This is a genomic window from Mycobacterium sp. AZCC_0083 (genome assembly GCF_014202335.1).
Taxonomy (GTDB): Bacteria; Actinomycetota; Actinomycetes; order Mycobacteriales; family Mycobacteriaceae; genus Mycobacterium.
In genome coordinates this window covers 171,136-228,806 of sequence record NZ_JACHGP010000008.1, presented here as the reverse complement: position 1 = coordinate 228,806, position 57,671 = coordinate 171,136, and the positions used below count along the sequence as shown (strand labels likewise).

45 protein-coding genes and 1 pseudogene (1 of these 46 running past the window's edge) are annotated in these 57,671 nt (G+C 62.9%); 30 read left to right on the top strand and 16 right to left on the bottom strand.

Features of this window, described 5'->3' with window-relative positions; translation table 11 throughout:
- The first annotated feature begins 26 nt into the window (after nt 1–26).
- Genes HNP02_RS21045 through HNP02_RS21035 form a run of 3 tightly spaced genes read left to right on the top strand, consistent with a single transcriptional unit; the run spans nt 27 to nt 2,095 of the window.
- On the top strand, nt 27–569 hold the full coding sequence (locus HNP02_RS21045; protein WP_184442138.1) for a DinB family protein: 543 nt from the start codon (nt 27–29) through the stop codon (nt 567–569).
- A 2-nt stretch (nt 570–571) separates the two neighbouring features.
- Nucleotides 572–1,171, top strand: a complete 600-nt coding sequence (locus HNP02_RS21040; RefSeq protein WP_184442136.1) for a DinB family protein — start codon at nt 572–574, stop codon at nt 1,169–1,171.
- A gap of 9 nt (nt 1,172–1,180) precedes the next feature.
- Nucleotides 1,181–2,095 carry an alpha/beta fold hydrolase gene (locus HNP02_RS21035; RefSeq protein ID WP_184442134.1) on the top strand — a complete coding sequence of 305 codons (915 nt, stop codon included), beginning with the start codon at nt 1,181–1,183 and terminating at the stop codon, nt 2,093–2,095.
- A gap of 79 nt (nt 2,096–2,174) precedes the next feature.
- Here HNP02_RS21035 and HNP02_RS21030 read toward each other — a convergent pair whose 3' ends face one another.
- A complete protein-coding gene (locus HNP02_RS21030) occupies nt 2,175–2,771 on the bottom strand; it encodes a TetR/AcrR family transcriptional regulator (protein ID WP_184442132.1) in 597 nt (198 codons plus the stop codon).
- Nucleotides 2,772–2,866: 95 nt separating this feature from the next.
- Between HNP02_RS21030 and HNP02_RS21025 the strand changes: the two genes are divergently transcribed.
- The 5 genes from HNP02_RS21025 (at nt 2,867) to HNP02_RS21005 (ending at nt 8,238) form a co-directional block, all read left to right on the top strand.
- The gene (locus HNP02_RS21025) at nt 2,867–3,874 is read left to right on the top strand and encodes an oxygenase MpaB family protein (RefSeq protein WP_184442130.1); all 1,008 of its coding nucleotides are present in this window, start codon (nt 2,867–2,869) and stop codon (nt 3,872–3,874) included.
- Between the two features lie 50 nt (nt 3,875–3,924).
- Nucleotides 3,925–5,271 (top strand): AarF/ABC1/UbiB kinase family protein, encoded by a 1,347-nt coding sequence (locus tag HNP02_RS21020; protein WP_184442128.1) that lies wholly within the window; start codon nt 3,925–3,927, stop codon nt 5,269–5,271.
- A complete protein-coding gene (locus HNP02_RS21015; RefSeq protein WP_184442126.1) occupies nt 5,271–6,173 on the top strand; it encodes an alpha/beta fold hydrolase in 903 nt (300 codons plus the stop codon). Before HNP02_RS21020 ends, HNP02_RS21015 begins: the two co-directional genes overlap by 1 nt.
- 131 nt (nt 6,174–6,304) lie before the next feature.
- Nucleotides 6,305–7,186 (top strand): cyclopropane mycolic acid synthase family methyltransferase, encoded by an 882-nt coding sequence (locus HNP02_RS21010; protein WP_184442124.1) that lies wholly within the window; start codon nt 6,305–6,307, stop codon nt 7,184–7,186.
- Nucleotides 7,187–7,341: 155 nt separating this feature from the next.
- A complete protein-coding gene (locus HNP02_RS21005; RefSeq protein ID WP_184442122.1) occupies nt 7,342–8,238 on the top strand; it encodes a cyclopropane mycolic acid synthase family methyltransferase in 897 nt (298 codons plus the stop codon).
- Nucleotides 8,239–8,253: 15 nt separating this feature from the next.
- Here HNP02_RS21005 and HNP02_RS21000 read toward each other — a convergent pair whose 3' ends face one another.
- Nucleotides 8,254–9,888 carry a PE-PPE domain-containing protein gene (locus HNP02_RS21000; protein WP_184442120.1) on the bottom strand — a complete coding sequence of 545 codons (1,635 nt, stop codon included), beginning with the start codon at nt 9,886–9,888 and terminating at the stop codon, nt 8,254–8,256.
- A 155-nt stretch (nt 9,889–10,043) separates the two neighbouring features.
- On the opposite strand from HNP02_RS21000, the gene HNP02_RS20995 reads away from it, so the two are divergent.
- The 5 genes from HNP02_RS20995 to HNP02_RS20975 all read left to right on the top strand — a co-directional run bounded on the left by HNP02_RS20995 (nt 10,044) and on the right by HNP02_RS20975 (nt 19,982).
- Nucleotides 10,044–10,748 carry a YciI family protein gene (locus HNP02_RS20995; protein ID WP_184442118.1) on the top strand — a complete coding sequence of 235 codons (705 nt, stop codon included), beginning with the start codon at nt 10,044–10,046 and terminating at the stop codon, nt 10,746–10,748.
- Between the two features lie 10 nt (nt 10,749–10,758).
- The gene (locus HNP02_RS20990) at nt 10,759–11,979 is read left to right on the top strand and encodes an RNA polymerase sigma factor (RefSeq protein ID WP_184442116.1); all 1,221 of its coding nucleotides are present in this window, start codon (nt 10,759–10,761) and stop codon (nt 11,977–11,979) included.
- A gap of 977 nt (nt 11,980–12,956) precedes the next feature.
- On the top strand, nt 12,957–15,821 hold the full coding sequence (locus tag HNP02_RS20985) for a LuxR family transcriptional regulator (RefSeq protein WP_184442114.1): 2,865 nt from the start codon (nt 12,957–12,959) through the stop codon (nt 15,819–15,821).
- Between the two features lie 738 nt (nt 15,822–16,559).
- Nucleotides 16,560–18,419 (top strand): DUF4012 domain-containing protein, encoded by a 1,860-nt coding sequence (locus HNP02_RS20980; RefSeq protein ID WP_184442112.1) that lies wholly within the window; start codon nt 16,560–16,562, stop codon nt 18,417–18,419.
- Nucleotides 18,420–18,584: 165 nt separating this feature from the next.
- Nucleotides 18,585–19,982, top strand: a complete 1,398-nt coding sequence (locus HNP02_RS20975; RefSeq protein ID WP_184442110.1) for a polysaccharide biosynthesis tyrosine autokinase — start codon at nt 18,585–18,587, stop codon at nt 19,980–19,982.
- A 132-nt stretch (nt 19,983–20,114) separates the two neighbouring features.
- Here the strand turns inward: HNP02_RS20975 and HNP02_RS20970 are convergent, their stop codons facing one another.
- Both HNP02_RS20970 and HNP02_RS20965 read right to left on the bottom strand, forming a co-directional pair.
- On the bottom strand, nt 20,115–21,578 hold the full coding sequence (locus HNP02_RS20970) for a sugar transferase (protein ID WP_184442108.1): 1,464 nt from the start codon (nt 21,576–21,578) through the stop codon (nt 20,115–20,117).
- 31 nt (nt 21,579–21,609) lie between these two features.
- Nucleotides 21,610–23,934, bottom strand: a complete 2,325-nt coding sequence (locus tag HNP02_RS20965) for a UDP-glucuronate decarboxylase (protein ID WP_184442106.1) — start codon at nt 23,932–23,934, stop codon at nt 21,610–21,612.
- A 380-nt stretch (nt 23,935–24,314) separates the two neighbouring features.
- Between HNP02_RS20965 and HNP02_RS20960 the strand changes: the two genes are divergently transcribed.
- The 6 genes from HNP02_RS20960 to HNP02_RS20935 all read left to right on the top strand — a co-directional run bounded on the left by HNP02_RS20960 (nt 24,315) and on the right by HNP02_RS20935 (nt 30,705).
- Complete coding sequence (locus HNP02_RS20960; RefSeq protein WP_184442096.1) at nt 24,315–25,274, top strand: glycosyltransferase; 960 nt, start codon at nt 24,315–24,317, stop codon at nt 25,272–25,274.
- Nucleotides 25,275–25,295: 21 nt separating this feature from the next.
- Nucleotides 25,296–25,970 carry a cytidylyltransferase domain-containing protein gene (locus HNP02_RS20955; protein ID WP_184442094.1) on the top strand — a complete coding sequence of 225 codons (675 nt, stop codon included), beginning with the start codon at nt 25,296–25,298 and terminating at the stop codon, nt 25,968–25,970.
- Nucleotides 25,967–26,899, top strand: coding sequence for a phosphoglycerate dehydrogenase (locus HNP02_RS20950; protein ID WP_184442092.1), 933 nt, complete (start codon nt 25,967–25,969; stop codon nt 26,897–26,899). The genes HNP02_RS20955 and HNP02_RS20950 overlap by 4 nt, the downstream gene beginning before the upstream one ends.
- On the top strand, nt 26,896–27,618 hold the full coding sequence (locus HNP02_RS20945) for an SDR family NAD(P)-dependent oxidoreductase (protein WP_184442090.1): 723 nt from the start codon (nt 26,896–26,898) through the stop codon (nt 27,616–27,618). Before HNP02_RS20950 ends, HNP02_RS20945 begins: the two co-directional genes overlap by 4 nt.
- 724 nt (nt 27,619–28,342) lie before the next feature.
- Nucleotides 28,343–29,053 (top strand): hypothetical protein, encoded by a 711-nt coding sequence (locus HNP02_RS44090; protein ID WP_184442088.1) that lies wholly within the window; start codon nt 28,343–28,345, stop codon nt 29,051–29,053.
- A gap of 458 nt (nt 29,054–29,511) precedes the next feature.
- Nucleotides 29,512–30,705: an O-antigen ligase gene (locus tag HNP02_RS20935; RefSeq protein WP_184442087.1), complete on the top strand. Its 1,194-nt coding sequence runs from the start codon at nt 29,512–29,514 to the stop codon at nt 30,703–30,705.
- Here the strand turns inward: HNP02_RS20935 and HNP02_RS20930 are convergent.
- Nucleotides 30,647–31,837, bottom strand: a complete 1,191-nt coding sequence (locus tag HNP02_RS20930; protein ID WP_184442085.1) for a hypothetical protein — start codon at nt 31,835–31,837, stop codon at nt 30,647–30,649. The two genes, HNP02_RS20935 and HNP02_RS20930, sit on opposite strands and share 59 nt — an antisense overlap.
- A gap of 111 nt (nt 31,838–31,948) precedes the next feature.
- The gene (locus HNP02_RS20925; RefSeq protein WP_184442083.1) at nt 31,949–32,719 is read right to left on the bottom strand and encodes an FkbM family methyltransferase; all 771 of its coding nucleotides are present in this window, start codon (nt 32,717–32,719) and stop codon (nt 31,949–31,951) included.
- 203 nt (nt 32,720–32,922) lie between these two features.
- Between HNP02_RS20925 and HNP02_RS20920 the strand changes: the two genes are divergently transcribed.
- The 4 genes from HNP02_RS20920 to HNP02_RS20905 all read left to right on the top strand — a co-directional run bounded on the left by HNP02_RS20920 (nt 32,923) and on the right by HNP02_RS20905 (nt 37,149).
- Nucleotides 32,923–33,786 carry an SMP-30/gluconolactonase/LRE family protein gene (locus tag HNP02_RS20920; RefSeq protein WP_184442081.1) on the top strand — a complete coding sequence of 288 codons (864 nt, stop codon included), beginning with the start codon at nt 32,923–32,925 and terminating at the stop codon, nt 33,784–33,786.
- 342 nt (nt 33,787–34,128) lie between these two features.
- On the top strand, nt 34,129–35,226 hold the full coding sequence (locus HNP02_RS20915; RefSeq protein WP_309241646.1) for a DUF1972 domain-containing protein: 1,098 nt from the start codon (nt 34,129–34,131) through the stop codon (nt 35,224–35,226).
- A 94-nt stretch (nt 35,227–35,320) separates the two neighbouring features.
- The gene (locus HNP02_RS20910) at nt 35,321–36,199 is read left to right on the top strand and encodes a bifunctional 2-polyprenyl-6-hydroxyphenol methylase/3-demethylubiquinol 3-O-methyltransferase UbiG (protein WP_184442077.1); all 879 of its coding nucleotides are present in this window, start codon (nt 35,321–35,323) and stop codon (nt 36,197–36,199) included.
- A gap of 158 nt (nt 36,200–36,357) precedes the next feature.
- Nucleotides 36,358–37,149, top strand: a complete 792-nt coding sequence (locus HNP02_RS20905; RefSeq protein ID WP_184442075.1) for a class I SAM-dependent methyltransferase — start codon at nt 36,358–36,360, stop codon at nt 37,147–37,149.
- Nucleotides 37,150–37,185: 36 nt separating this feature from the next.
- On the opposite strand, the gene HNP02_RS20900 is transcribed toward HNP02_RS20905, so the two are convergent.
- Together HNP02_RS20900 and HNP02_RS20895 are read right to left on the bottom strand one after the other, a co-directional pair.
- The gene (locus HNP02_RS20900) at nt 37,186–38,331 is read right to left on the bottom strand and encodes a glycosyltransferase family 4 protein (RefSeq protein ID WP_184442073.1); all 1,146 of its coding nucleotides are present in this window, start codon (nt 38,329–38,331) and stop codon (nt 37,186–37,188) included.
- A 51-nt stretch (nt 38,332–38,382) separates the two neighbouring features.
- A complete protein-coding gene (locus tag HNP02_RS20895) occupies nt 38,383–39,603 on the bottom strand; it encodes a glycosyltransferase family 4 protein (protein ID WP_184442071.1) in 1,221 nt (406 codons plus the stop codon).
- Between the two features lie 400 nt (nt 39,604–40,003).
- Between HNP02_RS20895 and HNP02_RS20890 the strand changes: the two genes are divergently transcribed.
- Nucleotides 40,004–40,819: a bifunctional 2-polyprenyl-6-hydroxyphenol methylase/3-demethylubiquinol 3-O-methyltransferase UbiG gene (locus HNP02_RS20890; RefSeq protein ID WP_184442069.1), complete on the top strand. Its 816-nt coding sequence runs from the start codon at nt 40,004–40,006 to the stop codon at nt 40,817–40,819.
- 13 nt (nt 40,820–40,832) lie between these two features.
- Here HNP02_RS20890 and HNP02_RS20885 read toward each other — a convergent pair whose 3' ends face one another.
- A complete protein-coding gene (locus HNP02_RS20885; RefSeq protein ID WP_255506752.1) occupies nt 40,833–42,938 on the bottom strand; it encodes an acyltransferase family protein in 2,106 nt (701 codons plus the stop codon).
- Between the two features lie 508 nt (nt 42,939–43,446).
- On the opposite strand from HNP02_RS20885, the gene HNP02_RS43780 reads away from it, so the two are divergent.
- Nucleotides 43,447–44,058 (top strand): methyltransferase domain-containing protein, encoded by a 612-nt coding sequence (locus HNP02_RS43780; protein WP_184442065.1) that lies wholly within the window; start codon nt 43,447–43,449, stop codon nt 44,056–44,058.
- A 37-nt stretch (nt 44,059–44,095) separates the two neighbouring features.
- Here HNP02_RS43780 and HNP02_RS20875 read toward each other — a convergent pair whose 3' ends face one another.
- Entirely contained in the window at nt 44,096–45,181 is a 1,086-nt protein-coding gene (locus tag HNP02_RS20875; RefSeq protein WP_184442063.1) for an acyltransferase, read from the bottom strand.
- Between the two features lie 69 nt (nt 45,182–45,250).
- On the bottom strand, nt 45,251–45,706 hold the full coding sequence (locus HNP02_RS20870; RefSeq protein ID WP_309241645.1) for a hypothetical protein: 456 nt from the start codon (nt 45,704–45,706) through the stop codon (nt 45,251–45,253).
- Nucleotides 45,707–46,045: 339 nt separating this feature from the next.
- Here HNP02_RS20870 and HNP02_RS20865 point away from each other — a divergent pair, with 339 nt between their 5' ends.
- Together HNP02_RS20865 and HNP02_RS42895 are read left to right on the top strand one after the other, a co-directional pair.
- Nucleotides 46,046–48,859 (top strand): AAA family ATPase, encoded by a 2,814-nt coding sequence (locus HNP02_RS20865; protein ID WP_184442061.1) that lies wholly within the window; start codon nt 46,046–46,048, stop codon nt 48,857–48,859.
- A 98-nt stretch (nt 48,860–48,957) separates the two neighbouring features.
- Nucleotides 48,958–49,300 (top strand): annotated as a pseudogene (locus tag HNP02_RS42895) (hypothetical protein); the annotation flags it as partial.
- On the opposite strand, the gene HNP02_RS20860 reads toward HNP02_RS42895, so the two are convergent.
- On the bottom strand, nt 49,211–49,828 hold the full coding sequence (locus HNP02_RS20860) for a TetR/AcrR family transcriptional regulator (RefSeq protein ID WP_184442059.1): 618 nt from the start codon (nt 49,826–49,828) through the stop codon (nt 49,211–49,213). The pseudogene HNP02_RS42895 and the gene HNP02_RS20860 overlap by 90 nt on opposite strands.
- Nucleotides 49,829–49,896: 68 nt before the next feature.
- On the opposite strand from HNP02_RS20860, the gene HNP02_RS20855 reads away from it, so the two are divergent.
- Nucleotides 49,897–50,352 (top strand): SRPBCC family protein, encoded by a 456-nt coding sequence (locus HNP02_RS20855; protein ID WP_184442057.1) that lies wholly within the window; start codon nt 49,897–49,899, stop codon nt 50,350–50,352.
- Between the two features lie 724 nt (nt 50,353–51,076).
- Entirely contained in the window at nt 51,077–52,039 is a 963-nt protein-coding gene (locus HNP02_RS20850) for an endonuclease/exonuclease/phosphatase family protein (RefSeq protein ID WP_184442055.1), read from the top strand.
- 951 nt (nt 52,040–52,990) lie between these two features.
- Here the strand turns inward: HNP02_RS20850 and HNP02_RS20845 are convergent.
- The 3 genes from HNP02_RS20845 to HNP02_RS20835 all read right to left on the bottom strand — a co-directional run bounded on the left by HNP02_RS20845 (nt 52,991) and on the right by HNP02_RS20835 (nt 56,373).
- Nucleotides 52,991–54,310, bottom strand: a complete 1,320-nt coding sequence (locus HNP02_RS20845) for a cytochrome P450 (protein ID WP_184442054.1) — start codon at nt 54,308–54,310, stop codon at nt 52,991–52,993.
- Between the two features lie 90 nt (nt 54,311–54,400).
- Nucleotides 54,401–55,183 carry an alpha/beta hydrolase gene (locus tag HNP02_RS20840; protein ID WP_184442052.1) on the bottom strand — a complete coding sequence of 261 codons (783 nt, stop codon included), beginning with the start codon at nt 55,181–55,183 and terminating at the stop codon, nt 54,401–54,403.
- The gene (locus HNP02_RS20835) at nt 55,180–56,373 is read right to left on the bottom strand and encodes a glycosyltransferase family 4 protein (protein ID WP_184442050.1); all 1,194 of its coding nucleotides are present in this window, start codon (nt 56,371–56,373) and stop codon (nt 55,180–55,182) included. The genes HNP02_RS20840 and HNP02_RS20835 overlap by 4 nt, the downstream gene beginning before the upstream one ends.
- Nucleotides 56,374–56,469: 96 nt before the next feature.
- Between HNP02_RS20835 and HNP02_RS20830 the strand changes: the two genes are divergently transcribed.
- Nucleotides 56,470–57,498, top strand: coding sequence for an endonuclease/exonuclease/phosphatase family protein (locus HNP02_RS20830; RefSeq protein WP_184442048.1), 1,029 nt, complete (start codon nt 56,470–56,472; stop codon nt 57,496–57,498).
- Nucleotides 57,499–57,511: 13 nt separating this feature from the next.
- Here HNP02_RS20830 and HNP02_RS20825 read toward each other — a convergent pair whose 3' ends face one another.
- Nucleotides 57,512–57,671 carry the final stretch of a glycoside hydrolase family 16 protein gene (locus HNP02_RS20825; RefSeq protein ID WP_184442046.1) on the bottom strand. It continues 611 nt past the right edge of the window, so the window shows 160 of its 771 coding nt (coding positions 612–771); its start codon lies beyond the right edge, outside the window; its stop codon occupies nt 57,512–57,514.

Sequence of the window (57,671 nt, the reverse complement as noted above, 5' to 3'; positions counted from 1 at the left end):
CCTATATGGATGACATGCTCATTTTCATGAGTACGACGACAGCCCACCTGACCGCTCAACTGGCCGATCAGCTCGAGTGGCACTGGCGCAATCAGTTGCGTCCGCGCTTCGACGGCCTCACCGACGACGAGTACTTCTGGGAGCCGGTGCCGAACTGCTGGACCTTGCACGCCGACGGAACGATCGACTTCGAGTTCCCGCCCCCGACGCCCGCGCCGGTCACGACGATCGCCTGGCGGCTGGCCCACGTCATCGTCGGCGTGCTGGCGATGCGCGCCCACTCGCACTTCGACGGTCCGCCCGCCGACTACCAGACGTGGAAGTACGCGACCGACGCCGCGACCGCCCTGCGCCAACTCGACACCGCCTATGCCGACTGGATGTCGGGCGTGCAGCAGCTGACGGCTGAGGACCTCGCGAAGCCGATCGGACCGGCCGAGGGACCGTGGGCCGACAAGCCGATGCTCGACCTGGTCCTGCACATCAACCGCGAAGTCATCCACCACGGCGCCGAAATCTCTTTACTACGAGACCTTTACATCCACACCACCAACAACAAGGAGAACTGAACATGCCAGGACAAGCCCCCATCGTCGGCGACGAGCGTGACGCCCTGCGGGTATTCGTCGAGTACCACCAGAGCTCATACCCCGCCCTGGCGTTCGGTCTGACCGACGATCAGGCCCGCGCCAAGCCGACGGTGAGCGCGCTCTCGATCGGCGGGCTGATCAAGCACGCCACCGGCGTCCAGCGCGGCTGGATGGAGCGGGTTCAGGCAGCGCCGGCGCTTCCGCCGCAGGACACCCGGCCGTTCGAGGAGATCGTCGCCCAGTACCACGACGAGTACGTCATGCGCGAAGACGAAACCGTGGCGGAGCTGCTGGACAAGTTCAAGGCACAGAACGCCGAGACGCTGCGCATCGTGGAATCGGCCGACCTGGATACGCCGGTACCGGTGCCGAAGGACGTGCCGTGGTTTCCCAAGGACATCGACAACTGGACCGTGCGCTGGGTGATCCACCATCTGATCAACGAGCTGGCCAGGCATGCCGGTCAGGCCGACATCATCCGCGAGTCCATCGATGGTGCAACGCTTTACGACCTGATCGCCGGGGTCGAAGGATGGGAGGAGACCGACTGGGTCAAGCCCTGGAAGCCGGCCACGGTGTAGACAGGGTTCATGCAAACCCGGAGTGGAACGGCGGTCAGCGGCGAGGGAGTCGAGATCTTCTATGAGGATCTCGGCGACCCCGCCGACCCGGCCGTCCTGCTCATCATGGGCGTCGGTGCCCAACTCCCGATGTGGCCCAACGGCTTCTGCGAACTGTTGCTGCAGCGCGGGTTCCGGGTGATCCGGTTCGACCACCGCGACATCGGACTTTCGACGAAGCTGTCCGGACAGAAGGCCCACGGGTCGGTGTACGCCCGCGTCGTCCGGTACGCGCTCGGGCGACGAAGCCCGGTGCCCTACACGCTCGTCGACATGGCCCAGGACGCCCGCGCGCTACTCGACCATCTCCAGATCGAGAAGGCGCACGTCGTCGGTGCGTCGATGGGCGGGATGATCGCCCAGATCCTGGCAGGCAGTCATCCCGAGCGGGTCAGCTCGCTGGCGTTGTTGATGACCAGTTCGGGCAAGCCGTTGTCGGCGCTACCGCGTTGGCGGGTGATCAAGCTGGCGTTCGATCCCCCTGCCAAGGATGCTCCGACGGAGGACAAACTCGCCTTCGAGGTCCGCAACATCGCAGTGATCAACGGCCCCAACTTCCTTCCGTCGGACGACCAATTGCGTCAGCGCGTCGAGGAGCTCACCGCGCGCAGTGACTACCCGCAAGGTGGCCTCCGGCAGTTCGACGCGATCCTTGGCACCGGCAGCCTGCTGAAGTTCACCCGGTCGATCACTGCACCGACGTTGGTGATCCACGGCTCCGAGGATCCCTTGGTGCGAATCCGCAACGGCCGCAACCTCGCCCGCGTCATCCGAGGCGCGCGCTTCGTCGTCGTGGACGGCATGGGCCACGACCTGCCCGAGCAGGTGTGGCGGCCGGTGGTCGCTGCGCTCGTCGAAAACTTCGGCGCCGCAGCGCCGAAATGAACGCTTTGCAGAAGAAGTTCGAGTGGACGCCTGCAAAAGGTGCACCTCGGCGACGGCTAACTCGAGCGGCGAAGGCCGACTAACCCAGCACCCGAGCCAGGGCATGGTCGACGACGGCGTCGAGGTCGTTGCCGAGGTTGCCCGCCAGCCACTGCTGGGCGAGCTCGGCCATCGCGCCGGTGTACATCGCCGCGCCGACCAGTGCCGAGGTCGGATCAGCGCCAGGGTGTAGCCGGCCGTCCTCGGCCACCACTGCATCGAGCAACAGATCCTGGGTGACCAAACGCCGCTTGGCGAGCACGGGGTTGGCCCGCGCATCGGTGAACAACACCCGCCCGCGGCGCGGATCGGCGGAGCTGAATCCGAGCACGGCAGCCATGCCGGCGCGGGCCCTGGCGCGCGGCGAGTCGTCCACGGCGTCCATCGCCAAGGCGACGGCCTCGCCCAACTGGCGGCTGACATCGTCGTACACCGCCCCGAGGAGTTCGTCGGTGTCGGGGAAGTTCTCGTAGAAGTACCGGGTGTTCAGCCCGCACTCACGGCACACCGACCGCACCGACACCGCGGCCTCACCGCCATCGCCGAACAGCGTGAAGGCCGCATCGACCAGCAGGCCGCGTCGTTCGGCGCGACGGTCGGTGAGCGGCACCCCCGCCCACCTGGTCGGTGTGGACATCAAGAAAGCGTACGTCCAATCACGAAGGTCTGGTCACGGGTGTAGCCAAAGTAGTAAAGTGGCAACGGACGTAGTCAAACCGACGGAGGACCGACGTGTTCGTGCCGCACCAGATCGTCGAGCAGCAAGTACAACAGCGCCTCTACGACCGGCTGTACAAAAATGTCCGGCGGAACTACTTCCGCGGCATCGAATTCGCCGGACCCGCAGGCGATCCCGGCTGGTTCGGACCCGGCAGTGCGGTGTGGCACGTGCACTCGCACATGGAGGCGCTGGTGTTCGGGCTGCAGTGCGCCGCCTACATGGAGCGACTCGACCCGTCGATCTACTGGATGGGCATGCACCACTCGCGGCTCGTCGAGCGCGACGAGAACGGCACCGCCACCACGCGCCTCGACCCCAAGGGGGCGATCACCCGGCTTGGCCATTCGGTCGCGTTCTTCATCGGCACGGCCTACGGGTCGACGGAGACCGCCGAGCGTCTCGCGCAGACCGTGCGGGCCATGCACCACACCATCAAGGGAACCCGGCCCGACGGCGCCGCCTACGACGCCGACGATCCGGACTGGCTGCGCTGGAACTACGCGACCGTGGTCTGGGGCCTGGCCACGGCGCACGAGATGTACCACCCGCGGCCGTTGCGCGGGAAGAAGCTCGACCGCTACTACGGCGAGTTCGTCCGGGTGGGCCACGCGCTTGGCGGCACCGACCTCCCGACGACCAAGGCGGAGACGCTCGACTGCCTGGAGTCCTACCTGCCGCGGCTGGCACTGACGCACGGCGCGGCGATGGCTACCGGGCCGAATCTTCCACTGCCGCAAAGCGCGATCGACTGGGCCATCCGCGACACCATGCCGAAGTGGGCCGCCCAGCTGGTCCAGCACACCTCCCCCAACGTCGTCGAGCGCACCGCCCGGCGGACGGCGGTCTGGGCTGCCATCAACGCGCTGCACACCGCGGCCGGTCCCACCCGCGAGTTCACCGAGGCGCAAGCCCGGGTCGCCGGCGGCACCACCGTGCCCCACACCGTCCCCACGCATGTGCCCGGCACCGACCCGATTCGTAGCCGCGCCGACGTCGAAAGTGGCTTCGCAACGGTGTGACCCAACCCACACCTTTTTCCCCTGACCTCTGCTTTTGAGACACTGCAGGTATGAACTCGACCAAGCACCGCGAGGTGGCCCGGCTGGATCGCGTGCCGTTGCCAGTCGAAGCAGCCCGCATCGGCATGACGGGTTGGCAGGTCACGCGCACCGGCGCACGGGTCCTCACCAAACTGATCGGACGCGGCTCCCTGCAGCAAAAGGTCCTCAAGGAGATCCCCCAGACGTTCTCCGACCTGGGCCCGACGTACGTCAAATTCGGCCAGATCATCGCGTCGAGCCCTGGCGCGTTCGGCGAGCAGATGAGCCGCGAGTTCCGCAGCCTGCTTGACCGGGTGCCCCCTGCCGACACGGGAGAAGTGCACGAGCTGTTCAAGGAGGAACTCGGCGACGATCCGGCGAATCTGTTCGCCTCGTTCGACGAGCAACCGTTCGCCTCGGCGTCCATCGCCCAGGTGCACTACGCGACGCTGCACAGCGGCGAGGAGGTCGTGGTCAAGATCCAGCGGCCGGGCATCCGCCGGCGCGTGGCCGCCGATCTGCAGATCCTCAAGCGCGGTGCCCAACTCGTCGAGCTGGCCAAGCTGGGCCGACGGTTGTCCGCGCAGGACGTCGTCGCCGACTTCGCCGACAATCTCGCCGAGGAGCTCGACTTCCGGCTCGAGGCGCAGTCGATGGACGCGTGGGTGTCGCACATGCACGCCTCGCCGCTCGGCAAGAACATCCGGGTGCCGCAGGTCTACTGGGACCTCACCAGCGAGAAGGTCCTGACGATGGAGCGCATCCAGGGCGTTCGCATCGACGACGTCGCGGCCATCCGCAAGGCCGGCTTCGACGGCACCGAGCTGGTGAAGGCGTTGCTGTTCAGCGTGTTCGAGGGCGGGCTGCGGCACGGGCTGTTCCACGGCGACCTGCACGCAGGCAACCTCTACGTCGACGAAGACGGCAAGATCGTGTTCTTCGACTTCGGCATCATGGGCCGTGTCGACCCGCGCACCCGCTGGCTGCTGCGCGAGCTCGTCTACGCGCTGCTCGTCACGAAGGACCACGCAGCGGCAGGCAAGATCGTGGTCTTGATGGGCGCCGTCGGCAACGTGAAGCCGGAGGCCGAGGCCGCCAAGGACCTCGAGAAGTTCACCACCCCGCTGACCATGTCGACGCTTGGCGACCTGAGTTACGCCGAGATCGGCAAGCAGCTCTCGACGCTGGCCGAGGCCTACGACGTCAAGCTGCCGCGCGAACTGGTACTGATCGGCAAGCAATTCCTCTACGTGGAGCGCTACATGAAACTGCTGGCACCGAAGTGGCAGATGATGTCCGACCCGCAGCTGACCGGGTACTTCGCCAATTTCATGGTCGAGGTCAGCCGGGAACACACCGACGAGTTGGACGGCTGATGAACGTGCGCACGGGTGTCGCCAAGTCGGGCGACCTGGACATCTTCTACGAGGACATGGGCGACGAGAACGACCCTGCCGTCCTGCTCATCATGGGCCTTGGCGCCCAATTGTTGTTCTGGCGCACGGGATTCTGCGAACGCCTCGTCAATCAGGGGTTGCGCGTCATCCGCTACGACAACCGCGACGTCGGCCTGTCCAGCAAGGTCGAGGGCGGCCACACGGGCGCGAAGCTGCTCCCGCGGTTGGCGCGCTCCTATCTGGGTCGGCCCAGCCCATCGGTGTACACGCTGGAGCACATGGCCGACGATGCCGCCGCGCTGCTCGACCACCTTCACATCGAGAAGGCACACATCGTCGGCGGCTCGATGGGCGGCATGATCGCCCAGATCGTCGCCGCCCGCTATCAGCACCGCACCAAGACGCTCGCGGTCATCTTCTCGAGCAACAACCAGGCGCTGCTACCGCCGCCCGGCCCCAAGCAACTGCGTGCCGTCACCAGCCGGCCGAAGGACACGTCGCGCGACGGCGTCATCGCCAACTCGGTGGCCGTCAGTCGGATCATCGGCAGCCCGGCCTACCCCGTGCCGGAGGAGCAGGTGCTCGCCGATGCCGCCGAGTACTACGACCGGGCCTACTACCCCGCCGGCGTGGCCAGGCACTTCAGCGCCATCATGGGCAGCGGCAGCCTGGTGGCCTACGACAAGCTGATCACCGCGCCGACCGTGGTCATCCATGGTCGCGCGGACAAGTTGATGCGCCCGAGCGGGGGCCGCGCCGTCGCCAAGTCCATCCGGCGAGCCCGGTTGGTCCTGTTCGACGGCATGGCTCACGACCTGCCCGAGCCGTTGTGGGACGACATCGTCGGCGAACTCAAGACCACTTTCGCCGAAGTGCCCTGAGCAGGGACGCCTCTTCCGATTCGGGCTGCATTGCCCCGGCAGGTAGCATCACATCGCAAGTGCAGCACGGCTCGGGGGAGTCATCGCCCATTCCAGCCCACCTGCTGACCAGCCAGGAAGGCACTTCGACCATGGCCAAGACGGCACGTAGGAAGGGTGGCCTCAAGCCACACTTCGAGGACGTACAGGCGCACTACGACCTGTCCGACGACTTCTTCCGGTTGTTCCTCGACCCGACGCAGACCTACAGCTGCGCCTACTTCGAGCGCGACGACATGACACTCGAAGAGGCACAGCTCGCCAAGATCGATCTGTCGCTGGGAAAGCTCGGCCTCAAGCCGGGCATGACGTTGTTGGACGTCGGCTGTGGGTGGGGTTCGACGATGCTGCGGGCGATCGAGAAGTACGACGTCAACGTCATCGGTCTCACGCTGAGCGAGAATCAAAAGGCACACGTCGAGACGCTGTTCGCCGCATCCGAAAGCCCGCGCTCGAAGCGCATCCTGCTGCAGGGCTGGGAGCAGTTCGACGAGCCCGTCGACCGGATCGTGTCGATCGGCGCGTTCGAGCACTTCGGCTTCGACCGCTACGAGGACTTCTTCGCGATGGCCTACCGGGTGCTGCCCGCTGACGGCGTGATGTTGCTTCACACGATCACGGCTCTGTTGTTGACGCAGATGACCGAACGCGGCATGCCACTGACCTTCGACGTTGCCCGCTTCGTGAAGTTCATCCTGACCGAGATCTTCCCGGGCGGCCGGCTGCCATCGATCGAGAAGGTCGAGGAGTACGCCATCCCGGCAGGTTTCAAGGTGACCAGGACGCAGTCACTGCAGGCGCACTATGCGCGGACGTTGGACACCTGGGCCGCTGCGCTGGAAGCCCATAAGGACGAGGCCATCGCGGTCCAGTCCGAAGAGGTCTACGACCGCTATATGAAGTACCTGACCGGGTGCGCGGACGGCTTCCGGATCGGCTACATCGACGTTCACCAGTTCACGCTGGAGAAGTAGGCGGCCGAATTGGAATCGACCGCCCGGTGAACGCTAGGGTTTGCGACTTGAGGTGCTAGTTGGCATGTCGACGGACCCCGCCACGGTACGGTCACAGCAAGACCGTCCGAGATCGGCGGCAGCTGCAGTAGCAAGGGAAGGTCAGTAAGAGAAACATGTCTGAAAACTCCACCGGCACGAGGGACCTCGAGCCGCATTTCGAGGACATCCAGGCTCACTACGACTTGTCCGACGATTTCTTCGGCGTTTTCCAAGACCCGACCCGCAAGTACAGCTGCGCATACTTCACCGGTCCGGACGTCACGTTGTCCGAGGCGCAGATCGCCAACGTCGACCAGCACCTCGACAGGCTCGACCTCAAGCCGGGCATGACGCTGCTCGAGGTCGGCTGCGGCTGGGGTCTGACGCTTCAGCGTGCGATGGAGAAGTACGACGTCAACGTCATCGGCCTGACACTGAGCAAGAACCAGCAGGTGTATTGCAACCAACTGCTCGAAAAGGTCGATAGCGACCGCACCTTCGACGTGCGACTCGAAGGCTGGGAGCAGTTCCACAGCCCCGTCGACCGGATCGTGTCCATCGAGGCGTTCGAGCACTTCGGCTTCGAGCGCTACGACGACTTCTTCAAGACCTGCTACGACGTCATGCCCGACGACGGCCGGATGACCATTCAGAGCAGCGTCGCCTACCACCCCGACGAAATGGTCGCCCGCGGAAAGAAGTTGACCTTCGCGCTGGCCCGCTTCGCCAAGTTCATCATGGAAGAGATCTTCCCGGGCGGACGGCTTCCGAGTACCAGCATGATGGTCGCCGTTGGCGAGAAGGCCGGGTTCAATGTGCCCGAGACGCTGTCGTTGCGCAACCACTACATCAAGACGCTCGGCATCTGGGCCGCGGCACTCGAGAACCACAAGGACGAGGCCATCGCGGCCACCGACGAGGAGAACTACAACCGGTACATGAAGTACCTGACCGGTTGCCAGTTCTACTTCGTCGACGAGGCGCTCGACGTCAGCCTGGTGACCTACCTGAAGCCCGGCGCCGCGGTCTAGACGGCGCCGCAACTCCTAGGCGGCGGCCTTCGTACCGGCGTCGCTCGAATCCTTCTTGTCGTCTTTCTTGTCCGCCCCTGAGGTGTCCGAGGGCTTGGTGTCAGACGGCTTCGTCGTCTCGTCGGGCTTGGTGTCTGACGGCTTCGTCGTCTCCACCGGCTTCGTGGTCTCCTCGGGCTTGGTCGTCTCCACCGGCTTCGTGGTCTCCACCGGTGTGGTCGTCTCCACCGGCGTAGTCGACTCGACCGGCGTCGTCTCGGTCGACGCGGGCTCCGTGGCAGGAGTCGCGACTTCCGTGCCCTTGGCCGGGACAGCATCCGTGACGTCGACCGCCGCGGTCTCAGGCTCGGCGGTCTTGTTCTCGGCAGGCGTCGACTTCTTCGCCGACGCCAACTCGGTCACGCTCGCCAGGCTCGCCGATGCGTCGGCCTCCGGGGCATCCGCCGCAGGCCCGATCGTGCGGGCGGCCAACGTCGAGGTCGTCAACGGTGCAGGCGCGGGTGCGGCCGGGGCAACGAATCCGCCGAATCCGAGGTCGTTGAGGAAGGCCTGGATGCCCTGCCCGGTCGCCGATGCCAGATCGAAGGCCAGCTTGATCGGATTGGGGATGTAGGCGATGGGCAGGATGGACAGCCACCTCGGCACCCCCGGATTCGCATTCGGATCGTAGGCGAGGTCGATGATCACTCGGGCCAACGGAGACAGCAGATCGACGAAGGGCTTGACGAGCTGGGTCGTCCCCGTCTGGGCGGCCACGCCGAGGATGAGCGACGCGAGCGGCAGCACCTTGGTCGGCACCGTGACGTACTTGTTGCCCTTCGCGTCGAACTTGATGTTCGCCGGATCGTTCAACGCGGCCTGCAGTTCGGCCGGCGTGTAGCCGTCGGGCAGACCGGTGAAGTCGCCGTTCTGATTCGGGTCGAGATACGTTCCGTGAATCTCGGCGAACCCGGCGAACGCATTGGCGACCGCGAGGAGATTGCCCCACGCGATCGGCGAATTGCTGACACCGTCGTACTGAAAGACGATGGAGGTGAACGGAATTCCGGTGTCGATCGGTGTCGGGAGACCCGTCGTCACATCAAGGAACGGGACGTGGCCGAGGAATCCGAGCAGCGTCCACAACCCACCAACGGGGTTGTCGATGCTGCCGATCTGGACCATCTCGATCCGCGCCTTCTGCTCCGCGGTGAGCGTGCCACTGAGCGCACGCAGCTCGTTGGAGACGACGGCACCGCCCTGCGAGTAGCCGAAGATGACGACGTGCTCAGTGGGGTCGGCCAATGCGGTCAACAGCTTCTGGTTCAGATCGTCGACGCCCTGCTGAACCGAGACGTCCCACTTCTGGCAGTTGGTGTCGCACCAACCGGGGATGAACGACAGCGGATAGAACGACGCGGGGTAGACGACGCTGTGCAGATCGGCGTCGGTGCAGCCACCGTTGGCGCACGCCGTCCCACCCATGTAGTAGTCCCGCGCGTTCTCCATGTACTGAGCGACGTGGGTGGCGTCTGGCGTACCGGTGCCGGGCACGATCAGCGCGGTGGCACCGAAGGCGAACGCGGCGGTGAACGCCGATGCGACGGCGAGGGCCACCGATGCGATCAGTGAAACGACGATGACGGCGATCGCCCTTGCGGTTTTACGCATACGTAAAAGATCACACGAGGAGCCACACCACGACGGCGGAACTGTGAACTCGTCGCCAAAGAATCTGCCGACGGCTGTCGGATTCGCGCGGTGCCGTTCGTCGAACCGGTAGAGAGTGGGACGCAGGGTTCCGCTCACTACCCGGAGGTATCCCAATGCACTACTTCGCGCTGCTGCTCACCCCTGAAGATCACCGCTACGACGCCGACCAGGAGGCCTCCGACGAGATGGCCGCCTACCAGGCGTTCCACACCAGCGCCGCGTCCGCGATCCGAGCCGGCGACGCACTGCTGCCGTCGGCGACCGGCGTGCGGATCACCGGCGGCCCGGACAGCCCGAGCGTCACCGATGGCCCGTTCGCCGAGAGCGCGGAGGTCGCAGGCGGCTACTACGTGTTCGAGGCCGAGAACCTCGACGATGCCCTGGCCTTGGCACGCGAAATCCCCGCGGCCAAGTACGGTGCGATCGAGGTGTGGCCGACGGTCATGTGGAATCAGCCCGAAAAGCCGTTGGACGGCACCAACTGGCTGGCGCTGCTGCTCGAGCCGGCCGACAAGGTCGTGACGCCCGGATCGGCGCAATGGGAGGTAGGCATCGCCGCGCACGGCGAGTTCGGCGCCGCCGCAGCCGCTCACAACAAGGCCGGTGCGGCGCTACAACCACCCGCGATGGCGACGACGGTGCGGGTGCGCGACGGTAAGACGATCTTCACCGATGGCCCGTATGTCGAGGGTGCCGAGGTGGCCAACGGCTTCTACATCCTGTCCGCGACGGACCAAGACGAGGCCGTCAAGGTCGCCTCGATGATCCCGGCCACCACGGTAGAGGTGCGCCAGCTGGCCGGCGTCTCCGGGCTGTAACCACCGCTGAATGACCAACCTGGACGGCGTCTTTCGACGCGAGTGGGGTCCCGCGGTAGCGGCGCTGGCCCGATGGTCAGGCGACCTCACCGTCGCCGAGGACGCCGTCCAGGAAGCGTTCGCAGAAGCGTTGCGGTCGTGGCCCCGCGACGGCGTGCCCGGCAACGCGGGCGGATGGGTCGTTACCGTGGCGCGCAACCGTGCCCTGGATCGCCTGCGCCGTGAATCGGTCCGGCCGGGAAGGGAGCTGGCCGCGGTGGCCGAGAACAGTTGGGCCCACATCGAAGGAGTCGCAGTGCATCCGGTGCGCGACGACGAGTTGCGGATGATGTTCACCTGCGCGCATCCGGCCTTGGACCGCTCGTCGCAGTTGGCACTCACCCTGCGGCTGATCTCTGGACTCACGGTCGCCGAGATCGCGAGGGCGCTGCTGCAGTCCGAGACCGCGATCGGGCAGCGAATCACGCGGGCCAAGAACAAGATCCGCGGCGCGAACATCCCGCTGCGGGTGCCTCCCGCCGAGCTGCTGCCGGAGCGGACACCGCACGTGCTCGCGTGCATCTACTCGGTGTTCACCGAGGGCTACTGGTCGACTGCGGGGCCTTCTGCGATCCGGGACGAGTTGTGCGGCGAGGGTGTCCGGCTCGCGGGTGAGCTGTGTTCGTTGATGCCCGAGTCGCTGGACGGGCGCGCGTTGGCAGCGCTGGTGCTGCTGCACGATTCACGCCGGGCCACGCGGGTCGACGCGGACGGCGCCCTGGTACCGCTCGACGAGCAGGATCGCACTCGGTGGGATCGCGGTCGGGTCACGCGTGGCCTCGACCGGTTGCGGTTGGCGGCGGGCGCGGGCGGTCCGTACCTGCCGCAGGCCGTGATCGCCGCGCTGCATGCGACGGCACCGAGTTGGGAGCAGACCGACTGGGTCACCATTTGCACCGCCTACGACCGACTCATCGCGATCGCCGACTCTCCGGTCGCGCGGGCCAATCGCGCGCTGGCCGTCGGGTTCCGCGATGGCTTCGAAGCCGGGCTGTCGGCGCTGGACGACGTTGCCGACGATCCACGGCTGGCGCGGTCGGGCACAGTCGCCACGATCCGAGCCGATCTCCTTCGCCGCTCCGGGCGTCTGCCCGAGGCAGCGCAGTGGTACCGGATCGCGTTGAACCACAACGGTTCCGCGCCGGCGCGTGAGTTCTTGGCGCGGCGGTTGGCGGAGTGTGAACGGAATTGACCCGGGTCCTGCTCGACGCGGGCGGGCATTATTCGGTTCCCTTCCGTGTTTCACCGCGAGGGACCTTTTGCCGTGACAGGTGGTCAATCGCCTCCAATAGGCGCCTGCCGCGGCTCCGCGCTGTCTCGCGGACTTGGTAGCGAGTCCCCTCCCTGAGTTGACAGTTACGTCAATTAGACCTCACCGAGGTTTGACCCGCCACCGAAGAGTGGTGACGACTTTGGAACGGTAGAGAGACGGGTATGTGACCCGTCTCGGCGCAGTGGTCCAGAACATCCAACACGGCGCTTCCGCGGCCAGCGACGCCCTCCTTCCCATCCGCAGTGGCAGTGCCCGCGATGGTTGAGCCAGGACACCAGTAGGGATGCATGGGGGACGTACTCTATCGTTTGCCGATTGTATCGAAGCAATGATGGCGCGTGAGTTGATTTATCTAGGAAGCTCGAAATACCGACCACAACTGCCCTGTCGGTGACTACGAGTTTATTCGCTGCACCCGCCGGAATTGGTTACGTCATCGCCTACGGCGTGACGGGAGGGTGCAGCAAACTGCTCGCCGCGCACGACAATGTCGAAGCCGTAAACGTGGCGTTACAACATCGTAAGAGATGGTCGTGCCACCGATTTGCATATGACAGCAAAGCAATTTGCTTGCTCGATGTACTGAGCGCCTCAGCGATTTTGCTAGAATTGCGCTGGATTGGATACCAGCAATGAGTCGATCCGTTGAGCGGCCAAGACCGTACACTCGACTAGTCGCAGTAAAAGCGGCAAATTTGGCGATACAACAACGCATGAGACGGGTGGAGCGACCAATTTTACATATGGCGGCAATCTAATTCGCTAGTTCGATACGATATCGTCTCAATGCGTTTGCCATAATAGCATGAGAGGGTACAACTGTTGACCGCGAGCAGAACTCTCTAAGAGCGCAGATAACTGACCGGTCACATTTTGCTGTCAAATCGCTGTATTAAATGCGACGATGGGCTGTGTCTCAACAGGTGGTATGCCGCACGGCGGAATTGGGCGTGCTAGCCGATTTTTTGATGTCAGTCTGCGTGCGCCCATCGGGCCTCACCATCGAGGGTGAGGCCGGCATCGGCAAGACGACCCTATGGTCCGCCGCCGCGGAGCAGGCGCGCGAGCGCGGGTATCGCGTGCTATCGGCGCAGGCGGGACAGGCCGAATCGGCGATGGGCTACGCGGCGGTGGCGGACCTGCTGAGCGACGTCGAGTCATCCAACTTCGTCCGGTTACCGGACTTGCAGCGGGTCGCGATCGACAGAGTGCTCCTGCGCAGCGGCGACGAGGGTCCCGAAACCGATCGACGGACGGTGGCGGCCGCCTTCTTGGCGATTGTGGAGATGCTCGCCACGGATGCACCCGTGCTACTGGCAATCGACGATCTCCAATGGCTCGACGCGTCTAGCAGAGCGGTAGTCGCCTTTGCGGCTCGCCGGTTCAAGGGACGGGTGGGGGTGCTCGTCACCGAGCGCCTCGAACCAGCGTGCCCGTCCGCGAGGACCTGGCTGCGTGTGGGCACCAAGAATGACATCGGTCGTATCCGTTTGGGCCCCTTGAGCGTGGGCGGGCTCCATGCGCTCGTTTCGGGCCGGTTGGGTAGCTCGCTTCCGCGCCCGATGATGGTGCGCATCGCCGAGCTCTCCCAGGGCAATCCGTTCTATGCACTGGAGCTGGCGCGTGTGGTGGATGAACCATCACCGACCGCCGAGCGGGAGCTGCCTCGCACGCTGGCTGACATGGTGCGTTCCCGGATCGGCGATATCGACGACGACGTTCGAGACGTGCTGCTGGCCGCGGCTTGCGTCACCGATCCGACTGTGGACCTGCTGGCCCAGGCCATAGGTTTGACCGCTACCGAAGCCGGCGTACTCCTCGAAACGGCCGAGAGCGGAGGCATTGTCGGCATCGAAGGCAATCGGGTGCGCTTCGCCCATCCGCTGCTTGCCCGAGGCCTCTACACCGATGCCCGTCCGTCGCGGCGCCGAAAGATGCATCGGGCGCTGGCCCAAGTCGAGGCGCTGCCCGAGGTCAAAGCCCGACACCTGGCGCTTGCCACGACTAGCGAGGACCCGGCAACCCTGGAGGCGCTAGACACTGCCGCGGAAGCCGCGCGGGCGCGGGGTGCTTCGGCTGCGGCCGCCGAGTTGGTCGACCTCGCGATCGGCCTCGGCGGTAACACGCCGCTTCGCCGGATTCACTCGTCCCGATACCACTTCCATGCGGGCAACTACGGACACGCTCGCGCGCTCCTGGAGCCCTTCATCCGAGCGCTGGAACCCGGTCCACTGCGAGCTACCGCGGTGGGCCTGCTTGCCGAAATGTGCATGTACCGCAACAGCTTTGCACAGGCCGCCGAAATGTTGCACGGTGCGCTGAAGGATGCCGACAGCGACCCCGCTCTGCTCGCGCAGACCTTGATCCTGTTGTCGTTTGCCCGGCTCAATACCGCCGAGTACGACATGTCGTTCGACAATGCGAGCCAAGCGGTGAAGCTGACCGATGAACTCGACCTGCCGGCCCTGAGCAGCCAGGCGTGCGCTATGTGGGTGATGGTCAACTTCGTGTGTGGGCAAGGTGTTGACGAGCCGAGGCTAGAGCGCGCGCTTGAACTCGAGGACCCCGACGCCGATGTCCCAAATCCCCTCGACGCCAGCACTGTTAACGCACTCGTGCTCGCGTGGACCGGCCGACTGGATGAAGCCCGAGCACAAGTGTCCGTTGTTCGGAACCGCTGCATCGAACGCGGCGAGGACGGCCACCTGATGTTCATCGATCTGCACGGCACATTGATTGACGTTTGGCGAGGAGCCTTCACCGAAGCCGCACACACCGCCGCGGACGCGATGGAACGGGCCGAACAGCTCGGCGGTGATCACGCCTTCGTCATCGCCGATGCCATCGGAGCGGTCATCGCCGCATACGCGGGACGCGAGCAGGAAGCTCGCACCCATGCACGCGCTGCCATCGAGGAGGCCAGCCGGTGCGGCTCACCACGGCTGGCAGATCAGGCAATTATGAGCTTGGGGTTTCTCGAGGTTTCGCTGGGCAACAGTGCCGATGCCCTGACAACCTTACAGCCGCTGGTGGCACGGTTCAGCACGCTGCCAGGCATCGAAATCGTCAACGCAGCGTTCCTGCCTGATGCGATCGAGGCCATGATCGCACTCGGTCGCCTCAAGGACGCCGAACCGATGATCGATGCGTTGGTGTATCACGGCACACTGCTTGACCGAGCCTGGATGCTGGCCATGGGCGCCCGTTGCCGAAGCATGATGTTGGCCGCCCAGGGGGACGTGGGGGCGGCGACTCGCATGGCACAGCAGGCGATGGCCGCACATCATCGGTTGCCCATGCCGTTCGAACGCGCCCGCACTCAGCTACTACTCGGCCAACTCCAACGCCGTCAGCGCCAAAGAGACGCCGCCACAACGACGTTGACAGAGGCGCTGGTTGCGTTCGAAGGAATGAAGACAACGTTGTGGGCAGACCGGGCCCGCAATGAACTGGCACGCACACCGGTCAGCGCGGCCCGAACTATGTTGCTTACTCCTTCAGAGGAACGCGTCGCAGAACTGGCGGCCTCCGGGCTGACCAACCGAGACATCGGCGCCGCGGTGTTCATCAGCCCCAAGACCGTCGAAGCCACCTTGGCTCGCATCTACCGCAAGCTGAACATCCACACTCGAGCAGAACTAGGGCGAGTAGTCGGCCAGCAAAGCAACGAAACGACCACACGGTCACCTTCACTGGAGCCGACACCACCAACCTTTGCGCAGACGCAGACTAGGCCTCGGTGGACCTTCGGGCCACCGTAACCTTGCCCAGGCGCTGGTCGCCGCACCGATAGGGGCGGAAGGTCACAAACCATAGGGGATCACCCGTTTCCGGCGGCACAGCTCATCGCTAATCTTCCTCTATACAGGCTGCCGGAGAACCGACGGTTGGACCCATGGTCTGCGAGGCGAGCAGACAGGTCCGGTGATGAACGGCTGGGGGAACGATGACCGCGATCCGTACGAGAATTCAAACCGGGACTGCGGCCTGTGTGATCGCCGCCGCCGCTGTCCTCACGCCCGCGGCGGTCGCTAATGCGAAACCGGCCGCGCCCATACCGATGGTCGGCATCGGCTCGACTGTGTGCGACCCGAGCGATTCGGTTGACTGCGCGACTGTATCGCCATTCGCGAGTAGTTCCGCAAGCCTTGTACTCGGCCCAGCCCCCAACATCTTGCAGAATGGGTTGTGGTGGTTCGGTACTCCCAACCCGACTCCCCCGACCCAAACCACGGTCTTCCAGTTTTATCCGCTAGCCCTGATCCCCGGTTTCCTTCGGCCCCTCTATAGCTGGTTCACCCAAAACCTCAACTTCGAAGCTTGCGTCCTCGGCGTCACTTTGCGGATCGGACCTTACGGCACCGTATCGGGTTCATACGGCAGCGGCTGCGCCTAGTCGCCTCCGACGGGGCTCGCCCGCTAGTGCGTCGTCCAGAGCCACGCCTGTCATGGCTGCACCCGCGTAGTGCAGACCCCGGTCGAGCACAGGAGACCCCTGAGTGCGCATCTTTCCGCGACACCCGTTCAAACATGAGTCGGACGGCGAAGATGGCTCTCCCGAAGTGGTCGACGACGGGCGCCGATCAAGGTGGCTACCGAAGTATTGGCGTCGCAGTGACGTCGGGTGGACCGGGCTCGTCCTGCTCATCGCACTCGTAGCGTTTGGGTGCTGGCTGGGCTCGGAAGCCCTCAATGCGAAGTCGAACCTCGAGCAAGCGCGCCACAGCGCCGAGCAGGCGAAAGATGCGCTATCGCAGGGGAATTCCGAGGACGCCGCGAAATGGGTAAGCAACGCGCATTCCCATGCCCAGACAGCACGCGACGCGGCTCATTCGCTGCCATGGAACATCGCGTCCGTCGTGCCATGGCTGGGCAGCCCCTTCGAGACGGGTCAACAGATAACTGATGTCGTACTGGGCCTGGTAGACGACGTATTGCAGCCCTCCGAACAAGTCGGAGCTGCGATCTCACCGGACCGGTTGCTCGAAAGCAACCGCTTGAACGTGCAACTGCTCCGCGACGCTGCACCCAAGCTGAGCGAGATATCAGCTGCCACCACAAAACTCGACGCTGATACCCGGGCGATTTCAGACCCCAAATACCTGTCGCTTCTCCGCGACGCTCGCGCACAACTTCAAGCGCAAATCTCTGACATTTCGACGACGATCCAGAATACGGCTATGGCCGCACGTCTCGCACCGTCGATGATGGGTGCGGACGGCCCTAGGACTTATTTCATGGGATTCCAAACGAATGCCGAAGCACGCGGCACCGGTGGCTTGCTCGGCGGATTTGGAATCCTTCGATTCGACAATGGCGATGCCACCGTGGATTCATTGGAGCCAAACACCGAACTCAAAGGGGCTTCCGCGCCCATCGACCTTGGCCAGGAATTCACACAACAATACGGATTCACCAATCCATTCACCGACTTTCGCAATAGCAATCAAAGCTCGCACTTTCCCAACGCGGCCCAAATCTGGAAGTCGATGTGGGATCAGCAGTCGGGAATGAATGTGGACGGAGTCATCGCCATCGACCCGGTCGCCCTGAGCTATGTGCTCGGCGCGGAAGGATCCGTGACAATGCCGGACGGCGAGGTAGTAACGAAGGACAACGTGGTCGAGTTGACGGAATCGGCCGCCTATATCCGGTTTCCTACGGACCAGACCGCGCGCAAAAATTACCTGCAGGATATCGCCACCGCCGTCGTCCAGAAAATGACCGCCGGGGTCGAATCGCCGCGTAAGCTGCTCGATGCCTTGGGTAAGGCGGTCAGTGAACGCCGAATCGCGCTGTGGAGTTCGTCGCCGGCCGACCAGAAACTTCTTGAGGAAACCCCACTCGCACATGCCATTCCGAATGATCCCGCACCGTACGCCGAGGTCGTTATCAACAATCTGGGCGGGAACAAGATGGACTATTATCTAAGGCGACAAATCGAATACGCAGCCGACGGCTGCGATGGGGACAGAAGAATGTCGACCGTCACTATCCGGTTGACAAGCACGGCGCCGGACAAGTCATTACCGGATTACGTCGCCAGTTCGGCTGGCCTTCTTCCCCAAATCCCGATCGCGGTCCCAAGCGGCACCATGCTGACCTCGGTTCGTCTTCTCGCAACGAAAGATGCGAAATTGGTGAGTGTAATTGCCAATGGACAGCGGGTGCCGACATTCACCAACGCCGAACGCGGTCACCCCAGCTTCGAAGTACAGGTCGCCATACCCCCAGGCAAAAGCGGCGAATTAAGCTTCCACCTTTCCGAACCGACGTCACCGGGTACACCGCGCGTTCCGATTCAGCCGTTGCTGGATTCCGTCACTCCCGGCATATCGGTGCCCGAATGTCCGGGATGAGGCCGAGGCCCGCAACGACAAAGCGAGCATATCCAACGTCTTGCTCTGCACGTCGCTATTCGCATTACAGAGCTGTGCGGAAACTATGAACGGTATACTTTCGCAGAATGCTGCGTCCGATGACGCAGCACGGAGAGCCGGGCAATCAGCGGTTAAGGGGCGGCATTGACTCTTCAAGGCTTCATAAAACTGCTGCGTTCCCGGTGGCTCACCGTATGCATTACGACGCTGGCCGCGATTCTGGGAGCCATCACGGCCACGCTACTCGCGACACCGCTCTACCAGGCTTCGACGAGGCTCTTCGTGTCGACCGCGTCCAGCTCGTCCGTAACCGAGATGTATCAGGGCAACCTCTTTTCCCAACAACGCGTAATCTCGTACACCGATCTGCTGATGGGCGAGACTCTGGCGCAGCGCACTATCGACAAACTCGGGCTCGATATGAACGCAGAAACGCTGCGCGAAAACGTTCAGGCGACAACGAAGCCCGACTCGGTCCTGATAGCCGTAGCCGTACTTGATGAATCACCCGTCCGTGCACGTGACGTTGCCAACGCATTATCTGATGAGTTCGTCGTCATGGTACGCGAATTGGAAACTCCGGAAAATGGGGCCAGACCCGACGCACGTGTTGTTGTCGAGCAACGGGCATCGATTCCGAAGCGGCCGGTATCTCCGAATACGATACTCAACCTTATTGTTGGCCTCGCTGTCGGCTTAGGACTGGGTACTGGTCTGGCGGTTCTCCGCGAAGTGCTGGACAACACCGTCAAAGATCGACAGATGCTTGAAGAGATCACCCATGTCGGACTCGTCGGTAGCATTCCGCTCGACAAAGAACTTCGGAACCAACCGGACATACACTTCGACAAGGATAACTCAGCAATTGCCGAAGCATTTCGCAAGCTTCGGACGAATCTGCAATTCCTCGCCGTCGATAATCCGCCCCGCGTAATCATCGTCACCAGCTCCATGCCGCATGAGGGCAAAACAACGACGGCGATTAACATTGCGTTGGCGTTGGCCGAGGCCGAGCACAACGTAGTACTCGTCGATGGCGATATGCGCCGCCCCATGTTGGACAAGCACCTCGGTCTAATAGGGGTAGTGGGATTCAGTACAGTGCTAAGTGGCACGACGTCGCTTTCTGACGTCCTGCAGAAATCGATATTTCCGAGACTGACGGTCCTTACCTCGGGGACCGTTCCGCCGAATCCGAGCGAGCTCCTTGGGTCATTGGCAGCGCAAAAAGTTCTTAGCGAATTGCGGGCGAATTTCGACTATGTCATCGTGGATTCGTCCCCGCTGCTTGCGGTCACGGATGCCGCAATTCTGGCAGCTAGTTCTGATGGAGCGCTCATGATTGCCCGCTTCGGGCAGACCAAACGCGACCATCTAGCACACGCGGTGGGAACACTCGAGGATGTCGGCGCTCCCCTCCTCGGCGCGGTATTCACCATGACCCCCACGCGCGGAAATGCATCGTACAGCTACGACTACTACGGCCATGACAGCACGCAGCGACCATCACGCCCCGAGCCGCCGACGAACCAGCCGCGCTGAAATCCTGCACCGCCTAGCGTGAAACTCGTTGACGACCTACGGCGAGCGGGAAGAGCGGGACGAGCAGGTGGTGCCAGACGCGCCAGCAATCGTGGCTGGATCCACGCACGTGGCAAGGGAAGGTAGAGAGCGTCAGTAGGCGCCGCTACGCCCGAATACAGCGTGCGGTGTTTGCCCCATGATCCGCAGGTCCCACATCAGAGACCATGACTGGACGTACACCGAGTCGAGATGCTGGAGGTCGGCGTAAGCCAGATCGCTACGACCGCAGACCTGCCACAGCCCGGTGATGCCCGGCTTGACATCAAGGCGGGCCAGCGCGGCGCCGTCGATGCGGTCGGACTCTTCCGTGGGCAGTGGCCGCGGACCAACCAAAGACATTTCGCCCCGAACCACATTGATTAGTTGAGGCAGTTCATCGAGGCTGGTTTTGCGGATCAAAGCGCCGACCCGGGTAACCCTTGGATCATTCTCCATCTTGAACAACGGCCCATCAACCTCGTTGAGTTGTGTGACCGTGTCGCGCTGCTGCCATGCGTCAGCAGTCATCGAGCGGAACTTGAAGATTCGGAACGGTTTACCAGCTCGGCCGATTCGCTCCTGGCGGAAGAAAACCGGGCCGCGGCTGTCGAACTTGATGGCCGCTGCGATGATCAACAAGACGGGGCTGGCGGCCAATAGCGCACATGTCGCGAGCGTGACGTCAATGAGCCGCTTCATGATTCGTGCGCTCGGACCCAGCGACGCAGTGGGCAAGTGCATCAGTGTGAGGCCGTGCAGCTCCTCGGCTTCGCTGCGCCAATTGTGCAGCTCAAAGTAACGCGGGATCTCAGACACCGGCACCTGGCCCTGCAGCTGACGCAGCGCTTCGAGCACGATGGCGTCACTAGTGTTCGGAAAGCCGACGATGACGCGGTCGATCTCATAGGCGGCGCAGACGGCGGATAGATCGGCGAGCCCGCCGAGTACGGGGGTGCCTGGTGCCGCATTGTCGTCGACATGCCCGACCACGAGCGTGTCCGGGCACCTTTGCAGCCTCGAGGTCAGCCGGACCGAAATCGGTCCTGTCCCGATCACCAGAATGCGGCTCACCGTCGGGTCGAACATGCGGACGACGAGTCGACGCCCGAACGGAACCAGGACGATGGCGGGCAATGTCATCGCCACCGCAGCTGTCAGGGTCATCAATCGCCGATCGCCGAGGACGAATGCGTCGGCGGCGAGGGCAAGTAGGGCAGCTGTTGGCAGACAACGCGCGATCACCGCAGGCCGCCACCACTCGCTCGGCCGCAGCCGCGAGGCGGGTCGGTGGTACAGCCCGTGCAGGTGCAGCGCCACAGCCATCGCCACGGCCGCGAGCGCCACGTCTCGAACGCCGAGGCCTCCCGCGCGTGCCGAGCTCACGAGGCTAAGGGTCACCGCACCGATGACCGCAGAGGCCGTCAGCGTCACCACATCGGCGATCTGCAGAAAGTAGCGGTGCTGAAGGCCGAGCCTGTGCGCCTGTTTCGTGTCCTTATCAGGCTGCTTGGGTATTGGCGCGGTGCGACCAGGTTCATGAGTAGCTGAACTCGCAGGCGTGATCTCGATCGACATGGTGACTCCTAGTGGGTCGTGAGGCGCGGCGTCACCAGCCGAACCCGACCAGCCGTAGGCCTGATCCAGCGAAGTTGGCTTCTGGCAGGCAATTTCGGCCGTCCACGATTAGGTCGCCGCGCATGACGCGACGCAGCCCGGCGGGATCGATCAGACGGAACTCCGGCCATTCCGTAGTCACGACAACCGCGTCCACCCGCTCGGCCGCCTCGTAGACGTCGCGTGTCAGCCTCATGGCCCCGAATTCCGCGGGCAACGCCTTGATGACCGGGTCGAAGGCCGAGACCGCGACGCCGGCGGCTAGCAATCGCCGCGCGATGTCCAGCGCCGGAGAGTCGCGAAGGTCGTCCGTCCCGGGCTTGAACGTCAACCCGAGCAGCGCGATCCGACGGCCCTTCAGGATATGAAGCTCACGCTGAAGCTTGCGTACCGCGCTCGCCCTTTGCGACTTGTTGATCTCAACAGTGGCCTGCAGCATCGACGGGGTGTAGCCATACTCCTGGCTCGACGAGATCAACGCCGCGACATCCTTGCCGAAGCACGAACCACCCCATCCGACACCGGGATTCAGGAAGGCGCTTCCGACACGGTGGTCGGCGCCAATGGCGGGCAGCACCTCGCGAGCGTCGGCACCAAACAGTTCGCATAGCTGTGCCATCTCATTGGCGAAACTGATCTTGGTTGCCAGGAACGCGTTCGCGGCGTACTTGACCATTTCCGCGGACGCCAGTTCCGTTGTGATCAGTGATGGGCGAAGACCTCGCCGTCCGCCGTCGAACGACTGGTCGAGCACTGGCTCGTACAGCTCGGCGACCCGGCTGACGTCCGCGGTGGTGCCTCCCAACACGATCCGGTCCGGGTAGAGGAAGTCGTCGATGGCGCAGCCCTCGCGAAGGAACTCCGGATTGGAAACGACGTGAAAGGTCAGCTGTCGAGTTCCCTCCAGGGCATCCTCCAGAATCGTGCGTGTCCAGTTGCCTGAGCCGACCGGCACCGTCGACTTGTTGACGATCACGGCACCAGCGCGCAAGTACGGTGCCAAGGACTGGATTGCACTCTCAAGCTGGCCAAGGTCTGGGGATCCGTCCGGCCCCGGCGGAGTTCCCACGCAGAGAAAGACGAAGTCCGCATCGGAGAGGGCCTCGGCAGGGCAGTCGGTGAACCGCAGCCGGCCAGTCGACAGCGTCGCCTTGAGCATCTCGGGCAATCCCGGTTCGACGAACGGCGCCTGACCGTTATTGAGCTGGCCGGCGCGCACGGAGTCGCTGTCCAGGCCGCACACGGAGTGACCGAGGAAGGCCAGGCACACAGAGGTGACCGCGCCGACATAACCGGTGCCGATGACTGCCACCTTGTGCCGAGGTTGAACGTGGCCAACCCGGACCCCAAGAGGTACCGGCGAGGCGACCTGTGATGCACGGTCGGCCCCACCGCGGAACCAGGCGACAGTCTCCAGCAGACCGTCGCGGGCACTGATCCTCGGTTCCCAATGAAGTCGATTGCGCGCAAGTGTGATGTCGGGTTGGCGCTGCGAGGGATCGTCCTGGGGGCGGTCGGTGAACTCCACCGGAGAGTCTGATCCGGTCAATTCGCGGATGAGCCGCGACAGCTCGATGATGGTCATTTCGTGCGGATTCCCGATGTTCACCGGACCTGATAGATCGGAGAACAAGAGCCGCACCGCACCCTCCACCAAATCGTCGACGTAGCACAACGATCGCGTCTGACTTCCGTCGCCGTGAATCGTGATCGCGGCGCCGGCCAGTGCCTGAGTGATGAAGTTGGGAATCGCACGACCGTCATTGGGACGCATCCGAGGGCCGTAGGTGTTGAAGATCCGCATGATCGCGGTGTCGACACCGTGCGTCTTGCGGTACGAGACGGTGAGTGCCTCGGCGAAGCGCTTCGCCTCGTCGTAACACGCACGGGGCCCCACCGGATTTACATTGCCCCAGTAACTCTCCGGTTGGGGATGGACGAGCGGGTCCCCATATGTCTCCGAGGTCGATGCGAGGAGATAACGAGCCCCCTTCTCCTTCGCCAAGCCCAGGGTGTGCAGCGTCCCCAGCGAGCCTGCCTTCAGCGTCTGAATTGGAAGCTCGGCATAGTCGACCGGTGAAGCCGGAGAGGCGAAGTGCAACACGTAGTCAACGGGCCCGGGGATCGAAATGTAGTCACTGACATCGACCTTCATCAGTCGGAAACCATCGCGCGCTTGGAGGTGCGCAACGTTGTCGGCAGACCCGGTCACGAAGTTGTCGAGGCATATCACATCAATGTCGTGCGCCAGCAACCTCTCCGCAATGTGTGAGCCGACAAAGCCTGCGCCACCAGTAATTACCGCCCGCCGCCCCATGGACCCCCCATAGATGTACTCGCCCTCAGCATGGCGCCCTGGAGACTCTGAGACCCCAAGCGCTTTGCAGATCAACACTATTGCCACCGGATGGACGACGCATCGGGTGTTTCCCCATGGTTGTCGCTCCCGACCCCCGACCATCCGCGGCCACGCGTCGGTGTACGCCGAGATCAGGTAGTTCGATCGTCGCCGAGCTCGAGTAAGCCCCGCCATCGCCTCGTCTGAGGGAGGTGACCCTGGGGTGTTCGTCGACGAAGCAAACTCAACGACAGGGAAACACCCGATTCCCCCGCACGACGAGGACGGCTAACGTCAACTCATGCCGATTTCCAGGCCGGGCTTGTCGTGGCACCTGGTCGAGTGGTGGTTGTCGAACGTTGAGTGATATCAATCCACGTCGCCGAGTATCGGCGGTTATCCGCGCGTACAACGAAGCCAAGCACATCGGCCGGTTGCTGAAGGGGTTAGCGCAGCAGACCGTCACACTGGATGAAATCATCCTGGTCGATTCGGGCTCTACGGACGACACTGTCGCGATCGCCGAGGACGCCGGCTGCACCGTAGTGCCAATCGCCAAGAATGAGTTCTCCTTCGGGCGGGCGCTCAACAAGGGCTGCGCCGCGGCAAGTGGTGACATCCTGTTGTTCGCCTCGGCACATGTCTACCCGGTCTACGACACGTACGTCGAGCAAATCGTCGGCGCATTCGACCGCGACGGTGTGGCCATTGCGTACGGACGCCAGGTCGGAGATGAGCGAACAAAGTTCTCCGAATCGCGGGTGATGCTGAAATGGTTTCCCAATCAGAACATCTGGGACCAGGACCATCCGTTCAGCAACAACGCCAACGCGGCCGTCTTGAAATCGGTATGGCAGGAATCGCCCTACGACGAGACTCTGACCGGCCTTGAAGACCTCGATTTCGCGAAGAAGGCCCTCGACAGGGGGTGCAAGATCGCCTACATCGCGGATGCGCCAGTGGTCCACGTGCACGAGGAGACCTGGAGCATCATCCGCAACAGGTATCGGCGCGAGGCGATGGCCTACGCCCGAATCGTCAAGGGGTCGAAGATGTCCCTGCCAAGGGTCGTGGAACTCGCAGTATCGAACATCGCCGACGACTACCGGGAAGCGGTCAAGGTCAACCGCCTCCGCGGCAACGTGCTGAGCATCCCGATGTTCCGATTCGCCCAGTTCGTCGGAGCATGGGAAGGTTTCCGCGCGCCCGACAACGTATCGGCGCGGTTGCTGGAACGGTTCTACTACCCCGCCGATTCAACAAACTATGACCAACCTCCGGCGCCCGGTCAAAAGATCGTGTATTCCGAAAACGTCTAGATCACCTACCGGCAGAGGACAATGAACCCCATCATCGCTGTCGTCCCGATGCGCCACCACAGTGAGCGCGTTCCTGGTAAGAACTACCGCCCCCTAGCCGGTACCCCGTTGTACCACTACGTTGTTCGTACGTTGAGTTCGGTCCCCGAGATCGGGCTCATCGTGATCGACACCGACAGCGACTTCATCATCGAGGACTGCGCCGAGAACTTCCCGCACGTGCAGGTATTGGTTCGGCCGGAGCACCTACGCGACGGCGATATCGCCATGAACGACGTGCTGCTCAACACGCTCGACCAGATCGACGCCGATATCGTGCTTCAGACACACTCGACGAACCCGTTTCTCAAGGCCGACACGGTGTCTGCGGCTCTGAGACTGTTCATGAGTCCCGACCGTGAGTTCGATTCCATCTTCAGCGTCACGCGCCTGCAGGCGCGCCTCTGGGACGCCGAGACCCGACCCGTCAATCACGATCCGATGGTGTTGCTCCGAACGCAGGACCTCGCGCCGCTGTTCATCGAGAACTCCTGCTTCTTCATATTCACCCCAGAATTGTTGCGGGAGCGCGGAACCCGCATAGGAGCACGCCCGTTCATGGTTGAGATGGCGCCCGGGGAGGCGGTTGACATCGACACAGAAGAGGATTTCATCCTGGCGGCCGCCATTGCCCAGCGCAGTGCGATCAGCACATGAGTGCGCCGCTGATCCTCGTGACCTGCAGGCAGATGCAGGTCGAACTCCCGCGACATCTCGAACGCATCGAGAGACTCGGATACGAAGTCGTCGCCCCGGAACTCGGTGGACGCCAGCAGTTCAGCGCCACCGAGCTACTCGAATACAGTCCCGACCTGATGGGAATGATCGCCGGCGACGACCAGCTCAACGGTGAGTTCTTCGACGGAGCCACCCAACTCAAGACCGTGATCCGCTGGGGGATCGGCGTGGACAACGTCGATCAAGCGGCGGCCCGCCAGCACGGAGTGACGGTGCGCAACACCCCGGGCGTCTTCGGCTATGAAGTCGCCGACTCCGCGTTCGGCTACATCCTGAACCTCGCGCGAGGCTACCTCGTCGTGGACGCCGCCGTCCGACGTGGCGAGTGGCCCAAGTGGGAGGGCGTCACGCTCGCCGGTGCGCGGCTCGGGATCGTGGGCTTCGGCGCGATCGGCCGTGAGATCGCTAAGCGTGGAATGTCTTTCGACATGGATGTCGTCGCTTGCGATCCCTTCGTCACCACCGCGCCGGCGGGTGTGCCCATGGTCGACCTTGACAAGCTCTTGAGAACCAGCCGGTTCATCGTCCTGGCTTGTCCGCTGACACCAGAAACGTTCCATCTGATCAACGCCGACCGCCTCTCCTTGGTACGCCCGGACGCGTACCTGGTGAACGTGGCGCGGGGCCCGGTCGTCCTGGAGACGGATCTGATCGACGCCCTGACGAGTGGCCGAATTGCAGGAGCTGCGCTCGACGTGTTCGAGATCGAACCCCTGCCGCTAGACAGCGAACTCCGCGAACTTCCGAATGTCGTGTTGGGCGCACACAATGGCTCGAACACCCGCGAGGGCGTCGTGCGGGCAAGCAACGCTGCCGTCGACTTCCTCCTCGAGGAGCTTGCGCGGTGAGACGCGCAGTCATCGTCACAGGGGCCGCCGGCGGAATCGGCGAGGCCTTGTGCGAACGCATGCGCAAGGACGGCTACATCGCGATCGGGATCGACCGCAATGTTGCTCCGGCGGCCGACGTCTACCTTCAAGTCGACCTGGGTAAGTCCGAGCAGCTGGTGGACGTTGGCCGGGAGCTGGCAAGGGAGTACCAGTTGAAGGCGGTTGTGCACAACGGCGCGGTGCAACCCATCGGGGGCGCAGGCGGGACGCCCTGGGAGGAATGGGCAAATGCCCTGCGAGTCAACGTCATCGCGGTCGACGCGCTGATGTCGGGCGTCCGCGAGAACCTTGCGGCCAACGATGGTTCGGTTGTCGCCATAAGCAGCGTGCACGGACGCGCGACAACCGGCGGCATCACGGCGTATGCCACGACGAAGGCGGCGTTGGAGGGGTGGGTGCGCTCCGCCGCGATGGACCTCGCGCCCGACATCCGCGTCAACGCCGTCGCCCCTGGGGCGATCGACACGGCCAAGCTCCGCGAGGGTTTCGCACGGTGGGGGGAGTCGGCCGAGGACCGCAAGGCCATCCTGCGCCAGCGCACAGCTCTACACCGCATCGGGGAGCCAAGTGAAGTCGCCGGGGCGGTGTCATTCCTGATCGGTGATGACGCACGCTTCATCACGGGATCGGTTCTCGTCGTTGATGGTGGTGCAACCGCACGTCTGGGTTCCGAGTGACGTTCTGGGCGTCCTAGCCGTGGCTCGCATTGGAACAACCGGACGAGCGGCAGCGACCTATGTCTTGCTCGCCGGTCTCCAGCGCATTGTGTCGCTGCTGATCCTCCCATTCATTTCGCATGCGATGTCACCCGCCGAGTACGGCGCAGCGTCAATGCTGTCGGCCACGTCGCTGCTGTTGACCGCGGTCATCGCTGCGCCACTCATACAGCTGGTGATCCGCGCCGCTGCTCGAGGCGAAGAGGATGGGCCCGCATTACTTCGTGTCGCTGGCACATACTGCTACTTTCAGCTTCCGATCGCAGTTGCGCTCGCAGCCGCGGTGTTCGCGTTGTTGGTACCTGAGTTCCTCGGCATCTCGGGCTTCGTTTGGGGAATCGAGCTTCTGGCGATTGGATTCCAGCCTGCGACATCGGTTTTCGCATTGTGGGTTAGCCAGGCACGAGAGGACCTCCGCCGATTCGTCCTGCTTTCGTCAACCTCCGTTCTAGTCACGGCGACGTCGAAACTGGTGCTCGTGGTCGAAATGCAGCTTGGCGTTCTGGGTTGGGCCATCTCTGACTTGCTCAGTGCGTGCTTCTCGGCGGTCCTGGCGATGTCCCTCGTGCGCTTGCCCCGGGTACGGGTCGCTGCTCACCACGTTCGGTCCGCATTGAACTTCAGCCTGCCGCTGATCCCCCACAGTGCGTCAGTTTGGGCGCTCGGTTCGTTGAGTAGGCCTGCGATGGCCGCGGTGTCCTCGCTGTACCAGGTGGGCCTTCTATCGTTCGGCTTGAACCTCGCCTCGGTTGCGAGTCTTGTTCTCGCTGAATTCAATCGGGCCGTGCTTCCGCGATACTCGCGTGAGGCCTTTCGGGCGCCCACCCACGAGACACGGGCGGCCGTCGCATGGCAGCTGATCGCCGCGCTCGTCGTCCCCGCGGTCGTCGGCTGTGGCGTGGCCGTCGCAGGCCCATGGGTCTTTGCCGAGGCATACTGGCCGTCATTTGCCCTGACGGGAGTGCTGCTCATCGGACAAGCAGGCTACGGTCTGTACCTCATCCCGATGAACTACTTGACGCAAACTGCTGGACGTCCCAAATACAGTGCCCTGGCAACCGGTGCAGGCGCGGTGCTCATCCTCGTTTCGATACTCGTTGTGGGGCAACGGTACGGCGCAATCGGGGTGGCCTTTGCCACCGCAGCGGGTTACCTGACAATGGCGGCTGTCGCAATGATCCTCGCGGTTGTGCTCAAGTTGGATATCGCATGGAGCTCGTGGCTCGGGCACTGGCCAGATCTTGTACTGGGCGTCGCAGCGCTACTTTGCAGCGCCGCCGCACTCGCGTCACCCGTGGGGTCATCTCTCGGACGGACGTTCACCGGCGTCTGCCTGGCTCTCATTGTGGGCGCGATTATCTTGTGCGCTCGCCGAATTCACCCGCTACGGAAGTAGGAGAGCCGCTAGGCACACCAAGCTGGATCGACGGAGTCACCGTCGTCGAGAGGCGCAACATCTAGCAGGAGGGAGATCGGATGGCCGTCAGATGGGTTGCGTTCGCATCGCTCCCAGTCGTGTTCTTGGTGGGCGCTGTAGCCACGATTGAACCGGTCCTGTCAATCGCTGGCATCGCCATGTGCATATTGGCAGTTCTGGTGCGAGCCCAGTTCCGCTGCCTTCATCCGATTCAGTCAACGAGTGGCCTACAACCGGACTGGATCGTGGTCATCCTCCCAACTGCCTTAGCGATCAGATCATTCAGCGCCACGGCACCAGTGCTCCTTACCGGACTCCTAGTCGCCGCAGCGTTCATCCGAAAGACCGACCACAGATTTCAAGTCCAGTCCGGTCCTTTCATACTCCTAGTTGCGGCGTCCGCAGTCGTCTTCAGCCGACCTGCAAATACTGGGCCATTGCTGACGTTCGTCCCATTACTGGCTTTCCTCCTCGTCGGCACGCTTGTAACCCGCCTGGTAATGACGGTTGATGCGCGAAGAATCATCGCTTCGCTGATTGACGGCTGCGGCCTGTACCTCCTCATAAATGTACTTTGCCATGCAGCAGGGTTACAGTCGCCGGCGTCGAATGTCCGGTTTGGCGGCCTCGTCGAATCGACTGGATTCGTGCGCACAATTTACCCATTGACGTGGGCACTAAACACTCCGCCGACTATCGCCGCAATTTATTTTGCAGCTATCGCCTTCGTCATACTCGAAGCTGGCTGGCTTCGACGTTCGTTTCGGCTGATTTGCTTGATTGCAGCCATTATCATTCTCGTCGGCGCCGGCGCGCGTGCTCCGATGGTCGTTGCGGCGGTACTGGCGACTACCGTTATCAGCTTTCCTCATATCACCCGCTGGCTAGGACAGGCCGCAACAATACTGACTGCCATTTCTGCCTTCATCCTGCCGGTCTTCGTCGTCTGGGCCAAATCTGGCATCGCGCCATTCATATCTCTCGTTCCTGGTCGCGCAGTCAAATCGGAGTCAATTGACTCAATAGGCGGCCGAGACTACATATGGAGGCAGGCAATCGATTATTGGATAGAATTGGTCAACGGCCTGCCTCACATGCTATTTGGCTTCGGCGCCAATGGACAATATCGATCCGGCGCCTCGCTCACCTATAGCGAAAGTCTAGCAAAAATTATTAGACATCCGGAAACTGCATCCGTGCATAACTCCTTCCTCCAGCAATTGTTCGATGGAGGTCTCGTGGGCTGGCTCCTGCTGGCGCTCGCCATATATTGGGCTAGCGCGAAGCTCGCGAAGCGTCAACGCGCCTGGGGCAATCGGGGGTTGAGTGCGATTGTCGCAATGGCTGTCCTACTTCTGAGCGGGATGACTGAAGTCTCATTGACACCCGGTGCGGAACAGGACACCTTTTGGCTGCTGATGATCCTTATTGGAGTTGCCTGCCAAGCCAACGGCAGTAGTAGCCTCACGGACCGCGGTCACGAGGCGACCACCACGCAAGAGATGGAAACTACGCGGAGTGCCGGCGTGCAGAATTCAAGACATGGTTTGCGGTCACCGCACGACGATTTCTTCACGCCTGATCGACGCGCAACGCCCCGTACCTTTTCTGCAAAGTCGGCGTCCAACTAGCGTGGAGCATCCGAAACTCAAAGCCACGGCCTTCTGCTTCAGTGAGACGTTCGTCCAACAGATCGCCGTGAACCTTCTTGACGTACTGGGCTTCCTCACCCTTGGGAGTCTTTTCGGCAAAGAACGCTGGGTGTGCATCCCGAATGGACTGCGTGAGCTCGGGGTAAGCGTGGCGGTCAGAGTTCGCCCAGAAGCCGCTGTCACTTGGTCCGCGCCCGTCGAACCCCCACAGCCGCACATCGTTACCCAATGTACAACCCAACGGGAGCAGCAGAGTGGCAAGCACGTTTTCAATTTGAGGAAGACAAAAGTGCTTCGTGAGGTCCACGGTAATATCTGCGTGGTCACCGAACGGGATTGGCACCAACAATGATTGCACATTCCGAAATTCAGAACGCACGATGACATCAAACTGGGCCGGATACACGAATAGAGTCCGACCATTTGATTCTTGAAGTCGCCGCAATGCGTCAGCGCGAAAAGCGCGCGCGTGCGGAGTGTGGCCAAAATGATAGATCGCATCTCCCGCAGTAAGAAACGCCGGCGCAAGATGATGCCAGAGCTCTGGATCCCGAACGATCGTGTTGCACACAACGGTGGTTCCATCCGCGAACGAGCGCTGGTCGGCTAACTGCAGCGACGGGCCCGTGCCGAAGAGATAAACGGGCCGCGCGCCGTCAACGTTGAGTCTCTGAACATGGTCGATAAACGTCTGGCGAGCGACCGTAACAGACTTGCGTCGGAGGCCGCGGGCTAGAGCGTCTCCAAGGATCATAAGATCCCAACCGTCGCGCATATTGGTGTCGTAATCCAGGTCGGCGACCCATCGCACATGCCGGCAGGCAAACGCGGGGACTGCGGCGGCGTCCACCGCCACAACTGCGGCGTTGCGCACGTAGGTCAGCGGTGACGCCCTTCGCGCCCGACGAATCTCCAAGGCATTCTCGATGTGCGTGAACAAAAACCGCAGACGAGCCTCAACCTCTAGAACCTTTGCCGGCGACGCGTTACCAGTTACGAGTAACACCTCAGGTCGGCGGACGGGCGCCCTGAACAAGTCCAGCGCAACGTTCAACCACCGACGCAAGGCCCACATAAACCGCCGACGCAGCGGAAACGAGTAGCGGATCATCGAATCGACGCTATAAGCGACCGCGCGATGACACCCAAAATCAACGCACGAACAGAACCGCGAAGGGGGCATCGGCAACGGTCGTTCGGCGCATCGACGCCCCTGACGCCGTCACCCACGCCGACGCCGATCGAACAACCAATGCGAGCGGGGGCCAAACCTCTGCATGCACAACGCCGCGTTGGCCTCTTCCCGAAAGCACAGCACGTTTCCCCAGCAGGTCGCAGCATCAGATGGCGGCGTGGAGAACAAACCCCGCCACCGATGGCGCGTGCCGTACTCGACAATCGGCTCCCAGACTGAATACACGAGATGGTAGCCACGGTCGGCGACGTAGGCGCTGCTGTCAACCAATGAGTAGCCAAGAGGAACGGTCTTGCGGTCCTCGAATTCGTAAAGCACGAAGCGAGGTGCATACTCCCAGTCAAACCCTTTTAACGCAAAGAAATCAAAACCCTCGATGTCGACCTTCAGGAAATCGACTTGTTGGACACGGCGCGCACGCAAATCGTCGGCGAGGGTAACTACGTCGACGATGGCTGTAGGTTCATGCGACTCGTGAAACGCAGCGAGAGTGCTGACTCCCGTGGACACTGACGATGTGAACAGCGACACGGCTTCTGCAGATTTGTCCGACACCGCAGACGCGGACAGCTGCACTTGCGGATGGGCGTTGATGCGGCGCTGGAATTGCTCCCGATTTGAAGGATCGGGCTCATAGGCGACGACCGACCAACCCATTTCTAGGAATAGAGTCGTGACTGATCCATGATGCGCACCCACGTCGACTAGCACCGAACCAGGAGGCGCCGGCCGAGTAGACGACAGGCTGGCGATGATCTCTGCCTCATCGACCCAGTTCCGCACCAGTGAGCGCTTCATAGCCCGCAACCGTCTGACGACCCGTCGCGGTAGTCGGGCCACCAAGGTCGACCGTAGTGATGACACTCATGAAATTTAACACGGTCCTCATGAGAAAACAGTCGCGAGAACACATCTCTACAGGACACCACTAGCGGCCGATTGAATTTGTGCGCAGCCCATGGCTAGCATTGGCTATGAAATGAGAATTCACGGGCGGCCCAATGCGTCTCGCTAAACGATTCACTCCCCCGTTCGCGTATCACGGGGAGGGGCCGTTCTGGGATTGGCGTAGCAATCGCCTGTTGTGCACCGATGTCCTGGCGGGCATTGTCGTCGCGATCGACTATGCCGGCGAACTTCACCGCTACCCGGTGCCCAGTCGGGCCACGACGGTGATTAGGCGTCGCGCTCGCGGAGGGTTTGTCGTAGCCACCGAGCATGGGCTCCTCGTCGCGGATGATGGCCTTGCAAAGTTCGAACACCTCGCCAATGTGGTCGAGGACCCGGCCGTGCGGACGAACGACGGAGGCTGCGATCCGCTCGGCGGCTTCGTCATTGGCACGATGTCGTACGACGAGCGGCCGAATGGTGGCGTCGTCTACCGCGTGACACCCGACCGGCGGGTGACCGAAGTCCTTGCACCTGTGTCGATCTCAAACGGCGTTCAATGGTCCGCTGACGGCACACGGGTCTTCTACATCGATACCCCCACACGGTGTGTGGATGTCTTCGATGTCGATCCCCGGACCGGCGCATGGTCACGCCGTCGGACGCACATCCGCATCGAAAGCGCTAAGGGGTTTCCCGATGGCATGGCGATCGATGAGGAGGACGGACTCTGGATAGCGCTGTGGGGCGGAGGCGCGGTCAATCACTACGACAAGGCTGGACGGCTCCTCGAAACGATCACCGTGCCCGGCGTCAGCCAGGTCAGCTCGTGCGCCTTTGGCGGTGAGGGGCTCAGCGTGCTGTATATCACCACTTCCCGCAAGGACCTGCCGGCAAGTCAAGAACCGAACGCGGGTGCCGTCTTCTCGGTACACACCTCGATCCGGGGCGCACCCCAAGCGGAGTTTGGCGGATAGCAGAGAGATTCACGCCGTACCGCACATCGCGGCCGCATCGTCGTACGCCGCGGCGTCCCAGACGAGCTTTGCCCAGAATGCCAGCCTCATACGAAACTGCCTCCGCGACAAAGATATGGGTAATGAAGTGATCTGATCATCTTCATGTCAAGGGCACCCCATCGAGAGCGTCGCATACCGGCGATGTAACGGCCGGGGATAACCAATAGGTCTGACGCTCCTACTGATTCGGGTACGCGGGTGTGTCGACTATAGATAGGCTCGTTTGATTGACACCTTCACACCCCGGTATCGCAAGGCGAATTACACCAGCCACCGGGGGCCTGGCAGATCGGAGGAGTGGTGCCATCAGTCGCATTGATCGGAACCCGCGGCTATCCCAGTTATTACTCGGGTTTCGAAACGGCAGTCCGCAAGCTAGCACCCTATTTGGTAAGTGCGGGTTGGGATGTCACCGTGTACGGCCGCCCCGGGGCGACGCGGCCCGAAGACCCAGACAGGGATGCGCGTGTTGTCTCCAGAGAGACACGTGGGCTCGAGAAGAAGAGCACGAGCACGCTCTCGTACGGGTTCACGTCGATACTGGACGCTGCGGCACGCCGGCCCGACGTCGCATTGGTGATGAACGTGGCGAATGGCTACTACCTTCCGCTGCTGAAGGCCCGCGGCGTTCCGACACTCGTGAATGTGGACGGCCTGGAGTGGGAGCGGGCGAAATGGAACGCGCTCGCCAAGGCAGTGTTCCGGACTGGGGCGAAGTGCACAGCGAGGTGGGCCAATACCCTCGTTTTCGATGCGCGGGCAATCGAGGCCTACTGGCGCGAAACCTTCGGAGTGGAGGGCGTATTCATTCCCTACGGTGGCGACCTGCCACCTGCGCTCGACGTCCCCGAGGGGCTGAGCCATCGGGGATACATCCTGATGGTTGCACGCCTCGTCCCGGAGAATACTGTCCCCGAGTTCTTCGACGCAGTTCCCGATATTGCTTCCAATCATCCGGTAGTGATAGTCGGCAGCTCCGGATACGGCGGTGAGTGGGATGCCGCGGCACGAAAGTTGGCGGCCAATCACTCCTCGGTGTCATGGCTTGGTCATTTGAGCAATGACTTACTGCTGCATGCACTTTGGCAACACGCCGGCGTGTACTTCCACGGCCACAGCGTTGGAGGCACAAACCCGTCGCTGGTCCAAGCAATGGCGGCAGGAGCACCGATCCTGGCTAGGGACACCATTTACAATCGCGAGGTTCTCGGGCCTGAAGGAACATTCGTCGGTGCCGATTCAGACGCGATCACCAAGGCGGTACTCCAGTTGATGGATCGACAGGCGGAACTCGACGAAGCCGCTCAGGGGAACGTACGGCGTGCCGAGCAGCTCTATTCGTGGGCGCAAGTCTGCAGTGACTACGAGCGCGCCCTGCGCGCACTTCTTCGCGATTGAGGTTCCACGTCCTAGCCGAGAGATCGAACACCGACCGCCTGTCCAGATACCATTTTGCTCAGCAGCGGCCGAAAGGCGGGGAGGAGTCGGTTCTGTGTCTGATGTCGTATCGAGATATCGACGAAACTATGGGCTGGGGGACGAAATCGGGATCGAGCACGTGGAGGCGCACCGAGAACTCGAGGAGCGGCTAACCCGCGAGCTATTGGCCTCAACGCCCGAGTCGCGTTGGCAGGTATTCAGCGCGGCCTATACCGAGCTGTATCAATCCGTACCTTGGCTGAACACGTCTGATGAGTCGAAATCACCACGATTGACGGCGGCCTGGCTCAAGCTCGTTCCCGAGCAGGCTGACGTCTTCGAGGTGGGAAGTGGCAGAGCTGCACTTCTTCGCGACCTCGTGCGACGCGGGCACAGGTGCATCGCCACCGAGATCACCCAAGAGAGAGGTTCAAAACACCTCGCAGAGTCTGAGGGCCTGCAGTGGCACATCACCGACGGCGTCCATCTTGCTTCGTTCGAACCAGATGAGGCATTCGACATCGTCATTTCGACGCAAGTCATCGAGCACTTCCACCCTGACGACCTTCTTACACACCTCGAACATGCCCGCCGGATCCTCCGACCCGAGGGCATCTATCTGTTCGACACTCCTCACCGCAGTTCCGGCCCACATGATCTTTCCCGGGTGTTCGAATTCGACCGCGCGGAATTCATGCATCTAAAAGAGTACACGTACGACGAACTCGCCAGCGCGCTCAACACCGTCGGCTTCGATACGGTGAAAGCCGTCATATCGTTTCGAGGCTTCGTGATTCAGAGCGGAGTTGGTCTACAACTGTTGCGGCTGCTCGATCGACTAGAAGAGCGGACAATCTCAAGCGCCAGGTCCAAGCGGCGACTTAGGGCACTCTTGAGCAAGATAGGCGTGTCGAGGAACATCTGGCTCGCGGCGTATCGGAAGTCGAGGTGACGCGACCGCGGGCCTTCGATGCAACTACCGAACCGAATTTCTTGGGGCTCGGCGGCATCGAGCCAAAGCTTCCCACCGAACAACTGAAACTCGCATCCCGATCAGGTTATTTTCGAGAGCCTTCTGCAATATGCCGTAATTCGGATTAGGGTCGCCGTGTGGGGGACAGTTTCGACATCTACCGCAACGTCGGACATCGGTTGGTTCAGGGGTGGATGCTAACCGAGGTACTGACGATGCTGAGCGCCGTCGACGCGGTCCAGCGCGCGCAGGGTGTAGGTGGCGCGGTGGCTGAGATCGGTGTCCACCGCGGCAAGCTCTTCATCGGACTGAAGCTCCTTCAGGAGGGTGACGAGACCGCGGTTGCCGTTGACGTGTTCGGCGACCAAGACCTCAATGTGGACCACTCCGGTAATGGCGACTACCAACGGTTCCTCAGGAACGTCGAGCGCTGGTCTTCTATCGACGGACTGGTTGTCCACCAGGGTGACTCGACCCGGCTACAGCCGCAGCGGCTTGTCGAACTCGCCGGCTCAAGCGTGCGCATGTTCAGCGTTGACGGCGGTCACACGGAGCAAGTCGTCACCAGCGATATGCGGCTCGCGGAAGAAACTCTGGCCGAGGGCGGTGTCGTCGTCGCCGACGACGTCTTCAACCCCGCGTGGCCGGGCGTCGCCGTCGGCACCCTTCGCTACCTTGACGGGGGCGGGGCGCTCGCGCCCTTCGTGATCGGCTTCAACAAGGTGCTGTTCTGCCGACCCGAATTCGGCCACCGGTATCGCGACGCCGTCATCGCCCCGTTCGGCCACCGTGCGCGAATCGAGATAAAGGAATCGGTGTTCGCCGGGCACCCCGTCACCGTGCTCGATCAAGTCAGCGCTACCCCACGCCGGATTCTCCGGCACAATGCGGTGGCAAAGTCGGTCTACAGGATTGTGCGCAGCGGCTGACACCGAAAAGCCCAGGGACGCCGCACTCTTCATACGTCAGCAAGGTTCCGAACCGCGCAGCCGGCGCCAAGAGGGCCGACGCACTCTTGTCGATTTCGCATCTGCGACCGCGGTATAAATGGCCTGATGGGCACGGGCGATGGCTGCAGATCCGAGCGAATCGTCCGCCGTCTCCTGCGCTCCGCCCGCCAGCGTAGTGAGCAAGCCTGGCTCGGTGAACAGACGAATGATTGCGTCTCGAAGCGCTTCCACTGTCGCAGACTCGACGAGAAGACCGTTCACCCCATCCTCGACTGCTTCCCCGAGGGCCCCGACATCAGTCGCGATCACCGGTCGCCCATTCGCGAACGCCAACGGTACGACGCCGCTCTGACTCGCCTCCCGATAGGGCAGAACCACCGCGCAGACCGACCCAAAGAGCGTTGGCAAATCCTCGTCACGGACAAAACCCTCTCGCCATTCGAACAACCGGGGGTTCTGCACGAGAGAACGGGCTCGGGCGCCTTCCGAGCCCCGGCCAGCAACGATGAGCCGCAGATCGCCGACAACCTCCCCCGCGGCTTCCACCGCCTCGATCAGCAGATCGAGACCCTTGTAGTACTCCCACCTCCCAAAGAAGAGCAGCGATCGACCGATCGGCAGGGGGCAGCGCCCTGACGGTTGAGCCAGCGAACCATGAGGGACTACTCCGACGTACGCAGCCGCAGGGACCCGGCGGTCTTCGCGAAGCTGTGCGACCAACCGCTCGCCGTGCACCAGAAATGCATCACTTGTTTGATACAGCGCCCACCTCACCAGTCGTTTGAGTGGGCTCGTGTGGAACTGCTGACCGGGATGGGGCGTCACGTCATGGACCGTCAAGATCCTTGATGCCCGCGGCGCAACAAGGGATAGCAACAGCAGACGCCAGTCCGAATGCCATTGAGAATGCACAATCTGGGGTTGAAAGTCCCTGATTCCCTTGATGATACGAACGACAGCCCCGAGGCTACGTAGGTCAAATTGTTTGCCAGGCACAAAGTCGACCTCAAGTGGACGAAACATTGCCGCTTTCTCGCGGATAGCCTGCCCGGGTAGCCCCAACTCGAAGCCATGGTCCCGTAGCACGCATTTCACTTCGGCAGTCACGTTGAGCGAAACCGCTATCGGCGCAAGGTAATAGATAAACCAGTCCGCGATCATTAGAACACGGAGGTCAGTAGCCGGTGGGTGCGAATCCATCTCGGACCGACCTCAAGCTCGCGTCATGCTGCCGGGGATAGAAGTACCACCCTTACACCTATCTCGCCTGCGGCGACTCGATGCGAGATCGATCGCATGAGAAAAGACAGGTGACAGATTCTGCCAAAATACTTCCGTCGTGAACTCAGACGCGACCCGTGTCCATGCGGCGAGCCCGATGTCATCGATAAGGCCTGGCTCGGCAAGCACGCGCAGTATGGCCCGTTGCAAGCTTCCCGCGTCGCTCGGTGTGACCAAGAAGCCAGACACCCCCTCCTCAATCATCTCGACGGCACCGCCGTGGCGCGCTGCAATGACCACGCATCCGCTGCGCATCCCCTCGAGCACGACGGTCGGCAGAGGATCAGGCAATATCGACGGAACCACGACAACGTGTACTGAGTCGAACAGCTCCGGGATGTTCGAATGGAAGCCGATTACCCGTATTTGGCTCGACAACGCTCGGCGAGCGACGGCCGACTGGATTTCCTCGGTGCGCCATTGTTCATTCGGCAATGGATCGCCAGCAATAATAAAATCGATCGGTTCGCCGTGCGACGCGAGTTCGATTGCCGCGTCCAAAAAGACATGGTATCCCTTCCACTCGCTCAGTCGCCCGGCGAAACAGACCCGTAGCGGTGGCAACCTCGGCTTTGCGTGGAGGGCTCGGGGCGCAATGCCATTCCGCAGTAATGTTACGCGATCCGAAGGACCTGCATTGCCGCACAAATGACGGAACACGGCCTCCGACACGGCGATAACCTGGTCGGCCTTCAGCGGCAGTCTTCGGAACAGCCAGGCTAGCCAGCGGGGATGCTGGATTATCTCGTGGATATGCCAAATGATCGACCAACGATGCCTCCGGCCCAAGAGTCCCCCCACGATCAGAGCCGACGTGTTGAGGTAGACCACTTCGGGATCAAACGCATTGATCTGCGCCTTTACGAACTGCCGGGCCCTTGCAACGCTGACCACGTATTTCGGCAGATTCCCTTTGTTGAGATAGCGCCTTCGGGCAACTCCTAACGGACCGCGCCGAACCTCGACACCCATCTCCGTTAAACGTTCGGTCAGCCATCCGGGACTTGTATCGTCCGGGAGCAGCGCGCGGACCTGCGTGTGTGTCTGGCACAAGTACTCCGCTACAGAGACCAACACCCGGTCAGATCCATAAGCGTCATCGGCGGAGTGCACGAGCAAGATGCGACTACCGGCCTTGAGCACTCCAGTCATGACTTCCGAACCAGGTGTAATGGCGAACGGGTCATTTCGTCAAAGGCACTATTTTGCCGCTCCCCTCGCCCGCTCGGCGCCTCTTGGGGCGGGTACGCCGTTGCCAATCGACAATATGGCGACAAGACGCACGACGAATCGGGTGATTCCCCATGGTTGTCGCTGGGGCCCCCCAACGATCTGTCGTCCGCACGGAATCATCGAGGAACTCCGTCACACTATCTACTGACCGGGCTGCAACCGCGTTCCAGCAGAAGGGCATCCACGTGAACAACCGAGGCCAGGCCGATCGCGGTCGTGTGAATGTCGACTGCCGCGGCTGCGGTCGGGTTGATGGCCTTCACCCTCGATCGCGTCGCACACCCGCCAGTTCTTCCAGATTCTTCAGCCGAGGGCCCCGATGAAATACGCCATCATGAGCACGATTCGCTCGCTCGGCCTGCTCAGCACCGCCGACCGCATGCGGTTCTTCCAGAAGCGGGCGATGGGCGCCCACCGCAACCGCCGCTTCCTCGAGACCCATCCGGATTTCGTGCCGCCGCCGGCCGATCTCGCCTTCGACGCCTACAACATGGTCGACTGGGCGGCCTATCACGAGGGCGGCCTGCGCCACGCTCGCGTCTTCGCGGACGCCATCATGTCGCGCACCGACGAGCACCGGCTGCGCGTACTGGAGTGGGGCTGCGGCCCCGGCCGGCTGATCCGCCACATGCCGATGCTGCTCGCCGCCCGGGCGGCCGAAGTCGCAGGCACCGACTACAACGCGGCCACGATCGCCTGGTGCAAGGCCAACGTGCCCGGCGTTGGCTTCTCGCTGAACGGCCTGATGCCGCCCCTGCCCTTCCCCGACGACCATTTCGAGGTCGCGTACAACTTTTCGGTCCTGACCCATCTCTCCGAGGCAGCACAGCTGGCCTGGACCGCGGAGCTAAAGCGCGTGCTCAAGCCCGGCGGAGTGCTGCTCTCCACCACCCATGGCGAGAATTACCGCTTCTTGCTCACCACCCCGCAGGAGCGGGCGGCTTTTTCGGCCGGCGAATGCGTCATCCAGGGGCGCTTTGCCGAGGGCAAGAAGTTCTACTTCGCCGTCCACCCGCCGCTGTTCGTCCGCCACCGCCTGCTCGCGGACTTCGACGAGGTCGACAAACTGCCAGTGCCACCGGACGCTCATATACAGCAGGACCTGTGGTTCGCACGAAAGAAGATCCAGGTGTAAGCGGCGGTCCTACTCACCCAGCAGCGTTGAACGTAGCTGTCCCACGAAGTAACTCCGTGAACGCTGGCGACATTAGATCGCCGTACTCGCTGCTGATGTGCCGGGCGTCGACCTTCATCGGTGTGGTTCCGGCGAAGATCGGGCAGTAGTTCGACGGGGTGCAAAACAGCCGAGTGGTGTCTATCAACTCGCCGTTGATCAAATGGGCAATCGACGTGTCCCACTTGATTCGGTCGAGATATTGCTGCGTGAGCCTCCCTACGCAGTCGGCAGGCGAACCGTCGGCGCGATAGCAGTCCGACGGCGACTTGTCGTCGGGCGGCGCTGTCAAAAGCGCCACCTTCCCAGCCGATCCGGCGAAACGGTTGATGATGTCGCGCACCGACGACTGATATTCCTGATCCGTAATCGGCTTCTGCGTGTTGGCGTCCACCAGCTCGTTATAGCGGTTCGAGATGAGCACCACGTCGGGGTGCAGCTGATTGATGCTGTCGATAGCGCGCTGTTTTCGCAACGAGCACTGCGCGCGAGCTTCGTCGGAATAGCTCTTGACGTCGGCGTTGACGAACTCACAGCCGAGCAACGCCTGATTGAGCAGCTTCCACTGCCCGTCCGAGGCGTTGACGAAGGCGATGACTGCTGGGAGGTAGGACATTCCGATCGAGTCACCGACGAGCACCATGGTGTGAGGGGCCGCGTCCTCGCCGAACCAGCAATCCACGTCGACTGTAGTGCCGCATTTTGCAAGGTCGGCGCGCACCTTATCTTCTTGGACTACGGCATCCATGCTGGGATTGAGATCCGGCCACGCTTGGGCTTTCACCGCGTCCATGATCTTTTGCTGCAGATCAGCCCCAACCGGCGGCAGCGGCTTGCCACTATCGGATTGCGGCGTGCCGGCGTCGACCGCGGCTGCCGAGATGTACGCAGGAGGCTGCTTCGGCACGGCGAGCAGGCCAGCGGACGCGAGGAGTAGAAACACCGCAGCCACGACGCCGGCGATCTGCCGGCCTGGTGTCATCTCAAAAGTGAACCGTGCCATCAAGCTTCGTTGGATGTTGCCCCAACGGTCGCGCGACCGCCGTGCCTGATGCCGCCATGCCTGCTGATCGCGCGGCTTCAACCATGACGAGGCAAGGATCGGCTGCTCAACGAAGTAGTAAGCGAACGTTGACAACGCAGCCGTAATCCCGATCGCCGCAACGTAGTACTGCCAGCCGGCCGGTTCCATGATTGAGCCGAGGAAGATGATCACCGGCCAGTGCCACAAGTACAGCGAATACGACAGATCGCCGACCGTGACGCTGGCGATGTTCGTAATCGGCCACAGAAACCGAACCGCGCCACCGGTGCCGGCGGCGAGCACCAGCCCCGAACCGACGACCGGCACGATCGCCCACGGGCCTGGGAAACCGATGTCTTCGGTGATCCAGAAGGCGCCTAACGCGATGATCGCGAGCCCGATCCAGGCAAGCGCGGGGCGGATCGCGTCAGGGATCTTGGACATGCTCGCGGCGAATATCGCCAGCAACGCACCGAACCCGAGTTCCCATCCGCGGGTCAGCGTGGAGAAGTACGACCAGCTCGGGCTGCTGGTGGTGTTGAGGACGGCCCACGTGAACGAACCCGCTACCAGCGCGGCCATGATGGCGCCAGCGATCCGGTGACGCGCATTGAGGCTCATCGCCTTGCGGGTTACCAGAAACACGACAACGGCCATCACAGCGGGCCACACGAAGTAGAACTGCTCCTCCACCGATAGCGACCAGAAATGCCGCACGGGCGAGATCGGGCCGCCCGCATTGAAGTAGTCGGTGCCCTGGATCGCGAATCGCCAGTTCGAGCAGAAGAAGAATGCCGCCACTGTGTCCCACCACGTTGTGACTGCGCGACTGCGGGAGAACATCAGCTCCGCGGCGACCGCGATGGCGGCCAGAGTCAATGTGGCAGCGGGAACGATGCGACGCACGCGGCGGCGATAAAACCCGACGAACGAGACGTGCCCAATCTTCTCCGCATCTCGGAGCAGAATGCCGGTGATGAGGAATCCGGAGATGACGAAGAAGACGTCGACGCCAATGAATCCGCCACGCGGCCAGCCGAAAACGTGGTCAAACATGACCAACACCACGGCGACCATCCGAAGCCCTTGGATGTCGAGACGGCGGGCTGGCACCTGCCTCCGAGCGCGGCTGTGCAGTGGGCGGCCGACGGACCGTACTGTTTCTGCAAATTGCGTGCCCGTGACCATGCGGCGGCTCACCACCGCCCTAAGCGTTCTGTGTGTCTGCAGAAGCAATTGGGAGCCAATTCAACTCGATCGCATCAGTGCCGCAAACCCGGTGTACTTCGAACCCGAAGCAGGCAGTTTCCCTTCATGATTCGCCTCCCCCGTCAACTCGGCACCCGGACGACTCTCCGAACGGGCCCCCGTTGCCGATCGACACTATCGCGAGCGGACGGTCAACGAAACGGGTGTTTCCCTATGGTTAGCGCCAACCTGCTCCTCGCGGCCGGCGTTCACTTCTCGGGGAACCCCAATTCGCGTATCGATGTGACGTCCGTCTGAAAGGATTGCTGGACAACTTCATCCGGATAGAAGCTGAAAGGGGGGTGGTGTCTTGTCGGTGGCGACCCGTTTCAAGAGAGTCGTGCGTGAAGCGGCGCTGACATATAGCAAGCTGAACCGCCGCCGGAAGGCTGACGCGATCCTCGCCTTCCTCGGTACGGAGAACGTGAAAGACGTACTGCTCGTGGGCGCGACCGGGCACGAGCACGACGACGAACGCTTGATGTCCCACGAGGGCATTGTGGAACGGCGGATTGCCGACCGCTACGAGATCAAAATGGGCATCAACATCGTGCCGTCACAGATCACCGAGCACCCGTTCATGATCGCCGACGCCCGCGACATGCCGTTCGAAGACGACTACGTCGATTTCGCTCTGGCGAACGCGATCATCGAACACGTTGGTGGAGAGCACGAGCAACGCCAGATGGTTGATGAAATGACCCGCGTTGCTCGCTGTTGGGTGATTACAACGCCAAACAAGTGGTTTCCGGTGGAGTCACACACCCACGCCCTGTTCCTTCATTGGCTGCCGTCATGGCGCCGAAAACACCAGCGCGAGTTCACCAGGTTGTTATCACTGCGTGAATTCCGTGTTCTGCTACCGGCAGGAGTGGAGGTGTCGGGTTGGCCCTGGAGCCCCACCTTCCTTGCGCGCTACGCCCGGTAGTGGGATCGCAGTTGCACTGGTCGCGCCGGCGACGATGCTACCGCTTGACGGGATCCGGAGTGGGGACTGGTTCGATGGTCGCGACCCCGTGCCGGCGCACGTAGGGAAGCCTTGCTTGGAGGTAGCGGGTGATGGGCCGCTCGACGAAGCGGAAGATGAGCGCCGCCCCGATCACAGCAGCGAGAATCGACAGGACAACCGATAGCCCGCCCATCCGGAACCCGATCATTCCCATGGCAACCGGCACGATGGGTGCGACCAGCGGATGGTAAAGGTACAGGCTGTACGACGCGTCGCCCATGTAGGTGACCGGTCTTGGCACACGCCCGCTGATCCAAGGTTCGCCCGCTACCACGACGATGATGAGCACGGCCACGGAGATGTGGCGAATCAGCAAGGAGAGATCGTTTCCCGAGAACTCGCCGTCGGCGAGCGGGACGACGAGCCAGAGAGCGACAACGTACGACATCCAAATCAGAAGGCGGCGAATGGATCCGTCCTTCACCCACTGCCCCACGATCATGCCGACCAGGAAGTAGAGCACGATTGGGTTCAGGTACACCAGCGCTGGCGCCCACTCGTCGGGGCGCACGATGTTGCCAAGAGCGCAGAGAGACAAGACGATCGCGCAGAACCAAATGGGCTTCGCTCGCATGAGCAGTGCGATGGTGAAGACGAAATAGAAGAACATCTCGAAAGTCAGCGTCCAACCCACACCTAGAAGTGGTTCGACGCGTCCCTCGAAGTTGCGCGACGGCAGGAACAGGTACGAGAGAATCGTTTTTCCCGGGTCAAGCTGAGCATGCAGAACCGCAGACGGAAGCGCGATCAGCGTCAGCAACTTGACCGTGGTGGCGATCCAGTACATCGGCACGATACGGACGAGCCGGCGCATGCCGAAGTACTTCCAGCCGTCCTTCGCCCCGGTGAGCCCCCCGGTCGAGATCATCATCACGAACCCGCTGATTACAAAGAAGATGTCGACACCGACCGCGCCGAAGTCCCAGGTCCGGATGCTGGAATCGAGCCGCTCCCCGGCATAGAACGTCGAATGGGTGACAACGACGAGTAGCGCGGCGACGAATCGCAGCGACTGGATGCCATCGAATTTGGAGCGTGGCAAGGCTGGCACTGACTCCCCCTGCCTGATTTGCGGTTCTTGTTCGGTAGGGCCGAGGTGTGCGCTGGCTAATCAGACTTCACAAAGGCCAGAGCGCTTGCAGACAACCTCGCACCATGTCGCGAAGTCCTCACTCTTCTGGCATAGCGCGGGATTCTTGTTGATGGTGGCCGCGGCTTGTATGTCCTTTTTCGCCTTCAAACCTTGCGGACTCATCGCCGAGTTGCCTGGATGGCCCGGCTCGGCGACCTTGTTGTTACAGTTCAGGTTGAGGACGATATCTTTTGCCCGATCGTTTTTACCGCTGGAATTGAGGAATTTCGACTTGTGCGAACTGGTGACGATGCAGTCACCTGTCGCAAGCTGATCGCCATTCACCGCACCGATGACGGCGTTGCCGTTGTACTTGGAGATCGTAGCTGCGGCTTCGTCGTAGGTTTTGCCCGTATACGGGTCCCCAGAAGCGACGCCGGATCCGAACACGGTCACCGAAAGTATCGCGGCGCCAACGGCACCCAGGATGCGCACGACCAAACTCCCCATCAGGAACCCCTCCCCTAGCGGCATATGCCCGCCAATCCGGCGCCGTTCCGCCGCAACCGTTCTCGGCGTCTCAAGCTTGCGGAGTCGGTAGGCACGCGGTATGAATCTAGCCGCGTACCGGTAGGCCTGGAAGCGGGTGTTTCCCTAGCATTTCCGCTCCGATACCCCTATGCCGGACGGGCGCTGAAGTGCCGCCGCCGCCATCCGGCCCCGCAATTTCGACGTTGCTGCAGGTTCCGAATTGGATTCCGCCACCAACCGCGTTGACGGATGCGACAATTGATCTGATGTCCGGGGGGGACTTGTTAGATCGGGGAACGCGTGATGTCTGGGGGACGACTCGTCGGCCGTTCGGCCGAGTTGCGAGCAGTTGCCGACTTCTTGACGTCGATGGCTGAGCGCCCGTCGGGGCTGGTGATCGACGGCGAGGCCGGCATCGGCAAGACCACGCTGTGGTCGGCGGCAACGCAGCAGGCGCGGGAGCGCGGGTTTCGGGTCTACTCGGCTCGGCCAAGTCAGGTCGAGTGGGAGCTCCCTTATGCCGTTGTTGCCGACCTAATCAGCGATGTCGACTGCACAGCACTGAACGAATTGCCCGAGGTCCAGCGAATGGCAATGGATCGTGTGCTGCTGGGGAGCCACGGCGGAAATCCCCCGGGCGACCATCGGGTCGTCGGCACGACAATCCTTTCGATCGTCGAGCGCCTGGCGGCCAAGTCACCGGTGCTGGTCGCCATCGATGATGTGCAATGGATGGACGCGTCCAGCCAGAGTGTCATCGCGTTCGTCGCGCGTCGCCTCGACCGACGGATTGGCGTGCTGTTCACCGAGAGCTCTGGGCTCGACAACACCGAAACAACGGCTTCCTGGCTGCGGCTGGCCAGACAGGAGGGGATCGAGCGAATCCGCTTGGGGCCGATACGCATTGGTGCACTGCACACCTTGATTTCCGACCGCTTGGGTCACTCACTTCCTCGCCCGACGACGGTCCGGATCGCCGAGATCTCTCACGGCAACCCGTCCTACGCGCTGGAGCTGGCGCGCGCGGCCAACATCCAGTCACCGACCGCCGAACCAGTGTTACCTGCCCCGCTAGCCGAACTGATGCGTGATCGGATAGGCCAGCTCGAAGGCGACGTCCGGGATGTGTTGCTAGCCGCGGCATGTGTGTGCGATCCCACCGTCGACCTGCTCGCGCAGGCCACCGGAACCACCACAGCGCGCACTGTCGAGCTGCTCGAACCGGTCGAAGACAAGGGCATCATCGGTATCCACGGCAACCGGGTGCGGTTCAGCCACCAGCTGCTGGCACAAGGCGTATACGCCGACGCCGGTCCAATTCGGCGGCGCAGGATGCATCGGGCGCTAGCCGACGTCGAGTCCCTACCCGAACTGAAGGCCAGACATCTCGCACTCGCGACGGTCAGCTCGGACCCCGCGACGCTGCAGGCCCTGGATTCCGCCGCGGACGCGGCGCGGACTCGCGGAGCGCCGGCTGCCGCCGCTGAACTCGTCGACTTGGCGATCCGTGTCGGCGGTGACACCCCCGAACGCCGGATCCGCGCCGCCGCGCACCATTTCCAGGCTGGCAACACCGGACCTGCCCGCTCAGCACTCGAACCCATGGTCAGCCAGCTGCCGCCAGGCCCGCTCAGAGCGACGGCCGTCAACCTGCTTGCTGAAATGCGTATGTACGACAACAGCTTTACGCACGCTGCCGACCTCTTACGAGGCGTGAAAGTCGACGCCGCGACCGACCCCACGATGCTGGTGCAGAGCCTTCTCCTACTGTCGCATGCCCAACTCAACACCGGGGAGTATGACGAGTCATTGCACAACGCGCTACGAGCAGCGACGTTGGCTGAGGAACTCGGCCTACCTGCCTTGACCAGTCAAGCACGCGCGATGTTGGTGAATGTCGGCCTCGTATGCGGGCAGGGTATCGACGATCGCAGCCTGCAGGACGCGCTGGAACTGGAAGACCCCGGCATCGACGTTTCACTTCCGTTCAGCGCCAGCGCCGTCAATGCACTGGCACTGGCCTGGACTGGACGCCTGGACGAGGCCAGCACTCAGATGCTTGCCGTGAAGAATCGCTGCATCGAGCGCGGCGCCGACAGCCACATCATGTTCGTCGATCTCCACAGCACGTTGATCGACACTTGGCGGGCCGACTACGCCGCGGCCGCACTGACGGCCGAGGATGCGATGGAGCGTGCCCAGCAACTCGGTGGCAATCATATGGCGGTCATTGCCCACGCTGCCCGGGCGGTCGTCGCCGCGTACACCGGGCGTGAACGCGCCGCCCGCGCCGATGCTCATGCCGCGATCGAGGGCGCGATCCGCTGCGGCTCAACGCGACTCGCAGACCTACCAGTCGCGACGCTCGGATTTATCGACGTCTCGCTGGGCAATTACGCCGGAGCACTGACGACCCTGCGGCCGCTGATCGCGCGGTTCAGTGCTCTGCCTGGCACCGAGATTGTCATCGCCGCATTCATCCCCGATGCCGTCGAGGCAATGATCGCATTAGGCCACACTTCCGAAGCCGTACCACTGATCGATGCACTGGAACACAACGGCCGCCGACTCGACCGACCGTGGATGCTGGCGACCGGCGCGCGCTGCCGCAGCATGTGGTTGGCCGCCCAAGGTGACGTCGATGGTGCCATCCGCATGGCGCAGCAAGCAATGGCCGAACACGACCGGCTCCCAATGCCGTTCGAGTTCGCGCGCACGCAGCTTCTGCTCGGGCACCTCCAACGCCGGCAGAGCCTCAAGAAGGTCGCAACAGTTACCTTGGGCGAGGCGTTGCGCGAGTTCGAGGACATGGGAACGCCGTTGTGGGCCAAGCGCGCCCGCGACGAACTGGCCGCCACCAAGAGCGACCCAACCCAATACGTGCGACTGACCCCATCGGAACATTGCGTCGCCGAACTCGCTGCCTCTGACATGACCAACCGCGAGGTGGCTGCGGCGCTCGCAATCAGCCACAAGACTGTCGAAGCGAGCCTGACCCGCATCTACCGCAAACTGGACATTCATTCACGCACCGAACTCGGCGAATGGATGAGCCAATTGGCTGCTGATAGCCCAACGTTCGGGACTGTCACGATTCCACACGCTGAGAGTCAGTAGCCTCGGCTTGGAGCACGTTGGTACGCAGTGTCGGCGCGGATCTTGAGGAGCGCTTCGCGGAGCTCCTCGGGTATCGAATCCGTCCGGTCGGGAAGGCCGACTCACCGGTCGCACGGGCCAACCGCGCACTCGCCGTCGGTTTCGCGACGGCTTCGAGGCCGGGCTATCGGCGCTGGACGACGTTGCCGACGATCCACGGCTGGCGCGGTCGGGCACGGTCGCCACGATCCGGGCCGATCTCCTTCGGCGCTCCGGGCGTCTGCCCGAGGCAGCGCAGTGGTACCGGATCGCGTTGACACACAACGGGTCCGCGCCGGCGCGTGAGTTCCTGCACGCAGGCTGGCGGAGTGCTCACACCCGAGAGACCAAGCCTGCCAACAGAATTGCCAGCAGATCTTGAATGATCCGCTCCGCTTCGACGGGGAACAACGTTTGGCGTGACCACGCGCCTGCTGCACTCACGACGGCGTGCAGTCCGGCGACGAAGTAGAGCCGATCGGATTCGTTGAAGCTGGTACCGAGCGCAGCTTCGACGAGCGTCGTGAGTGCGGCACAGTTGCGTTCGCCTTGGATGCGGTTTCGCGCGCCGGAACGCGAAGCGGTGTGGCGTAGAAGTTCGGGGGATGCCTCGATGAGTCGGTGCAGCGTGGTCCGGCCCAGCAGGGACGTGGCGATCAGCGTGGCGACTGCGTCGACCGGGGCTGGCGTGCCGAGGTGGTTCAGATCTGCGGAGAGATCCGCAATCCAGGCGACGTATTGCTCATCCATCACGTCGAGGAACAACTCCTCGCGCGATCCCGCATGGCGAAGCACATTGCTCGCCGCGAGGCCGACTCTGGTGGCCACCATCCGCAAGCTGATCTGATCAACAGGCGTATCGCCGAGTAACTCCACTACCGCCCTGTGGATTTCGGTGACGCGCTCCCCTCGTTGTTCGGGTGTGCGGGCGCGTTGGAAGTCGTCGGCCACTCCGCCTCCCTTCTTGAAATATAATAGAGCGCTGTTCTATTATCGCGTACCAATCATAGGAGGACTCGATGGCTCGTTCATATTCCCTGTCGGTCGAACGCAGCGGTCACGCAAATGCTGAGACCGCCTTCGATCTCCTGCGCGATGCCAAGACGTGGAAGGACTGGGCCGGCTCGCCCATCTCGTTCTCGGGTTGGCGCGAGGTGTCCCCCACCGATGATTCGGTAGTGGGTCGCGTCCGCCTGGTCGGAACTCACCGCTTCAAAACGGCGGAGCAGATCACCGATGACGAACGACCGGTGCTGCACGGGTACCGGATTCTCGCCAACTGGCCCGTCAAGGACTACCGAGCCCGGGTCGTACTCACTGCCGGAACCGAGGGGATGCTGACCGTGACGTGGTCCGGTGAGTTCACCGAACGGATCCCAGGCACCGGAATCCTGTGGCGGCGCTATCTCACACGATTTCTCGGAAACCTCGCCGGGCGCTTGATCGCTCACGCAGAGGTCGCCCAACGGGCGTGACACGCGTTTGCAATTCTAGCTAACTAGTGTCATTGACCGGCGTTAGTACGGGAGCAGCTCGTAGTCGGTCTGCCTTTCGGCCGTGGCGCCGCCAGTGGGCACGTGGCCAAACCATCAACGAATTGTTACCGCAACGTCAATTACTATGTGGCAGCGTCAATTACCGCTCTGGTCCGACGACGTCATCCACGTAGAAGCCAAGGGTAATCCCCCATTTCCTTATGCGTTGTCCGGGGCTACCGTTTGAGTACCGGAATCCATTCCGGCAACTGATCCACCTCCGGGGGCATCATGCTTGGCGAGCTACTCAATCCGCTGGGGAGACCTCTGACCCACTGGCTCCACATCCACCACAGGTCCGAGCCATTGGACGACTGTGACGGCGCCTGCCCGGTGTGCGACTTTCCGTTCGGGGAGATGAATCACATGTGCATCGGTGGTCCGATCACCCCGGCTCGCGATCGCTCGGCCTAGCGCCCGAATTCAAGCCCGGCCTCACTCCTCAAGGCTCCGCCGACAACGGCGGCGCCTTAGGATTTTGCTGGCGCCTGACGCCGGTCGGCTCGACGCCCGCCGGTCGTCAAGATCGATCATGGACTGACCAGGGCCGACTGTCGGTTCCGTCAGGCACCCCGTCGTCGCTCATCGACTGGTAGCCTGCCGCCAAATGCAGGCGCAGAGGAATGACATGCCCTCTCGTCGCCCGCGACTTCGAGTACGCCTGATGACGCTGGCGTACGTCGCTGTGCTTTTCTCCGTTGCCACGATGGTCGCGCGGGCCGTGCCGCTCTCGAACGTCATCGCCCTGGTCGTCGCCGTCGGATCGCCCTACGTCCCACTGGTGGCCCTGTCGGCCGTGGTTATGTCCGTGGCATGCCGCCGGATTCTGCTGTCGATCGTCGCCGTGGCGGTCCTCGCCGTCACCGTGGCGGTCCAGGTGCCCTGGTACTGCTTCGGGCGTCCGGCAGACGTCGGCCAACACGTCGACATCAGGGTCCTGTCATCGAACCTCCGCAAGGGACGGGCGGACGCATCGTCCTTCGTCGAACTGGCCAAGGCAGACGCGGATGTGATCACCGTGTCGGAGTTGACGCCCGAGGAGGTCGAACGCTTCTCGCAAGCCGGTATCGCAGAGGCGTTTCCCTACTCCGTACTCACCCCAGCAGCCGACGCCGGGGGAATCGGCCTGTACAGCCGATTTCCGGTGGCGATGTCTCCGACGGCGAGCGACCGCGCTACCTTCGCCGCGGCGCGGTTGCGCGTCCCCGGCGTGCGCTTCGACCCGCTGGTGGCCAGCGTGCACGTCATCTCCCCCGTAGCGTCCGACGCGGATTCATTCGGCTCGTGGCGAACCGGCATCACCGCCACCAAGACGCGGTTGGACGGCTTCGCCGAGGCTGCTGGTCCGGCGGCGGTGATCGTCGCCGGCGACTTCAACAGCACACCCGACATGCGCCAGTTTCGCGATCTTCTAACCAACGGTTACGGCGATGCCGTCGAACAGACCGGTGCGGGCTTCGCGCCGACCTTTCCTTCCCGCACCTGGCATCCGCCGTTCATCACGATCGATCACGTGCTGACGCGCCAGGCCACCGCCACGGCGATTCGCACGGTCTACGTCAGCGGCTCCGATCACCGCGCGCTGCTGGCCACCGTCGCAGTGCCGCTCGACCCCACGGCATCGTGAGCAACACCGCTGTGAATACGCGGGAGCCTTGTATGCCCTGGAAACATCTCTCGGTCGCCTACGGCGGGGCTACTCGCCACCGCGTACGGTGCTCGGCTTGAGCTTGCGAGCAGCGCTACGCCCGCAACTGGTCGTCCACGAGGCGTCGGATGTTCCCGACCAGATTGGCGGAGGCGCGGAATATTATTCGACGATTGGTTCACAGATCGCCGACCTCGTGCCGCCAATACTCGAGTTCTGCCGGCAGGGTTGATTGACTGGAAAGTGGTCTAGGCCAACGGCACCGCTCAGTGGGAGCGCGTGACCGGAGTGATGCGATCGGATCCGCCGCCGCGTGCGGCCAGTTTCCCGATGAACCGCTTCAGCACGCCGTCCGACCGGTAGCCGCGGCAGTCCCCAGATTCGCAGAAGCCACAGTCCGATCCGGCTCGGTAGTGCTCATGAGCAGCACGGTCATGTCCGCAGCGGCAGGTATCTGGCATGACCTCCACGATCGTCGTCCGCCCTGAGATGGCCGTCAATTCCAGCTGATAGCCCGCTGAGACTTGGACTGCTTGATCATAGGCTGGGCGCCGCCAGGGGAAACACCCAGTGGCCGGTACCGAGTGCGATCCCCACCGAGCCGCCTGTCGCGTCGTCCCGACGTTCGTCGTCGGGCCGTTCCGAACCGGGTGCCTCGCTTGCCGAATGCTTCCCACGTAGGCGCTCGGGAATGACGGACCGCCACCAGGGCGGCCGGGGACCCGTATACCGTGGGCATTCTCCAGCAGGACACAACGCGCAATCGGAGCCGGAGCGATAGTGCTCGTGCGCGACCCGCTCATGACCGCACCGACAGATCTCCCTGGACACCACTCAACTGTACGTCGCGAGATGCTCATCGCCGACCGAAACCAGAGATCGCACACGTTGCGATCGTCAAGCACGGCAACGGCGTTGACCTCGGCGCTTCTAGGCGGGCCTGCGCCGAAACAGTACGACGCGGCCGTCGTCGCGTGGGGCGAACACCACCCCTCGGCTCTCCCGTCGCTCATCGGGTGCGTCGGTCGGTGCCAGCGCGAACTCTCCCAAGACGGTCCGCAGCACGACCATCATCTCCATGTTCGCGAACGCCGCCCCTGGACACCGCCGCGTTCCCCCGCCGAACGGAATCCACGAGTACATCCCCGGGTTGCTCCCGAGGAACCGGTCCGGGTTGAAGGCGGTCGCGTCCGCGAACACCTCCTCGTTTTGGTGCACCAGCCCGATGTTGACCGAGACGATGTGTCCACGCGGAATGACCCAGGGGCCCAATCGAATCGACTCCGCAGTCACCTCGCGGGAGACCGCATCGATGATCGGCCGGGTACGCAGCACCTCGTGCACCGTCGCCTGAAGTAGCGCGGACTCCTCCGCGTCGACTTCGGCCACCACACGTGCCAGCACCTCTGGGTGACGCCGTAACCGTTCCACCGCCCAGGTCAGCGACGTCGCGGTGGTCTCGTGACCGGCGACCAGCAGGGTGAACAGCTCGTCCCCAATGTCGCTGTGCGACATCGCAGTTCCGTCGTCGTAGCGGGCCTGCAACAGGAGAGACAGGATGTCGGTGCGCTGATCCAGTACGGGATCGGATTCGGCACGGGCGATCAGCACACCGAAGATGGCGTCGAGTTCCTCGCGCATCGCCCCGAGTCGCCGCCATGGGCTCCACCGGCCGAAGTCACGGTGCAGGGCCGGCACCATGACCAGCTTGGAACCGAGCCTGATCATCTTCGGCATCAACGACCGCAACGCGTCGAACTCGGCACCCTCGGCGCCGAAGACACCCCGCAGGATCGTATTCATGGTGATCCGCATCATCGATTCCCGCACCGGAAACTCTTGCCCCTCAGGCCAGTCCGCTATCTCCTGACGAGTCTCGGCTTCGATGAGCGCCTCGTAGGCGCGCATCCGGTCACCGTGAAACGGCGGGAGCAGCAGCCGCCGGTGCCGCAGATGTTTCTCGCCCTGCAGCCCGAACGACGAGCCTGCCCCGAGGACCAGTCCGAGATTGGGTTCGGCACCGCGCACGGCGTCGGTCGGATGTTTGAACAGTTCCTTGGCCAGTGCCGGATCACTGATGACGACGGCGGGGCCGAAGAACGGCAACCGCATGGAGAACGCGCTGCCGTACCGGTCGTAGAACGACTGCATCAGTTGCTGGCCACGGGTCAGGTAGGCGAAGTCCTGGGCAATCTGCGGCCAGCGGGGCGCGGGCGGCAGCCGAACCGCTGCTGGTGTCGTCTGCGTCATGCGCCGTGCCCCCTACGGCCGATGCTCACCCATCATGGCTCAAATCCAGATGCGTCGATGGTATCGGGGTTTACGCCGACGCGCGCTTCGTCAGCGCCGTGCGCCGAGCCATTTCGCGACGTCATCGCCTTGATAGCAGGCCGAGGCCACGTGACCTCCCTCACATTCGACGATGTCGATCGTCGCGACCGAACCAAAGTGCGCGGCAAAGTCTTTCCCCGTGGCACCCGCGGGAATGACGGTGTCGTTCTTGGGCAGGTACAGCCGGAACGCGCGATCGGCGAACGCGCTGGGCGGCCATGTCATCGGGTCGTCGGATGCCTCGACCGTCCCTCCCCACGGCCCGGTGATGTAGTCGACTTTGCGGGCCGCGGGTGGAATGCCCATGAGCGGCGACACCCCAACCACGCCCTTGACCTGCCTGTCGGCGTCCTCCTTGAGCAACGTCAGCGCCGCCAAGCCGCCCATCGACTCGGCGACGAAGAACATCGGCACTGCGCCGTACTTCTCGCGTGCACCCGCGATGAGCCCTCGATAGTCCTGTTGTGACGCAGGGTTGCCGAAGGCGTTGCCCCCTGCGTCGGCGGCGACGACGGCATAACCGGCACGCAGCGCAGGATCGAAGAGGTTCCTGTGCTTCTCGTCATCACGGATCACCCGCGCGGTCTGATCCGCGCCGTGGAAGTAGACCAGCAATCCCTTGATGTCTTGGCCGTAATCCGAAAGCCCGAGCGTTCCAGCACCATTCACCTCTGTCTCGACCACCTGAAACCCATAGTCCTTGTCACCGTCCTTGGCGCCGTCCTTAGAGCAGGACACCAGGCCACAGGTCAGTAGAACGGTCGCCAATGCGACGAGGATTCTCCGGGTCATACCGAAATCGCCCTCGACACTGCACACATGTCGGTCAGCACCTCCATGTTTCGAGCCGCTTGCGCCTCGAGCAGGTGGTGTGAAAGTACGTGCGCGCGAGCCGATGTGCCCATCTGGGAACGCAACGCCGGGTCCTCGACCAATCTGCCGAGCGCATCCCCCAGGTCGTCGGCGTCGCCCGGCGTGGCCAGAAGTCCGGTGGTCGCATGCAACACCGCCTCGGGAACGCCTGCGACGCGATAGGCGACTACCGGTTTCCCGCACGACTGTGCCTCCAGCAGCCCCAGCGGCATCCCCTCCACCATGCCTGCGTGCACGACGACATCACTGGCCTGGAAGAGCGCGGCCATGTCGTCTCGGCGACCACAGAAGTGGGCCTGCCCGGCGGGCAGTGCCTCGGCCTCGGCACGCACCCTTCGCTCGTACCCGGGATAGGCACTCGTCGTTCCGGCCACCACCAGCCGCACTCTTGGGTCGCCGAGGCGCCGGACCGCGGTCAAGAGGTCCTCGATCCGTTTCGACGGATCGAGCCGGGTCGCGGCCAGAACCATGATGTCGTCGTCGCCAACCCCGAGGCTCGCCCGAAGTGCGTGACGTCGGTCACTACCACCCGCCGGCTCCGGCGACATCGCGGTGGCGTCGACGCCGTTCGGTATCACCCGCACACGGTTTCGCACGAGTGCAGGAAGCCCCGCCGCTACCGCTTCACTGACCGCCACCGACTGGGTAGCCATGCGCACCGCCCCGGTACGCAGCCACCGGCCGAGGCCAGGTATCGCTTCCTCGTGAAGGTGCAGCACCACCGGCGTGCGGCACATCCGCCCGGCGAGACTGGCATCTGAGTGGACCCAGTGCGCGTTAGCCCAGATCGCGTCGTAGCCGCCCGCGCGGACCGTACGAGCGATCATTCGGGCCACCTTCACCCCACCGCGGCCCTCCCGCACGATGCCGGACAGGGTCGGCCGGTGGCCCTGGTCGCGAATGTCGCGTTCCGTCGGAATGTCGAGGTGAACGGCATCGAAGCCGGCCTGCCGCCACGCGTCGTGCAACTCCAGTGAGCGCGGTCCAGCCAGGGTCAGGTCCGCTCCTAGCTCCTGCAACAACGGAGCGAGCCGCAGGAGGTAGCGCTGGGCTCCCCACACGCCCTTGGCCTGGTCGAGGACCAGTATCCTCAGCGGCCGCGAACTCACAAGGCGCCCTTCCCTCTTGATCGCGACATCAACCCAGGCTAACCGCCGAACGAGTCCGCTGCCGGGTTGCTGAGGTCGGGCGATCAACTACAGTCGGTGAGCATTGACACTCTCGATGCCCATCCAGCGGCCAAGCCGGTGACGCGGAGCTGGGTGCGCGCACTGTTGACCATTGTCGCGGTGGCCGCGCTCGCGGTAGCGGTCGTCGGAGTGCTCGCACGCTTCGTGCCGCTCGTGAACCACGTCATCATGTTCGCAGCGGCGCTTTCGCCCTACTTGATGACCGCAGCCGTGCCGTCCGTCGTCTTGTTCCTCTCGGGCAGGCGCTGGGTGTTGGCGATCGCAGCCACCGCAGTGTTGATCGTTGGAGTCGCAGTTGAGTTGCCGCTCTTCACATCTGAGCACAGTGACGCCGGAATCAAAACCGTGCCGCTGCGGGTCATGACGGCGAACATCTATTTTGGTCGTGGCGACGCGCATTCACTGGCTGCGACGGCGAACGCGAGCGCCGACGTCCTGGCCGTACAGGAACTCACACCAGAGTCGGTGGAGAGACTGTCGGCCGCGGGTTTGGACACGTCCTTCCCCTACCACGCCCTCGACGCGCGGCCCGGCGCGAGCGGTGTCGGTGTGTGGAGCAGGTTTCCCATCACCTCGTCGAAACGGATAGCCGCCTACGCGCTGGCGATGGTGAGTGCACGCATCAAAGTCGAAGGCGTGCAGGTCGATCCGGCGATACTGGTGGCGCACATGGCGGGACCGTGGCCGCAACCCATCGACGACTGGCGCGGGGACATAGAGCACATGCAGGCCACGATGAGCGATCTGGCCGCATCAGCAGGCGCGGGCTGCGCGATCGTCGCAGGCGACTTCAACAGCACGCCGGACATGCGGGAGTTCCGAAACCTGCTTCGTGGCGGTTTCCAGGACGCCTCCCAACAGGCAGGCGCCGGCTTCAACAGGACCTATCCCGCCAATAGCCAGGTGAATCCGCCCATCATCGCCATCGATCACGTGCTGACCCATCAGTGCACGGCGACGTCGGCCGAAACGACCGCACTGCCCGGGTCCGATCACAGGGGCCTGATATCCAGCGTCGCCGTACCGCTGGCGCCGAGCGGATGAGTGCACGGTCTCGTCACCCGGGTGGGGCACCCGGTTCCATTGGTACGAACGGATATTGGCGCACCCAGTCGACCGCAATCTGCCCCCCGCCGGTGAGGTCGCCGCCGAAGTTGTCGAGTTGAATGCACATGTGCATGGGACCTGCCGGAACGTGGCGGGCGGACTCGAACCAG

What these genes read in the sequence shown, in the direction of transcription:
- HNP02_RS21045 (WP_184442138.1), top strand. Translation starts at nt 27, where the DNA reads ATGAGTACGACGACAGCCCACCTGACCGCTCAACTGGCCGATCAGCTC.
- HNP02_RS21040 (WP_184442136.1), top strand. Translation starts at nt 572, where the DNA reads ATGCCAGGACAAGCCCCCATCGTCGGCGACGAGCGTGACGCCCTGCGG.
- HNP02_RS21035 (WP_184442134.1), top strand. Translation starts at nt 1,181, where the DNA reads ATGCAAACCCGGAGTGGAACGGCGGTCAGCGGCGAGGGAGTCGAGATC.
- HNP02_RS21030 (WP_184442132.1), bottom strand. Translation starts at nt 2,771, where the DNA reads ATGTCCACACCGACCAGGTGGGCGGGGGTGCCGCTCACCGACCGTCGC.
- HNP02_RS21020 (WP_184442128.1), top strand. Translation starts at nt 3,925, where the DNA reads ATGAACTCGACCAAGCACCGCGAGGTGGCCCGGCTGGATCGCGTGCCG.
- HNP02_RS21015 (WP_184442126.1), top strand. Translation starts at nt 5,271, where the DNA reads ATGAACGTGCGCACGGGTGTCGCCAAGTCGGGCGACCTGGACATCTTC.
- HNP02_RS21010 (WP_184442124.1), top strand. Translation starts at nt 6,305, where the DNA reads ATGGCCAAGACGGCACGTAGGAAGGGTGGCCTCAAGCCACACTTCGAG.
- HNP02_RS21005 (WP_184442122.1), top strand. Translation starts at nt 7,342, where the DNA reads ATGTCTGAAAACTCCACCGGCACGAGGGACCTCGAGCCGCATTTCGAG.
- HNP02_RS21000 (WP_184442120.1), bottom strand. Translation starts at nt 9,888, where the DNA reads ATGCGTAAAACCGCAAGGGCGATCGCCGTCATCGTCGTTTCACTGATC.
- HNP02_RS20995 (WP_184442118.1), top strand. Translation starts at nt 10,044, where the DNA reads ATGCACTACTTCGCGCTGCTGCTCACCCCTGAAGATCACCGCTACGAC.
- HNP02_RS20990 (WP_184442116.1), top strand. Translation starts at nt 10,759, where the DNA reads ATGACCAACCTGGACGGCGTCTTTCGACGCGAGTGGGGTCCCGCGGTA.
- HNP02_RS20985 (WP_184442114.1), top strand. Translation starts at nt 12,957, where the DNA reads ATGCGACGATGGGCTGTGTCTCAACAGGTGGTATGCCGCACGGCGGAA.
- HNP02_RS20970 (WP_184442108.1), bottom strand. Translation starts at nt 21,578, where the DNA reads ATGTCGATCGAGATCACGCCTGCGAGTTCAGCTACTCATGAACCTGGT.
- HNP02_RS20965 (WP_184442106.1), bottom strand. Translation starts at nt 23,934, where the DNA reads ATGGGGCGGCGGGCGGTAATTACTGGTGGCGCAGGCTTTGTCGGCTCA.
- HNP02_RS20955 (WP_184442094.1), top strand. Translation starts at nt 25,296, where the DNA reads ATGAACCCCATCATCGCTGTCGTCCCGATGCGCCACCACAGTGAGCGC.
- HNP02_RS20950 (WP_184442092.1), top strand. Translation starts at nt 25,967, where the DNA reads ATGAGTGCGCCGCTGATCCTCGTGACCTGCAGGCAGATGCAGGTCGAA.
- HNP02_RS44090 (WP_184442088.1), top strand. Translation starts at nt 28,343, where the DNA reads ATGGCCGCGGTGTCCTCGCTGTACCAGGTGGGCCTTCTATCGTTCGGC.
- HNP02_RS20930 (WP_184442085.1), bottom strand. Translation starts at nt 31,837, where the DNA reads ATGATCCGCTACTCGTTTCCGCTGCGTCGGCGGTTTATGTGGGCCTTG.
- HNP02_RS20925 (WP_184442083.1), bottom strand. Translation starts at nt 32,719, where the DNA reads ATGAAGCGCTCACTGGTGCGGAACTGGGTCGATGAGGCAGAGATCATC.
- HNP02_RS20920 (WP_184442081.1), top strand. Translation starts at nt 32,923, where the DNA reads ATGCGTCTCGCTAAACGATTCACTCCCCCGTTCGCGTATCACGGGGAG.
- HNP02_RS20900 (WP_184442073.1), bottom strand. Translation starts at nt 38,331, where the DNA reads ATGATCGCGGACTGGTTTATCTATTACCTTGCGCCGATAGCGGTTTCG.
- HNP02_RS20895 (WP_184442071.1), bottom strand. Translation starts at nt 39,603, where the DNA reads ATGACTGGAGTGCTCAAGGCCGGTAGTCGCATCTTGCTCGTGCACTCC.
- HNP02_RS20890 (WP_184442069.1), top strand. Translation starts at nt 40,004, where the DNA reads ATGAAATACGCCATCATGAGCACGATTCGCTCGCTCGGCCTGCTCAGC.
- HNP02_RS20885 (WP_255506752.1), bottom strand. Translation starts at nt 42,938, where the DNA reads ATGTTTGACCACGTTTTCGGCTGGCCGCGTGGCGGATTCATTGGCGTC.
- HNP02_RS20865 (WP_184442061.1), top strand. Translation starts at nt 46,046, where the DNA reads ATGTCTGGGGGACGACTCGTCGGCCGTTCGGCCGAGTTGCGAGCAGTT.
- HNP02_RS20855 (WP_184442057.1), top strand. Translation starts at nt 49,897, where the DNA reads ATGGCTCGTTCATATTCCCTGTCGGTCGAACGCAGCGGTCACGCAAAT.
- HNP02_RS20850 (WP_184442055.1), top strand. Translation starts at nt 51,077, where the DNA reads ATGACGCTGGCGTACGTCGCTGTGCTTTTCTCCGTTGCCACGATGGTC.
- HNP02_RS20845 (WP_184442054.1), bottom strand. Translation starts at nt 54,310, where the DNA reads ATGACGCAGACGACACCAGCAGCGGTTCGGCTGCCGCCCGCGCCCCGC.
- HNP02_RS20840 (WP_184442052.1), bottom strand. Translation starts at nt 55,183, where the DNA reads ATGACCCGGAGAATCCTCGTCGCATTGGCGACCGTTCTACTGACCTGT.